The 56822-nt window shown below is 68.4% G+C and carries 53 protein-coding genes and 3 tRNA genes (2 of these 56 running past the window's edge); 40 read left to right on the top strand and 16 right to left on the bottom strand.

Going from position 1 to position 56822, the window contains the following annotated elements; genetic code table 11:
- On the bottom strand, positions 1–675 hold the beginning of the coding sequence (locus INP52_RS06445) for a C1 family peptidase (protein WP_194370116.1). The gene continues 684 nt to the left of window position 1, outside the view; 675 of the gene's 1359 nt are visible here — the first part of the coding sequence; it begins with the start codon at positions 673–675; its stop codon lies off the left edge, out of view.
- Positions 676–945: 270 nt separating this feature from the next.
- Between INP52_RS06445 and INP52_RS06440 the strand changes: the two genes are divergently transcribed.
- The 5 genes from INP52_RS06440 to INP52_RS06420 all read left to right on the top strand — a co-directional run bounded on the left by INP52_RS06440 (position 946) and on the right by INP52_RS06420 (position 3262).
- Entirely contained in the window at positions 946–2361 is a 1416-nt protein-coding gene (locus INP52_RS06440; RefSeq protein ID WP_194370114.1) for a CCA tRNA nucleotidyltransferase, read from the top strand.
- A 104-nt stretch (positions 2362–2465) separates the two neighbouring features.
- Positions 2466–2801 carry a YtxH domain-containing protein gene (locus tag INP52_RS06435; RefSeq protein WP_194370112.1) on the top strand — a complete coding sequence of 112 codons (336 nt, stop codon included), beginning with the start codon at positions 2466–2468 and terminating at the stop codon, positions 2799–2801.
- A gap of 204 nt (positions 2802–3005) precedes the next feature.
- A tRNA-Gln gene (locus INP52_RS06430) sits at positions 3006–3079 on the top strand.
- Positions 3080–3099: 20 nt separating this feature from the next.
- A tRNA-Glu gene (locus tag INP52_RS06425) sits at positions 3100–3176 on the top strand.
- Between the two features lie 9 nt (positions 3177–3185).
- Positions 3186–3262: transfer RNA gene (locus INP52_RS06420), tRNA-Glu, on the top strand.
- A 527-nt stretch (positions 3263–3789) separates the two neighbouring features.
- Here the strand turns inward: INP52_RS06420 and INP52_RS06415 are convergent.
- From INP52_RS06415 to gltX, 3 genes are all read right to left on the bottom strand, one after another.
- The gene (locus INP52_RS06415; protein WP_194370110.1) at positions 3790–4122 is read right to left on the bottom strand and encodes a hypothetical protein; all 333 of its coding nucleotides are present in this window, start codon (positions 4120–4122) and stop codon (positions 3790–3792) included.
- Positions 4123–4331: 209 nt separating this feature from the next.
- The gene (gene sdaAA / locus INP52_RS06410) at positions 4332–5936 is read right to left on the bottom strand and encodes an L-serine ammonia-lyase, iron-sulfur-dependent, subunit alpha (RefSeq protein WP_194370108.1); all 1605 of its coding nucleotides are present in this window, start codon (positions 5934–5936) and stop codon (positions 4332–4334) included.
- 96 nt (positions 5937–6032) lie between these two features.
- Positions 6033–7523: a glutamate--tRNA ligase gene (gltX, locus tag INP52_RS06405; RefSeq protein ID WP_194370106.1), complete on the bottom strand. Its 1491-nt coding sequence runs from the start codon at positions 7521–7523 to the stop codon at positions 6033–6035.
- Between the two features lie 205 nt (positions 7524–7728).
- Between gltX and INP52_RS06400 the strand changes: the two genes are divergently transcribed.
- The 3 genes from INP52_RS06400 to INP52_RS10150 all read left to right on the top strand — a co-directional run bounded on the left by INP52_RS06400 (position 7729) and on the right by INP52_RS10150 (position 10340).
- Positions 7729–8508, top strand: coding sequence for a TetR/AcrR family transcriptional regulator (locus INP52_RS06400; protein WP_194370104.1), 780 nt, complete (start codon positions 7729–7731; stop codon positions 8506–8508).
- A complete protein-coding gene (gene metK / locus INP52_RS06395; RefSeq protein ID WP_194370102.1) occupies positions 8509–9774 on the top strand; it encodes a methionine adenosyltransferase in 1266 nt (421 codons plus the stop codon).
- A gap of 248 nt (positions 9775–10022) precedes the next feature.
- Positions 10023–10340 (top strand): DUF2200 family protein, encoded by a 318-nt coding sequence (locus tag INP52_RS10150; RefSeq protein ID WP_408647664.1) that lies wholly within the window; start codon positions 10023–10025, stop codon positions 10338–10340.
- Positions 10341–10484: 144 nt separating this feature from the next.
- Here INP52_RS10150 and INP52_RS06385 read toward each other — a convergent pair whose 3' ends face one another.
- Both INP52_RS06385 and INP52_RS06380 read right to left on the bottom strand, forming a co-directional pair.
- Positions 10485–11351: an ABC transporter permease family protein gene (locus INP52_RS06385; protein WP_194370100.1), complete on the bottom strand. Its 867-nt coding sequence runs from the start codon at positions 11349–11351 to the stop codon at positions 10485–10487.
- A 156-nt stretch (positions 11352–11507) separates the two neighbouring features.
- Positions 11508–12131, bottom strand: coding sequence for an ATP-binding cassette domain-containing protein (locus INP52_RS06380; protein ID WP_194370098.1), 624 nt, complete (start codon positions 12129–12131; stop codon positions 11508–11510).
- 378 nt (positions 12132–12509) lie between these two features.
- Between INP52_RS06380 and priA the strand changes: the two genes are divergently transcribed.
- Genes priA through INP52_RS06360 form a run of 4 tightly spaced genes read left to right on the top strand, consistent with a single transcriptional unit; the run spans position 12510 to position 17639 of the window.
- Positions 12510–14813, top strand: coding sequence for a replication restart helicase PriA (gene priA, locus INP52_RS06375; protein WP_194370096.1), 2304 nt, complete (start codon positions 12510–12512; stop codon positions 14811–14813).
- A gap of 36 nt (positions 14814–14849) precedes the next feature.
- Entirely contained in the window at positions 14850–15401 is a 552-nt protein-coding gene (def, locus tag INP52_RS06370) for a peptide deformylase (RefSeq protein ID WP_194370094.1), read from the top strand.
- A gap of 9 nt (positions 15402–15410) precedes the next feature.
- Entirely contained in the window at positions 15411–16322 is a 912-nt protein-coding gene (gene fmt, locus INP52_RS06365) for a methionyl-tRNA formyltransferase (protein ID WP_194370092.1), read from the top strand.
- Positions 16323–17639, top strand: a complete 1317-nt coding sequence (locus INP52_RS06360; protein ID WP_194370090.1) for an RsmB/NOP family class I SAM-dependent RNA methyltransferase — start codon at positions 16323–16325, stop codon at positions 17637–17639. It begins immediately after the preceding gene.
- Positions 17640–17727: 88 nt separating this feature from the next.
- Here the strand turns inward: INP52_RS06360 and INP52_RS06355 are convergent, their stop codons facing one another.
- The 3 genes from INP52_RS06355 to INP52_RS06345 all read right to left on the bottom strand — a co-directional run bounded on the left by INP52_RS06355 (position 17728) and on the right by INP52_RS06345 (position 22664).
- Positions 17728–18849 carry an IS1249 family transposase gene (locus tag INP52_RS06355; protein WP_194370088.1) on the bottom strand — a complete coding sequence of 374 codons (1122 nt, stop codon included), beginning with the start codon at positions 18847–18849 and terminating at the stop codon, positions 17728–17730.
- A gap of 276 nt (positions 18850–19125) precedes the next feature.
- Entirely contained in the window at positions 19126–21363 is a 2238-nt protein-coding gene (locus INP52_RS06350; protein ID WP_194370086.1) for a tetratricopeptide repeat protein, read from the bottom strand.
- A gap of 38 nt (positions 21364–21401) precedes the next feature.
- Complete coding sequence (locus INP52_RS06345) at positions 21402–22664, bottom strand: DUF1015 domain-containing protein (protein WP_194370084.1); 1263 nt, start codon at positions 22662–22664, stop codon at positions 21402–21404.
- Positions 22665–22782: 118 nt separating this feature from the next.
- On the opposite strand from INP52_RS06345, the gene INP52_RS06340 reads away from it, so the two are divergent.
- The 4 genes from INP52_RS06340 (at position 22783) to INP52_RS06325 (ending at position 26287) form a co-directional block, all read left to right on the top strand.
- A complete protein-coding gene (locus INP52_RS06340; protein WP_194370082.1) occupies positions 22783–23454 on the top strand; it encodes an HAD family hydrolase in 672 nt (223 codons plus the stop codon).
- Between the two features lie 148 nt (positions 23455–23602).
- Positions 23603–23950, top strand: a complete 348-nt coding sequence (locus INP52_RS06335; protein ID WP_194370080.1) for a phasin family protein — start codon at positions 23603–23605, stop codon at positions 23948–23950.
- Positions 23951–23958: 8 nt separating this feature from the next.
- Complete coding sequence (locus INP52_RS06330) at positions 23959–25716, top strand: ABC1 kinase family protein (RefSeq protein WP_228478282.1); 1758 nt, start codon at positions 23959–23961, stop codon at positions 25714–25716.
- A gap of 148 nt (positions 25717–25864) precedes the next feature.
- Complete coding sequence (locus INP52_RS06325) at positions 25865–26287, top strand: YjdF family protein (RefSeq protein WP_194370078.1); 423 nt, start codon at positions 25865–25867, stop codon at positions 26285–26287.
- Between the two features lie 11 nt (positions 26288–26298).
- Here the strand turns inward: INP52_RS06325 and INP52_RS06320 are convergent, their stop codons facing one another.
- The 4 genes from INP52_RS06320 to INP52_RS06305 all read right to left on the bottom strand — a co-directional run bounded on the left by INP52_RS06320 (position 26299) and on the right by INP52_RS06305 (position 31341).
- Complete coding sequence (locus INP52_RS06320) at positions 26299–26862, bottom strand: GNAT family N-acetyltransferase (RefSeq protein ID WP_194370076.1); 564 nt, start codon at positions 26860–26862, stop codon at positions 26299–26301.
- Positions 26863–27101: 239 nt separating this feature from the next.
- The gene (locus INP52_RS06315; RefSeq protein ID WP_194370074.1) at positions 27102–29039 is read right to left on the bottom strand and encodes an ABC transporter ATP-binding protein; all 1938 of its coding nucleotides are present in this window, start codon (positions 29037–29039) and stop codon (positions 27102–27104) included.
- Positions 29036–30790 (bottom strand): ABC transporter ATP-binding protein, encoded by a 1755-nt coding sequence (locus INP52_RS06310; protein WP_194372898.1) that lies wholly within the window; start codon positions 30788–30790, stop codon positions 29036–29038. The genes INP52_RS06315 and INP52_RS06310 overlap by 4 nt, the downstream gene beginning before the upstream one ends.
- A 65-nt stretch (positions 30791–30855) precedes the next feature.
- Positions 30856–31341 (bottom strand): MarR family winged helix-turn-helix transcriptional regulator, encoded by a 486-nt coding sequence (locus tag INP52_RS06305; RefSeq protein WP_194370072.1) that lies wholly within the window; start codon positions 31339–31341, stop codon positions 30856–30858.
- A gap of 329 nt (positions 31342–31670) precedes the next feature.
- Between INP52_RS06305 and INP52_RS06300 the strand changes: the two genes are divergently transcribed.
- The 20 genes from INP52_RS06300 (at position 31671) to INP52_RS06205 (ending at position 48552) form a co-directional block, all read left to right on the top strand.
- Positions 31671–32609, top strand: a complete 939-nt coding sequence (locus tag INP52_RS06300) for a phosphate ABC transporter substrate-binding protein (protein WP_194370070.1) — start codon at positions 31671–31673, stop codon at positions 32607–32609.
- 65 nt (positions 32610–32674) lie between these two features.
- Positions 32675–33577 (top strand): phosphate ABC transporter permease subunit PstC, encoded by a 903-nt coding sequence (gene pstC, locus INP52_RS06295; RefSeq protein ID WP_194370068.1) that lies wholly within the window; start codon positions 32675–32677, stop codon positions 33575–33577.
- Positions 33570–34478 carry a phosphate ABC transporter permease PstA gene (pstA, locus tag INP52_RS06290; protein ID WP_194370066.1) on the top strand — a complete coding sequence of 303 codons (909 nt, stop codon included), beginning with the start codon at positions 33570–33572 and terminating at the stop codon, positions 34476–34478. The genes pstC and pstA overlap by 8 nt, the downstream gene beginning before the upstream one ends.
- Positions 34475–35272 carry a phosphate ABC transporter ATP-binding protein gene (locus INP52_RS06285; protein WP_194370064.1) on the top strand — a complete coding sequence of 266 codons (798 nt, stop codon included), beginning with the start codon at positions 34475–34477 and terminating at the stop codon, positions 35270–35272. The genes pstA and INP52_RS06285 overlap by 4 nt, the downstream gene beginning before the upstream one ends.
- Positions 35269–36075 carry a phosphate ABC transporter ATP-binding protein PstB gene (pstB, locus tag INP52_RS06280; protein ID WP_194370062.1) on the top strand — a complete coding sequence of 269 codons (807 nt, stop codon included), beginning with the start codon at positions 35269–35271 and terminating at the stop codon, positions 36073–36075. The genes INP52_RS06285 and pstB overlap by 4 nt, the downstream gene beginning before the upstream one ends.
- Complete coding sequence (locus INP52_RS06275; RefSeq protein WP_194370060.1) at positions 36075–36764, top strand: phosphate signaling complex PhoU family protein; 690 nt, start codon at positions 36075–36077, stop codon at positions 36762–36764. Before pstB ends, INP52_RS06275 begins: the two co-directional genes overlap by 1 nt.
- Entirely contained in the window at positions 36761–37453 is a 693-nt protein-coding gene (locus INP52_RS06270; protein ID WP_228478281.1) for a response regulator transcription factor, read from the top strand. The genes INP52_RS06275 and INP52_RS06270 overlap by 4 nt, the downstream gene beginning before the upstream one ends.
- Positions 37454–37506: 53 nt before the next feature.
- Positions 37507–38862, top strand: coding sequence for a sensor histidine kinase (locus INP52_RS06265; protein WP_194370058.1), 1356 nt, complete (start codon positions 37507–37509; stop codon positions 38860–38862).
- A 205-nt stretch (positions 38863–39067) separates the two neighbouring features.
- Positions 39068–39568, top strand: coding sequence for a hypothetical protein (locus INP52_RS06260; RefSeq protein ID WP_194370056.1), 501 nt, complete (start codon positions 39068–39070; stop codon positions 39566–39568).
- Positions 39565–40293 (top strand): GntR family transcriptional regulator, encoded by a 729-nt coding sequence (locus INP52_RS06255; RefSeq protein WP_228478280.1) that lies wholly within the window; start codon positions 39565–39567, stop codon positions 40291–40293. The genes INP52_RS06260 and INP52_RS06255 overlap by 4 nt, the downstream gene beginning before the upstream one ends.
- Entirely contained in the window at positions 40290–41036 is a 747-nt protein-coding gene (locus tag INP52_RS06250; RefSeq protein ID WP_194370054.1) for a GntR family transcriptional regulator, read from the top strand. The genes INP52_RS06255 and INP52_RS06250 overlap by 4 nt, the downstream gene beginning before the upstream one ends.
- A gap of 195 nt (positions 41037–41231) precedes the next feature.
- Positions 41232–42293, top strand: a complete 1062-nt coding sequence (locus tag INP52_RS06245; RefSeq protein ID WP_194370052.1) for an SIS domain-containing protein — start codon at positions 41232–41234, stop codon at positions 42291–42293.
- Positions 42294–42369: 76 nt separating this feature from the next.
- On the top strand, positions 42370–43029 hold the full coding sequence (gene deoC, locus INP52_RS06240) for a deoxyribose-phosphate aldolase (protein ID WP_228478279.1): 660 nt from the start codon (positions 42370–42372) through the stop codon (positions 43027–43029).
- Between the two features lie 57 nt (positions 43030–43086).
- A complete protein-coding gene (locus INP52_RS06235) occupies positions 43087–43938 on the top strand; it encodes a sugar phosphate isomerase/epimerase family protein (RefSeq protein WP_194370050.1) in 852 nt (283 codons plus the stop codon).
- A complete protein-coding gene (locus tag INP52_RS06230) occupies positions 43935–44357 on the top strand; it encodes a PTS sugar transporter subunit IIA (protein WP_194370048.1) in 423 nt (140 codons plus the stop codon). Before INP52_RS06235 ends, INP52_RS06230 begins: the two co-directional genes overlap by 4 nt.
- A 28-nt stretch (positions 44358–44385) precedes the next feature.
- On the top strand, positions 44386–44856 hold the full coding sequence (locus INP52_RS06225; RefSeq protein ID WP_194370046.1) for a PTS sugar transporter subunit IIB: 471 nt from the start codon (positions 44386–44388) through the stop codon (positions 44854–44856).
- 44 nt (positions 44857–44900) lie between these two features.
- Positions 44901–45671, top strand: a complete 771-nt coding sequence (locus INP52_RS06220; RefSeq protein WP_194370044.1) for a PTS mannose/fructose/sorbose/N-acetylgalactosamine transporter subunit IIC — start codon at positions 44901–44903, stop codon at positions 45669–45671.
- On the top strand, positions 45661–46512 hold the full coding sequence (locus INP52_RS06215) for a PTS system mannose/fructose/sorbose family transporter subunit IID (RefSeq protein WP_194372894.1): 852 nt from the start codon (positions 45661–45663) through the stop codon (positions 46510–46512). The genes INP52_RS06220 and INP52_RS06215 overlap by 11 nt, the downstream gene beginning before the upstream one ends.
- Positions 46513–46656: 144 nt before the next feature.
- Positions 46657–47898, top strand: a complete 1242-nt coding sequence (locus INP52_RS06210; protein WP_194370042.1) for an MFS transporter — start codon at positions 46657–46659, stop codon at positions 47896–47898.
- A gap of 12 nt (positions 47899–47910) precedes the next feature.
- The gene (locus INP52_RS06205) at positions 47911–48552 is read left to right on the top strand and encodes an HAD family hydrolase (protein ID WP_194370040.1); all 642 of its coding nucleotides are present in this window, start codon (positions 47911–47913) and stop codon (positions 48550–48552) included.
- A 348-nt stretch (positions 48553–48900) separates the two neighbouring features.
- Here INP52_RS06205 and INP52_RS06200 read toward each other — a convergent pair whose 3' ends face one another.
- Both INP52_RS06200 and INP52_RS06195 read right to left on the bottom strand, forming a co-directional pair.
- Positions 48901–50436 carry a bifunctional alpha/beta hydrolase/GNAT family N-acetyltransferase gene (locus INP52_RS06200; protein WP_194370038.1) on the bottom strand — a complete coding sequence of 512 codons (1536 nt, stop codon included), beginning with the start codon at positions 50434–50436 and terminating at the stop codon, positions 48901–48903.
- A 2-nt stretch (positions 50437–50438) separates the two neighbouring features.
- Positions 50439–52472 (bottom strand): class I tRNA ligase family protein, encoded by a 2034-nt coding sequence (locus tag INP52_RS06195; protein ID WP_194370036.1) that lies wholly within the window; start codon positions 52470–52472, stop codon positions 50439–50441.
- Positions 52473–52588: 116 nt separating this feature from the next.
- Between INP52_RS06195 and INP52_RS06190 the strand changes: the two genes are divergently transcribed.
- The 4 genes from INP52_RS06190 to queA all read left to right on the top strand — a co-directional run bounded on the left by INP52_RS06190 (position 52589) and on the right by queA (position 55973).
- On the top strand, positions 52589–53152 hold the full coding sequence (locus INP52_RS06190) for a DUF3267 domain-containing protein (protein ID WP_194370034.1): 564 nt from the start codon (positions 52589–52591) through the stop codon (positions 53150–53152).
- Positions 53149–53940 (top strand): nitroreductase family protein, encoded by a 792-nt coding sequence (locus tag INP52_RS06185; protein ID WP_228478278.1) that lies wholly within the window; start codon positions 53149–53151, stop codon positions 53938–53940. Before INP52_RS06190 ends, INP52_RS06185 begins: the two co-directional genes overlap by 4 nt.
- Positions 53941–53942: 2 nt before the next feature.
- Entirely contained in the window at positions 53943–54587 is a 645-nt protein-coding gene (locus tag INP52_RS06180) for an epoxyqueuosine reductase QueH (protein WP_228478277.1), read from the top strand.
- 216 nt (positions 54588–54803) lie between these two features.
- The gene (queA, locus tag INP52_RS06175) at positions 54804–55973 is read left to right on the top strand and encodes a tRNA preQ1(34) S-adenosylmethionine ribosyltransferase-isomerase QueA (RefSeq protein ID WP_194370032.1); all 1170 of its coding nucleotides are present in this window, start codon (positions 54804–54806) and stop codon (positions 55971–55973) included.
- A 295-nt stretch (positions 55974–56268) separates the two neighbouring features.
- On the opposite strand, the gene INP52_RS06170 is transcribed toward queA, so the two are convergent.
- Positions 56269–56822, bottom strand: the 3' end of a protein-coding gene (locus INP52_RS06170) for a coiled-coil domain-containing protein (RefSeq protein WP_194370030.1). Its footprint extends 673 nt past the window's final position; 554 of the gene's 1227 nt are visible here — the last part of the coding sequence; its start codon lies beyond the right edge, outside the window — the gene reads right to left on this strand; the stop codon is at positions 56269–56271.

The following is a 56822-nucleotide window of genomic DNA, read 5'->3' as shown; positions in this document are numbered from 1 at the left end:
GGGCGGCTCGCCCAGGCAGGTGACGAGGAGGTGGTAGACGTCGCCCACCATCTCCTTCCTCATCTGGGAGAGGTCGGCGGCGCCCACGCCGGCGGCATGGCTCTCGCGCAGGCGCTTGGCGGCGCCGCGCAGGTAGCGCGTCAGATACTTGTCAAGCTCGTGGGTGTTCCGGGAGCAGGCGGTCTCGGGCATGGCCTCCTTGGGGGCAACGCCGTACTTCTTCACGAGGGCCTTGAACATGTCCCACTGGCCGCCGTCGCCCACGGGGTCGGTGAGCAGGTAGCTCACGAGGCGACCGTCCAGGGGCTCGTCGAGCGTGTCGAGGACGTTCTCGAAGAACCAGTTGCTCTTCTCGAGCTTGTCCCAGAACAGGGGATAGGCCTGGGAGAGCTCGAAGGTCTTGAGGTTGTACTTCTTGATGACGCGGTAGCGCATGGTGTTGAGGCTCGCGAACATCCAGCAGCGACCCGAGCGCTCCTGGTCCGTGCGCTCGCCCTGGCTGACCTCCACGTCGAAGGTGGTCGTGTTGGCGGCCACCCGCTCGGGTACGCGCGCGGCGGCGCGCAGCCCCGAGGAGCTCACGGCGTTCTTGGCCACGACGTTGGCGCGCTCGGCGAGAAAGTCCTTCCGGGCCGCCGCGAGGTCGTCGGCGGTGATGGGGGACGTCTGGTCCATGGTTTCCTCCCTGGTTGGGGTTCGGCGTTTTCCGCGTTCGAGCATAGCACGCGAGGTGGCGCGGCGCTCGTCGCTGGACGCGCCTTCGCCGCGTGTCCCAACGAGCAGCCGTGGCGTCACCGATCCTGCCGTGCGCCGATGCCGACCCTGCCATAGTGCACGGAACGGAGCTCTGAGATTACAAATTCGCGCAGGGCGGCAGACTCGGCCAGAAGGACGCCCGCGGGAGCGCGTTGGGGCTCTCGCGCCCGGCATGCTAGAATCGGCGGCATGAAGAACCTGCCAAAAGAGACAACGGGCGCGCTCGAGGCACGCCTGGCGCGCGAGCTGCCCGGCTACGCGCGGCGCGTCCTGGACGCGCTCGAGGACGCCGGCCACGAGGCCTGGGTCGTGGGCGGCTGGGTGCGCGACGCGCTTCTCGGCGTCTCGGGGCACGACGTGGACGTGACCACGCGGGCGCCCTGGCCCGAGGCCGCCCGCGTCCTGCGCGCGGCGAACATCACGGTGCACGAGACCGGTACGGCGCACGGCACCGTGACCGCCGTCGTGGACGGCATGACCGTGGAGACCACCACGTACCGCGTCGAGGGGGGCTACTCCGACCGGCGCCACCCCGACGAGGTGCGCTTCGTGGACGACGTCCGCGCCGACCTCGCGCGGCGCGACTTCACCGTCAACGCGATGGCCTTCCACCCCGCGCGCGGCCTGCTTGACCCCTATGGCGGGCGCGCCGACCTTGCGGCTCGCGTGATCCGCGCGGTGGGGTCGCCTCGCCGGCGCTTCGAGGAGGACGCCCTGCGCGTGCTGCGGGCGGTGCGCTTCGCGTGCCGGCTCGACGCGACGATCGAGCCCGCCACGCAGGAGGCGCTCGTCGCCTGTGCGGGTGAGCTGGACGACATAGCGCAGGAGCGCATCGGCCAGGAGCTGGACGGCATCCTGGCCACGGGGCGCGCGGCCTGGGCCCTGCGCCACGAGTTCGCCGTGTTGGAGGCCGCCCTGCCCGAGCTGGCTCCCCTGGCCGGCTTCGACCAGAGGAGCCCGTACCACGCCTATGACGTGCTCGAGCACACCGCGCGCGTCTGCGCGGGCGCGGAGGAGTTCGCGGGCGGCCTGCCGACGAGGGCGCTCAGGTGGGCGGCCCTTCTGCATGACGTGGCCAAGCCCGCGTGCTGGAGCGTCGACGACTCCGGTCGCGGCCACTTCTTTGACCACCCGCGGCAGGGGGCGCGCACGCTCAGGGCCGTCATGGGGCGCATGGCGCTTCCCACGGAGGTGACCAGGGCCGCGGCGGCCCTGGTGGAGCTGCACGACCTCCCAGTGTCCGCGACGAGCGTCTCGGTGCGCTCGATGCTTGCCGAGCTCGAGCGTCGTGCGTCGGGGCAGGCGAGGCCGCTTGCGTTCGCGCTCCTGGACCTCAAGCGCGCCGACGCCGTGGCCAAGGCCCCCGCCTTCAGGAGCTATGCGACCGAGCTCGACGAGGTGGGGGCGGCCCTGCGCTCGGCGCTCGCGGCGGGGCCGGTCTATCGCGTCCGCGACCTCGCCGTGGGCGGGGAGGACGTGCTGCACGCGTGCGGCATCGAGCCGGGGCCGCGCGTGGGCATGGTGCTCGAGCAGCTCTTCGCCGCGGTCATGGCGGGCGAGCTGCCCAACGACCGCGCGACCCTTCTCGCTCAGATGCGCTGGTAGGAAGCGTCTACCATATGTCCCGAGCCACTCGGGGCGGGCCATGCAAGAAATGCTACCGCCTGGGTATACAAGGGGCATGTTGTTCACCGACGAAGGGAGCGTTCATGTCAGACCTCAAGGATAAGTTTGCCAATGTGGCAGAAGCCGTCAAGGACGCAGCCGCCGACGCGGGCGAGGCGGCCAAGGACGCCGTCGTTGACGCTGGCGAGAAGGCCAAGGACGTCGCCGTGGCGGCGAAGGAAGCCGCCCAGGATGTGCTCGATGGTGCCGATGATAAGGTCGACGACGCCAAGAACAAGGCCAAGGAGGTCGCCGGCGACGTCAAGCGCGGGGCGAAGGAAGCGGCGGGCGACGCCAAGCGCGGCGCCAAGAAGGCCGCGGGCGAGGCGAAGCGCGGGGCGAAGGAGGCTGCTGACAAGGCCAAGGACGCGGTGGACTAGCCGCAACTGGTCTTGGCATCACCGACTCGTGGGGGGCGGCCTTGGCGAAGGAGCTGGGGCCGCCCTCTTGACGTGCACGAAGTCAGTTAGCGCGACCAACCACAAAAGAGAAGGGCGCGCTTCACATTATGCTCAATTCCCCTTGCGCGCGCAGACGAGTCCTGTATACTGTTTCCTCGCGCTGAGAAGCGTGAGGGCAGTTTTTGGGATGTCGTCTAGTGGTAGGACAGCGGATTCTGGTTCCGTCAACGGGAGTTCGACTCTCTCCATCCCAGCCAGTGCCCACAATCGCATATGTGGCCCGTTCGTCTAGCGGTTTAGGACGCCGCCCTCTCAAGGCGGAGATCACCAGTTCGAATCTGGTACGGGCTACCAATGCGCTTTGGCCCGTTCGTCTAGCGGTTTAGGACGCCGCCCTCTCAAGGCGGAGATCACCAGTTCGAATCTGGTACGGGCTACCAACTTTGAATTCGGCGGACTGCCCACTAGCTGGGCGTCCGCCGATTTTTTGTGCCAAATCGGGACTCTCGGAGAACGCGTTTTGGCCGCTGGCCCATGGTATCTCCACATGGACTACCCGTCATCGTTGATGAGGCAGTACGAAGCGATTGGGCTTGTTGACGGGCACGACCGAGAAGCTTTCCATGGAAGGTGCTGGATGCCATCCTCTAGAATTCTGAGCGTCCGGTCGGCATGGGTCATCGCGATGGTCGGGTCGCGTCGGTTTGGGCGTTTCTTTTCCTGCGTGGCTCAATGATCACGCTTCCAATCGTTGGCTGACTGGCCTCGTCCCAGGCCATATCTTGGTGGAAGCATGGGACGTTTTTCTTTTGAGCTAGCAGATGGCCTCCAGGGGAATCTTTATCTTCTGCATGAGGTCATTACGCCAGCTGTGCTCTAGCATCTGCTTGCGGTGCATCTCCTTAACGGCAACTCCGGGACATACCCCAGCGGCCTCGGCCGCCCCCCCTGATGTCATCCACTCGTGTTAGGCCATGGAAGTTGCCAAGCCCGGATGATTCGAAGAGCTCTTCCTTGGCGAAGCTGTTCGCGGCTTTTCCCGTTCATCGGTGCTGCTCTCTGTCCCATTGGTGAAGTCAAGTAGTACGGCGCCGTGACCGTCGTTGAGCACGTGCCCGATTTCGTGGAAGAGCGTCCAGATGAGATAGCCATCGGTTTTCCGACATCCCGTCTGCTGGATGAGCGGCACTCTGTTGTCAATCCATCGAGTAATGCCGTATAGGGGCAATCCCTTTGGCGGATCCACGAACTGGAGGATGACACCCGCTCCCAGGAGTATCTCCTCGAGATCCTCGAGCATGTCATCGTCAGAATGTGCCGCTTCGCTGCCTCAGCGCGGGAAGCGCCGTGAATCCGCCGCTGGGGCAGTGGAGAGCTGTCTGGCGACTGCCCTACCCCAGGGTTCTTGAGCAAACTCGACAAAATCGTGCCACAGGGGCGGATTCATGAGCAGCCAACGCCAGGGCCGGCGAGAAGGGCGCCCCTCGGAGCGACCTCTGCCTCGCCGCCCTACCCGCAGGCGTTACACGCCGCGCAGGCGGCGCGCGCGGAGGGCGCGACCGCGAGGCCACCGCGGGCGGTCTCGCGCAGGGACGCCGGCATCGCGTGGCCCACCTCGGCCATGGTGCGCACGACCTCGTCGAACGGCACGAGCGAGCCCACACCGGACAGCGCGAGCTGCGCGGACGAGAAGGCCGCCGCCACGCCGATAGCGTTTCTCGCCTGGCAGGGCACCTCCACGAGGCCGCCCACCGGGTCGCAGACCAGGCCGAGCAAATTGGAGAGCGCCAGTGAGCTCGCGGTCAGGGCCTCGGCGGGCGTCCCGCCCATGAGCTCGACCAGGGCCGCGGCCGCCATGGCCGCCGCGCTGCCCACCTCGGCCTGGCAGCCGCCCTCGGCCCCGGCCACCGAGGCCGAGGTCTGGATGTTGAGCCCTACGGCCGCCGCGCACCACAGGGCCGCAGCTGCGGCGTCGTCATTCGCCCCGAGCGCGTCGGCGCAGGCGAGCACGCAGCCCGGCACCACGCCTGAGGCGCCCGCCGTGGGGGCGGCCACGATGACGCCCATGGCGGCCGAGCGCTCCAGGACGGCCATCGCGCGCGCCACGGCGTCCGTCTGGGCAAACCCCATGAGCGCCGGCGCGAGGGTCGCCGCGGCCGCGTTCACGCGCCGCGCCTCGCCCCCGATGAAGCCGCCTAGGGAGCGCTGCGGCCGTGCGATCGGCTCGCTCGTCTCTCGTCGCATGACCTCGAGCACGCGGGCCATGGCCTCGTCGGCGCGCGCGGCCCCCGTGAGCTGCGTCTCACGCAGGCGCATGAGCGCCCCGATGGACGTGCCGCGCGCCTCGCAGGCATCCAGGAGCTGGGCCCCGTTGTCAAAGAGCTCCGGGGCCGTGACGCCGGGGGAGAGCATGGAGGCCGAGCCCGGCACCTGGATGAACGTCGCGTAGCTCACGTGGCGCAGCTGGCGCACCATGGGCACCACGGAGGCGTCCGGCGCCCCGTCGGTCTCGAAGACGGTGTAGGCCCGCCCGCCCTGCTCGGTGCGATAGGTGCGGCAGCGGGCTATGTTCACGTTCGCCTCGGCGAGAAGCGTCGTGAGACTGGCCAGGGCGCCGGGAACGTCCTCGTGCGCCACGAAGAGGGTGGCGTAGGCCCCCGTGATGTCCACGCCCACCCCGTTGATGCGGCTGATGCGCACCCTGGCCCCGCCGAGGCTCTCACCGCGCACCTGGCAGCGGACGCCGTCCGTGCCCTCGAGGTCGATGTCCACGGTGTTGGGGTGCATCGTGGCGTCGTCGCCGGCTACCTCGAAGCTCACGTCGAGCCCGGCCTCGCGGGCGAGCTCGAAGGCGTCCCTGATGCGCTCGTCGTCGGCGTCGAGCCCCAGGACCCCGGCCACCAGCGCGCGGTCGGTGCCGTGGCCCCGATGCGTGTGGGCGAAGGAGTTCCACAGGGTGAAGCGCACGCGCGCCACGCGGCCCTCCACGAGCGAGGTGGCCACGCGCGCGCAGCGCAGGGCGCCCGCGGTGTGCGAGGAGGAGGGACCCACCATCACGGGCCCCAGGACCTCGAAGGCCGATGTGGTGGCAAGCGTCTGCGGCGTAGAGGACACGTCGTCTCCCTTCGGTGACGGATGGGGTTATGCTCGGTGCATGTGGTCGCGACGCCCAACGAGCGCGCGTGCGGGCGGCGCGACCTCGGAATCTTCCTAGAGGGCCATCGTGCGTGCGCGCGCGACCCGAGCGAGGCAGTCGTCTTTGCCCACGAGCGCCATGGTCTCGCCGAGAGGCGGGCTCACCAGGTTGCCGCACACGGCCACGCGTACGGCCTGGAAGACCAGGCGTTTCTTGAGGCCCAGCTCCTCGGGCAGCGCCTCCAGGGCAGTGTCCACGGCCTCGGCCGTCCAGTCGGCGGCGTCCACGGTCCCGAGCGCCTCGGACGCGGCGTCCAGGATCGCGCCGGCGCCCTGCCTGGCGAGCCCCTTTGCCACGGACTTCTCGTCGTAGGCGAGGGTGGCGGCCGTGGCAAAGACGGGGGCGGCCACCCGCGCGGCGTCGGCGGACATCTTGGTGCGCGGCTTCACCACGCGGGCGAGCGCTCGCAGCCAGGCGGGGTCGCGCCTCTCGCCGGGGGCCATGAGGTGCGCGCTCACGAGCTCGGGGACCATGACCTTACGGGCGAACTCGTCGTCGGACATCGCGTTGAGGTAGGTCGCGTTGATCCAGTCGAGCTTGTCCGGGTCGAAGGTGGCCGGGTTCTTGGAGACGTGGTCGAGCGAGAAGCGCGCGGCCAGGGTCGCGCGCGGCACGATCGTGGTCTCGCCGTCCAGCGACCACCCCAGAAGCGCCAGGTAGTTCACGAAGGCGTCGGAGAGGTAGCCCGCGTCGCGGTACTCCTCCACGTTGGTGGCGCCGTGGCGCTTGGAGAGCTTCTTGCCGTCCGCGCCCAGGATCATCGAGAGGTGCGCGAAGGTGGGCACCGGCGCGCCCAGGGCCTCGTAGACCATGATCTGGCGCGGGGTGTTGGAGAGGTGGTCGTCGCCGCGGATGACGTGCGTGATCCGCATGGCGGCGTCGTCGACCACGGTGGCGAAGTTGTAGGTGGGCGTGCCGTCGGTGCGCTGGATGACAAAGTCGTCGAGCTCCTTGGCGTCAAAGGTCACGTCGCCGTGGACCGCGTCGTGGACCACCACGTCGCCGCGGTCGAGCGGCACCTTGATGCGCAGGACGTACGGCTCGCCGGCCTCCACGCGGGAGCGCGCCTCGGCGGGGTCGAGGCCGCGGCAGCGGCGCTGATAGCCCTGGAAGGGGTCCTTGCGCTCCTGCGCGGCGGCCTTGTCGGCCGCGAGCTGGTCGGGCGTGCAGAAGCACGGGTACGCCCTGCCCTCGTCCCAGAGCCTGCGCGCGGCGGCGCGGTAGAGCTCGGCGCGCTCGGTCTGCTCGTAGGGGCCAAAGTCCCCGCCGACCTCGGGGCCTTCGTCCCAGTCCAGGCCCAGCCAGCGCAGGGCGCGCAGGATGATCTGGGTGTTCTCCTCGGTCGAGCGCGTGGGGTCGGTGTCGTCGATGCGCAGGATAAAGGTTCCGTGATGGGAGCGGGCGAAGGCCCAGTTGTAGATCGCGGTGCGCGCGCCGCCCACGTGGAGCTTGCCGGTGGGGGAGGGCGCGAAGCGCACGCGGACGGGGGTGGTGCTGTCGGACATGGATGCTCCTCGGGGTGCCGTCTTCACATACGCGTGCCAGTATAGCGCGGACGGCAGGGCGAGGGAAAACACCGCCGGGGCGCCGCGCGTGCTCGCCGTGCCCGATCTTCTCGCCCCGCCTCTGTTCAGTTTTTTTGAAATGCGCTCAAAAAGGCGGCCCGGATGGTAGAATCGCCCTCGACTCAACAAGAGAGAAGGACTTCTCGTGAACATCTTGGACGACAAGGTGACCTCCCGGCTGGCCAGCGACGTCCAGAGCGTGCGCGAGGTGGCTCGCGACAGCATCGAGCAGACCGTGGCCCGCCAGGGCGCGCGCCTGCGCTCGGGCACCAAGACGCGCAAGAGTGCGGCCACCCGCGAGAAGATCATGTCCGCCGCCGCCGAGCTCATGGTCGAGCACGGCAGCACCGACTTCCAGATGAGCGAGGTCTCGGAGCGCTGCGCGATGTCGAAGGGCGCCCTCTACTACTATTTCGCCGACAAGACCGCGCTCGTGCGCTCCGTCTTCGATCGCTCGGTCGACGGCCTGGTGGACAGCGTCGAGGGCGTCGTGGCCAAGGCCCCCTCCTCGGCGGAGTCGATCTTCGGCCTCGTCCAGACCCTCGTCGAGGGCCTGCGTCCCGGGACCCCCCTCATGCTCGCCATGACGCGCGGGTCGGCGGCCGACGGCCACGACGTGCTCCCGAGCGTCGAGACGCACCTCGCGCGCATCATCTCGATCCTCACGGCCCAGTTCGAGCGGGCCAAGGAGGAGGGGCTCGTGCGCGCCGAGTCCAACAGCCGCCTGAGCGCCGTGGGTATCGTCGGATCGTTCGTGGTCTACGAGTACGTCGGGCCCGACATTGCGGCGCACGAGAGCTCCGACCTCGTGCGCGAGATGCTCGACCTGGTCTTCTCGGGCATGGGCACCGCGCGCGCCCGCACGCTCTTCTCGGCTAAGAATCCCACGACACACGAGCTTCCCCCATCAGGAAAGGATGAATGAATGTCTCACCGCAACCGCTTCTTCACCTCCGAGAGCGTCACGGAGGGCCACCCCGACAAGATCTGCGACCAGGTCTCCGACGCCATCCTCGACGCGATCATCCGCAAGGAGACCGAGCTCGAGTCTGCGGGCTACGTCTCTCCGTCGGGCATGCCGGCCTGCGTGAACAACATCCGCTGCGCCTGCGAGACCTTCGTGACCACGGGGACCGTGATCGTGGCCGGCGAGATTCGCACGGCTGCCTACGTCGACGTGCAGAGGATCGCCCGCGAGGTCATCCGCCGGATCGGCTACGACCGCGCGAAGTACGGCTTCGATTGCGACACCTGCGGCGTGCTCAACCTCATCCACGAGCAGAGCCCCGACATCGCCATGGGGGTCGACGAGTCCTTCGACGCGCAGGCCGGCGGCACGACGGACCCCATCGACGCCATCGGCGCCGGCGACCAGGGCATGATGTTCGGCTACGCCTCGGACGAGACCGACGTCCTCATGCCCATGCCCGCCTACCTCGCGCAGCGGCTCTCCGAGCGCCTGTCCGCCGTGCGCAAGGACCACACGGTGGACTACCTGCGCCCCGACGGCAAGACCCAGGTGACCGTGCGCTACGAGGACGACCGCCCCGTCGAGGTCACGGCCATCGTCGTTTCCACGCAGCACGCCGACAAGATCAAAGACATGGGCGTCATCAAGCGCGACATGATCGAGCACGTGATCGCGCCGGTCCTGGACGAGGTGGGCATCCGCTGGAGGGACGCCGACATCTACGTAAACCCCACCGGGCGCTTCGTGGTCGGCGGGCCCATGGGCGACACGGGTCTCACGGGCCGCAAGATCATCGTGGACACCTACGGTGGCATGGGTCGTCACGGCGGCGGGTGCTTCTCGGGCAAGGACTGCACCAAGGTCGATCGCTCGGCCGCCTACGCGGCGCGCTGGGTGGCCAAGAACGTGGTGTCCGCCGGCCTCGCGCACAAGTGCGAGATCGAGCTCGCCTACGCAATCGGCGTCGCGCACCCGCTGTCCATCATGGTGGACACCTTCGGCACGGGAGCGGTGGACGACGAGACGATCGAGCGCGCGGTCGAGCGCGTCTTCGACCTGCGCCCGGGCGCCATCGTGCGCGACCTCAGGCTGCGCCGCCCCATCTTCGAGAAGACCGCGGCCTACGGGCACTTCGGCCGCGAGGACCCCGACTTCACCTGGGAGAGGTGCGACCGCGTCGAGGAGCTCAAGCGCGCCGTCGCCGAGGCGCGGGTGGCGTAGGGGACCCTCCTGGCGTTCCTGCCGTCGCGACTGCCGCATGTGCCCCGCCGAGCTTCTCTCATGATTGCCCGGTGGGGCGCTTCACGTGTTCCGACGCCGAGAAGTGCCGCACCCGCCCCGTGCCATTCTTCTCGGCTTGCCCGGCGGGGCGCTTGCGGTGTTCCAACGCTGAGAACCGCTGCAACCGCCCCGTCGCGGTAGCCCTACGCCCATTCGGCGGGGCATCTGCGGCATCTCAACACCGATAAGTGCCGCAACCGCCCTGGGGCGCGGACGTCCTTGACGAACGTTTTGCGATTGCCACATGCGCCCCGTCGTATGATGGGGGCGCAATAGTTCGGCGGAGGGGGCGCCAGGGCAAACAGCCAGAAGGTCTACCGGGTGGGGTTCGCGTGGGTCTACCCGCTCTTGGTCGCCAAGGCCGAACGCAAGGGGCGCGCGCCGAGGTGGACGCCGTCACGTCCTGGCTCACGGGCTACGAGACCAGCCAATTGCCGAGCTCGCGGCCTCTGACGTCACCTACGGGGACTTTCTTCAGAGGCGCTTCGCGCCCCAACCCCAGATGAGGCCTGGATCACGGGTGGCGCGCGCGGAGGACGTCGAGGAGCCCTCATGAGGGAGAGTTGATGCGGAGAAAAACGGCGCCAGACTGCCGGTAGCGTTTAAAGACCGGGGCACGCTGTGGCGACGTTGGCGACGCTCCAGCCCAGCTATTCCGCACCCCGCACCCGCAGGATGCCGTGCAGGGTACCCGCGCACAGGGCGACTGCGACCAGACCCAGCCCGACCGCGCAGACCACGAGTCCCACGTCGAGGTCTAGCCCCTCGAAAGGAGCTACTCCGAGGGCCAGCGACGTGAAGAAGATCGAGACGAGAACGGCAAGAGCCCCCACGATCAGGGCATTGAGCATGTGAAGCGTCGCCTCGATGAGACTGACGCAGACAGTCTCCGCCGGGGTCGCTCCCAGAGATATCAGGGAGGCGGTGCTCTGACTGCGGTCCGCAGCGGACATCAGTGCGCTTGCCGTCGCGCCCACTACGCAGATGAGCAAAGGTCCACCCAGCATGATGACCGTCGGCGTCCAACCCACCATGAAATCACCGTCTGAGCCCACGTGCGTGGCATACCACACGGCCAGAGGACCTAGGGCGGAAGAGAACCCACAGATAATCTCGTAGCCTACCATGACGGGCAACTCCATGGAGGAGCTGCTGGCAAGGGAGTAACGAGCCTCCTTTCCTGCTAGGTCGGACAGGACGAGGGGTCTGAGCAGGATGGACCACGCTCGGAGTACGGTCGGCAGGATCCAGGGAGAGAGGGCGGAGAAGACGCCGATGATGGGAAGGGGGAAGACGAAGCCCCAGGTGATTACATCCTTCGCATCAGCGGTCTTCATAAGGTCGTAGAACCAGACGGCGCATGCGATAGAGAGACCCAGCAGGGCGATTCTGAGCAACGGGACCTTGGACGTGGCGCGCTCCAGCTCCGAGAGAGCAGCCAGGGGCTTTGTCTTTGAGGCCCCTCGGGCGGCACCGAATCCCCCACATAGAAAGATGAGTGCGGACCAGAACGCCACCAGGGGAGTCCCAGTGGCATCCGGAGTCACGTTAAGCGTCACGACCGATGGACCGAAGTCGCTAAAGAGGAGGAGAAAGAGGGAGGATAGAGAGCGAGTGAGACCAGGCCACCGACGAGCGAGCCGACAAGGCCGCAGGCGGCAAGCTTGAACATCCTAGGCCTCCATCAGTTCGAGGAGGTGCTCGGCGGTAGGGTGCCGCTCCTCCGAGTCGATGAGCCCGTCGCGTATGACGACGGCACGGTTCACGAGCTTGGCTGCGGACAGGTCGTGGGTGACCAGCACCACGGCCTTTTTCGGTTTCTCGCTGAATTTCCTGAGAAGGTCAACGCTGCTGCTCGCCACCGGACAGCGACTGGATGCGCTCCTTGCCACGACCACCAAGGACCACCAAGGACCACCAAGGACCACCAAGGACCACCAAGGACCACCAAGGACCACCAAGGACCACCAAGGACCACCAAGGACCACCAAGGACCACCAAGGACCACCAAGGACCACCTCGGTGAGCGGGCCCTCCACCGCGTCTTGGGGCAGGGACCTTCTCAGGAGCCGTGACGGCAGGGCGACGTTGTCCGCCACATTTAGAGAATCGATGAGGCAGAACGACTGGAAGACGAAGCCAGCGTGCGCACGCTGGAGCCTGGACAGGGCCGAGCGGCCCGGCGAGGTGAGCTCGTTGCCCAACATGTTGACCGAGCCTTCCGGCGCCTGCGTCAGCCCCGTCATGCAGTGCAGAAGGGTCGACTTTCCCGAGCCGCTCGGGCCGAAGATCCCCACGAACTCCCCTGCTCGACGCGCATGTCGATGCCGTGGAGGATTTCGATTTCCTTATGCCCCCGGCGGCCCCAACGGGGAATGACTTCCTCAGATTCCGCGTGACCATGGCCGGCGACATGGACGACACCCCTCTGAAAGTTGCTCATCAACGATGGATTCCTTTCAGAAACAGCATAGTACGAAATCAAACAGAGTATTTTTTTTCAATTAATACCGCAGGGACAGTGAGAGGGGAAAACCCCCTATTCACTTTGCTCGGCGATTTGCTGAAGGGATGAGGTCTCCAGGCAGTATCCGTAGCCCAGCGCCCGCCCTCTCGGATCTCCACTACAATCAAGACTCCAAGAATCCACGACGCAGCAAGAAACGGAGGCGCCCATGCGCTACGCGAGCGTCGCGCTCGACATACCCACGCGCGCGCTCGAGGGCACCTTCGACTACGCCGCGCCCGCCGCGCTCGGCCCCGCGCTCGCCGTGGGGGCCACGGTCCTCGTGCCCTTCTCGCACCGCGCGGCGGTGGGCTACGTCATGGCCGTCTCGGACGAGCCCCCCGCAAACGTCAGCGCCCAGCAGATCCTACCGGTGGCGCAGGTCCTGGCCGCGCCGGCCTTCGACGACGCCTCGGCGCGCGTCGCGAGCTGGATGGCGCGCGCCTACGCCTGCCCCTTGTGCGACGCGGTCCGCCCCTTCCTGGCTCCCGGCCAGAAGGTCAAGGTCACGCGCCCGTCCCCGGACGCCCCGTGGGAGCTCGTGAGCGAGAAGGCCGGGCCCCGCGACGCGCGCTGGGCGAGCCTCACGCCCGAGGCCAACGACTTCACGCCCACCCGCGCCGCGAGCCGCCAGCGCGCCGTGATCGCGGCGCTGGCCGCCGGCCCGCAGCGCGTCTCCGAGCTCTCGGCGACCATCCCCGGAGCCGCGAGCGCGGTCGGCGCCCTGGCCAAGAGGGGCGTCGTTGCCGTGGCCACCCGCCGCGAGCTGCGCGGGATCGAGTCCACGAGCCTCTCGTCGGCGGCTGCGCCCCGGCCCGCGCGCCTCACGGACGGGCAGGTCGAGGCCCTGGCCGCCATCGGGCGCGCTCGCGCGGCTGCGTTCGGCGACGTGGTCCTGGTCGACGGGGTCACGGGCTCGGGCAAGACCGAGGTCTACCTGGCCGCCATCGAGCGCGCGCTCGCGGACGGGCAGGGGGCGCTCGTCCTGGTGCCGGAGATCTCGCTCACGGCCCAGACGGTGGGGCGCTTTCGCAGCCGCTTCGGCGAGGAGGTGGCCGTGCTCCACTCCCGCCTTTCGGTGGGGGAGCGCTTCGACCAGTGGGACCTCGTGCGCCAGGGGCGCGCCCACGTGGTGGTGGGCGCCCGCTCCGCGCTCTTCGCGCCTCTCGCTAGCCCCGGCCTCATCATCATCGACGAGGAGCACGAGGGCTCCTACAAGCAGGACAAGTCCCCGCGCTACCACGCCCGCGAGGTGGCCGCGCGCATGGCGGCCGAGCGCGGGTGCGCCCTGGTCCTGGGCTCGGCCACCCCTTCGCTCGAAAGCCTGGAGCGCTGCCGGGAGGGGCGCTTCTCCGGCGCTGCTTGGACGCGCGTCAAGATGCCTGAGCGCCCGGGCACGGCCGCGCTGCCCCAGGTCACGGTCGTGGACATGGCCGAGCAGTTCCGCGGCGGCGGCCGCTCGATCTTCTCGGCCCCGCTCGTGCGCGCCCTGGAGGGCGTGGTCGAGCGTCGCGAGAAGGCCGTGCTCCTGCTCAACCGCCGCGGCTTCGCCAATTTCCTCATGTGCCGGGAGTGCGGCTGCGTGCCCGAGTGCCCGCACTGCTCGACCGCGCTGACCTACCACGAGCGCACCCACGCCCTCGTCTGCCACACCTGCGCGCGCAGCTGGCCGGTCGCGGCCTACCCCGACCCGTCCACGCGCTGCCCCAACTGCGGTAGCCGCTACCTCGCCGCCTTTGGCGTGGGCACGCAGCGCGTGGAGGACGAGCTGGGGATGCTCCTGCCCGAGGGCGTGGAGGTCATCCGCATGGACGCCGACACGACGCGCAGCAAGGGCGCCCACCAGCGGCTCCTCGAGCGCTTCGACGCCGCCGAGTGTGCGGTGCTCGTGGGCACGCAGATGATCGCCAAGGGGCTCGACTTCCCCGAGGTCACGCTCGTGGGCGTCATCAACGCGGACACCATGCTCAAGCTCCCGGACTTCCGCGCCGCCGAGCGGACCTACGACCTGCTCGAGCAGGTCGCGGGCCGGGCCGGGCGCGGCGCGCGCGCGGGCGAGGTGGTGATCCAGACGTACTGGGCCACCCACCCCGCCATGCGGGCGGTCGCCACCCACGACCGCGCGACGTTTCTGGCCCCCGAGCTTGCCGAGCGCGCCGAGGCGGGCTACCCGCCCTTCGCCCGCCTGGCCAACGTGGTCGTATGGGGCCGTCGCGAGGCCATGGTGCGCGAGGTCTCCGCGGCCTTCGCCGACGCCGTCCGCGCGCGCACGGAGGGGCTCGCGGGCTGGGAGGTGCTGGGCCCGGCCGACTGCGTGAAGGCGCGCGCGAAGGACCAGGTGCGCCGCCACGTGATGGTCAAGGCCCCCGCGGACGCGGACCTGGGCGGTGTGCTGCGCGGCTGCGCGGCATCGATCCGGCGTCCGGTGGGTAGTAACATGGCAGTGGACATTGACGCGTACGACCTGATGTGACGCCGACGGCGCGCCCGCCGGCAGAAGGAGATAGACATGGACGATTCAAGAGACGTCGTGCTCTCGCCCGACCCGCGCCTCTTCACGCAGTGCGCCCCGATCGAGAAGATCGATGACGGCGTGCGCGATCTGGCCGACCACATGCTCAGGGTGATGTACGCCTCGGACGGCTGCGGCCTGGCCGGCCCGCAGATCGGAGCGATGAGCCAGATCGTGGTCATTGACGTTGACTACGTGGGCAGGGGCAGCAAGAAGAACCCCTACGTTCTTATCAATCCCCAGATCGTGACCGCCGACGGCCCCGAGCGCGAGACTATGGAGGGGTGCCTCTCCTTCCCGGGCATCAGCGTCCCGGTGAGCCGCCCGAGCCACGTGGTGGTGCGCGCCAAGAACCTCGACGGCGACCTCATGCAGTACGAGGCCGAGGGCAACCTCCTGGCCGTCTGCCTGCAGCACGAGATCGACCACGTCCACGGCAAGACCATGGTCGACCACCTGTCGCCGCTGAAGCGCGCCGAGGCCATGCGCGCCTGCGAGGAGGCCATCGAGGCGGGGGCCCGTCCCGGCGAGACCGCGGTCGAGGAGTAGGGGGCGCGCATGCGCATCGTCTTCATGGGGACGCCGAAGTTCTCCGTCCCGTCGCTCGAGGCCCTCGCCGCGCGCCATGACGTAGCTCTCGTGGTCACGCGTCCGGATGCCGTGCGCGGGCGCGGGCGCGCGCTCGAGCCGTCCGCCGTGAAGGCGCGCGCGCTCGAGCTGGGCCTTGACGTGCTCGAGGCCAGCCGCATGGACGAGCGTGCCCTCGCGGCCGTGCGCGCGGCGGAGCCGGACGTCATCTGCGTCGTGGCCTTTGGCTGCATCCTGCCCGACGAGCTCCTCTCGGTCGCGCCCCTGGGCGCCGTGAACGTGCACGCGTCGCTCCTGCCGCGCTGGCGCGGGGCTGCCCCCATCCAGCGCGCCATCCTGGCGGGAGACGAGCGCGCGGGCGTCTCGATCATGCGCGTGGCCCACGACCTGGACGCCGGTGCATGGTGCGCCCAGGCCTCGGTCGAGGTGGGCGAGAAGGACGCTGGCGAGCTTACGGTCGAGCTGTCTGGCCTGGGCGCCTCCGAGCTCGTCGGCGCGCTCGACACCCTCGCGGACGGCACGGCCGTCTGGCACGAGCAGGACGCCTCCCGGGTGACGCTCGCCCCCAAGCTGACCAAGGCCGAGATGCTCCTGTCGCCCGAGGACTCGGCCGTGGCCTGCGCGCGGCGCGTGCGGGCCTCCGGGGACACGGCGCCGGCGCGCCTCGCGCTGTCCGGGCGCGGCCTGCGCGTGCTCGAGGCGCGCGCGGCCGACGAGTTCGTGGAGGCCGGCGCGGTGACGGCGGCGCACGGTCGCGTGCTTCTGGGGTGCGCCGAGGGGACCCTCGAGCTCCTGCGCGTGCGTCCCGACGGCAAGGGCGACCGGGACGCCTCCTCCTGGGCGGCCGGCCTGCGCGGTGAGCTCTCCTGGGAGCGCGTCTAGGTGGCGCGCGCCGTGCGGGCGCGGACCTGCGCGCTCGGCCTTCTGGGGGAGCGCCGTCGCAGGGACGCGCGCGCCCGCGACCTCCTGCGCGGCTCAGAGGCGCTGGCGGGGCTTCCCGAGCGCGACCGTGCGCTGGCCTTCAGGCTCGTCATGGGCTGCGTGGCCGCCACCGGGGAGCTCGACCGCGTGGTCGACGCGCGTCTCGCGCGCACGGCGCACCTGGAGCCGCGCGTGCGCGATGCTCTCTGCCTGGCCGCCTTTGAGCTGCTCTATCTCTCCACGCCTGACGAGGTCTGCGTGAGCCAGGGCGTGGAGCTCGTGCGCGGCGTGGCCCCGCGTGCCGCGGGGCTGGCCAACGCCGTCCTGCGCCGCATTGCCGAGAAGGACGCGCCCGCACTGGCCGCCGCGCGCGGGCGCGTGGAGGCCGGGACATTCGCCGCGGCCGACCTGGCCCGGGTCGGGGCGCTGCCGGAGTGGCTCTGCGAGCGCGCGCTCGCCTCGCTCGGGCCACGGGCCGCGGCCGCCTGGGCGTCTGCGGCGCTCGAGCCGTCTGCGGCCACGGTGGCTGCCAACCGCGCGCTCGTCTCAACTGACGAGGCCGAGCGTCTGCTGGCCGATGCTGGCTGCGGACCGGTCGCGGGACCGCTGCCGGGGTCCTTCTCGCTGGGTGCCCCCGCGCAGCTCGCGGGGTCGGGCCTGGTCGAGCGCGGCCTCGTGCTGCCGTGCGACCTGTCTGCGCAACAAGTCGCCCTTGCGGCCGCGCCCGCGCCCGGTTCGCGCGTGCTCGAGGTGGGGCAGGGTCGCGGGACCAAGACCGTGCTGCTCGAGGGAGCGGCGTGCGCGACCGGGGTTCCGTGCGAGGTCGTGGCCGTGGAGGCCGACGCTCGCAAGTCCGAGCGCGCGGCGAGGCGCATGAAGGATGCCGGCGTGGCCGACCACGTCCGGTGCGTCGCGGCTGACGCTCGGGCACTCGATGCCTCTCTCGGCAGCTTCGACCTGGTATTCGTTGACGCACCATGCACAGGGACGGGCACGCTCGCGCGCCACCCCGAGATTGCGTGGTCCCTCGAGGCCGCCGCCGTCCACGAGCTCGCCGGCCTCCAGCTCCAGATCCTGAGCGCCGTTGCGTCGCGCGTAGACGAAGGTGGGGCGCTCGTCTATGCGACCTGCTCGATCCTGGCCGAGGAGGACGAGCGCGTGGCTGAGGAGTTTCTCGCCAGCGACGCCGGCTGCGGCTTCGAGCTCGTCTCGCAGGAGCGCACCTCCTGGCCCGGCTCGGATGTCCACTTCCACGCCCACCTGCGCCGCCGCTTATAGACCACCGCCGTGCGTCTTGCTTCAGGGTGTCCTGCCTCGCCTCGGCGCACTCCACTTCAGGGTTATAGGACAAAACGTGTTGCTATGACTAGTCCCAGTCCGAACGCCAGGGGACCGACTGGTGCAGATCCTGCCAGACCAGGCCATCACCCCACTCCATCGGTTCTTCGCTTCTCTGCCCGTAGGTGATGTTGCGATATGCCCGGGCGATCTGGTCATCCGTGGGCATCACCTTCAGGATCTGCGCAGCGGGCAGGGGGCACTCCGTGTGCAGATAGCACCACCAGTAGACGGCCTTGATCCTCCTGGTGGTGCTGAGGCCCCTGTGGTCCCTCAGCATGCGTCTCAGCTGGGCGTTCACGCCGCCCTCTATCCTGTTGTTCGTGGCCGGCAGAGGCCCGAGCACGCCCGTGAGGCCAGGGTCGACGTAGGTGAAGAGCGTCCCCTGCCTGACGAGGGTCGTAAGCGAGCCTCTCGCCCTGACGAGCCTCTCGTGGGTGTAGGCCAGGTGTCCGCGCTCGTCACGGGTGCGCTCGGCCAGGAACGCACCCCAGCGCGAGCACCATGACGCGTAGGAGACCATCCAGGCGGCCGCCTGCTCGGAGCTGGCAACATGCGGCAGCCGGCACGCGAGGTCATAGGGCTCGACGCCCGCCCTAAGCTTGGGACGTGAGGTGGTGTACCTTCTGACCTGGCAGAAGGCATGGAAGGTGCAACGCTGGACCCTCGTGGTGGGCCACATGCGCCTGGCGGCCTTGGCGAACCCCGAGCCGCCGTCACCCACCACCACGCCGGGAGGGGCGATGCGGGCCAGCAGGGCCGACCAGGCACGCGAGTTCTCGCTTCTTGCCACGTACCACCCGAGGACATGCTCGTCCGTGCAGGCTATGAGCACGACGACGTCGCGAGCGACCCATATCCCGTCGACGTAGACGACATCGAAGACCTCGTCCACGAGGGGAGGCAGGGGCCATATGTCCCAGAACCTGGAGGTCCTCCTCCTGAAGGTCCTCCCGCCACCCGGCAGGTCGGACTGTCTCTCACCGGAGAGCAGCCATGTCAGGAACCCGTCCAACGTCTTCGCGGAAGCATCTATCCCATGGACGAACGTTGCCCCGCAGGCGAGGCATCTCCAGCGCTGCCTCCCTGCGGTCGTCCTGCCACTCCTCTTGGTCTTGCCCCCGCAGTAGGGGCACCTCACCTTGCCCATCGGACCGCCTGCCTCCGTCGACGTCGACACAGGCAACTAACATGGCATGCTTATGGGCATTTAGCTGGGACGATAGGCGGGATCAGCAACACGTTCTGTCCATCCTCGTAGTTGGGAGGGACCAACTATAGACCCACCTTATTGGGGTGTTACCTGCAAGAACGTGACAGATCAGCAACACGTTTTGTCCTTTAACCCCCACTTCACTGACGGTGACGACGACGGAGACAGCGGCGGTCGCGACGACAGCCCGCTCGTCCCGCGGCCCGCGAGCCGCTAGCGGTCGGGCGCGTCCTCAATCGAGCGGAGCATGCCAAAGTAGACGTCGTCGCGAGACATCGTGCAGAGCGTCTGCATGAGGTCGCGCGCCACGCCGAACAGCTCGCTGTCCACGGCGGCTCGCGCCGCCTCGAGAAACGCGTCGGAGACCTCGCGGGTGGGGGCGAGCGGGATCCCGGCCGCCTCGAGGACGGCATCAGCCTGGTCGTCGGGCAGCTGCGCCTCCCCGGACCCGCTCGCCTGCCCCACGAAGGTCACGAAGGCGAGGCCCACCGTGATGGTGGGCGCGGGGAGGTAGCGCAGGGCGCGCTGGTAGCACGCCTGGGCCGCGAGCACGTGCCCCTGCTGCCACTCGAGCTGCGCCACGCGCAGGTAGCCCAGGCCGATCGACTCCGGGTCGTGCGCGAGCGCGAGCAGGCGGCAGAGCTCGCGCTCGCTGCCCTCGACGTCGCCAGCGGCCTCGAGGCAGTGGGACAGGTGCAGGCTCGCCTGGGCGGAGAGCGGCGCGACCTCGGCCACGTGACGCGCGTGGGCGAGCGCCTCCTCTACGAGCCCCTGTGCGAGCTCGGCGGCCGACGCTATGGCGTGCGCGTCGAGGGAGGGACTGGACGCGAGCGCGCACGGGGGCTCTCCCGGGCCGACGAGGCGATTGTACAGGGCGCGGTCCGCATAGGTTCCAAAGGCGCGCTCAAGCCGCTCGCTCGCGCCCGCAGGGGAGCAGGCGTCATTCTCGGCCTGTGCGAGTCCCTCCTCCGCGACCTTCTGGGCCCCGGCGAAGTCGCGGGAAACCAGGAGGTCGTGCGCCTTCGCCGCCGCGCGAGAGAGCGGGTCCCCGTCCACGAACTCCTCCTCCACGGCGATCGGGTCGTCGGCGAGGGTCCCGTCTATGAGCTTTGCGACGCAGCGCCGGGCAGCCTGGGCGACGTCGTCGAGCGCCCCCTCGCCAGCGGCGGAGAGAAGCAGGCGGACGTTGTCCTCGGTGGAGTCGGTGAGACCGCGGGAGAGCTCGGAGGCCACGTGTCGCCGACGCTGGCCCTCGTCTATGGAGAGGCCGCTCACGCGCGCGCAGCCCAGGGCTCGTGCGGCGCTCGCGTCCAGGACGGCGTCGGAGAGTTCCACGGGGTCGTGGCGTCGGGCGGGGCAGAAGAGCTCGTCCTCGAGCGAGAAGCCCTGGCGCACGGCGGACAGCCCCCGCTCGTCGCCTTCAAGTACGGCCCCCGAGGCCCGCAGCAGGGCGAGCGGGTCGAGCGCCCCGGTGAGGTCGACGCCCACGAGACCCGTGCGCGTGAGGCGCACGGAGTAGTAGCAGGCATGGTCGGCCGCCGTGTCCACGACCCCGGCCACCCACACCTGGTCGAGCTCGGGGGCCACGGCGAACGCGTAGCCGGCGAGAAGGACCGCGAGCCTGAGGTTGTAGTCGGTCGCAGCGGCGCGCCGCATCTCGGACGTCGCGGGGACGACCCCGAGACCGCCCACGAAGGCAACCGAGGTCCACGCCCGCGGGGGGACGAGGTCGACCTCGAAGGCGGCGGCCCCCGCGACGACGTTGACCCTGAAGCTCGCGGTCAGGCGGTAGGGGAGCTGGAAGGCCTCGATGCCATAGGCGAGCGCATGGCGCACGGCCCACTCGCCATGCGCGGGCTCGTCCAGGTGAGCTGCCACGCGCTCGGCCTGGGAGACGATCGAGCGACAGATGCGCTGCTCGGCCCGGACGAGCCCAGACGCGGAGGCCCGGTTGGCGTCCGGCAGAAGACGCCCCGTGAGCAGCGCCGCGTTGAGGGCGGCCTCCACGCGCAGCACCTCGAGCTTGGCGAGCCAGGCAAGCGACTCCTCGTCCACGCGCAGGTAGAAAAGGCCGGAGGTGCGCGGCCTCACCACGTGCAGAGACGGGAGCTTCACGTCATCCGAGTCCAGCCCCGCCTCCTCGAGGCGCTCCGCCAGGCGCAGCTCGAGCGCGCCCGGCGCGCGCATGCCCTCGTGCCCCGGCGTCCCCGCGCCCTCGGCCCGCACGCGCACGTCGTGCATGAGGGCGACGAGCAGGGGAACGGGGTCGGAGGACGAGAGCAGCTTCTGGGAGAGCTCCTCGACGTCCAAGGAGGAGCCGTCAGACGAGTGCGTGCCGGCGTCTGGGGAGTCGTCCGAACCCTCGTGCGCGTCGGACGGCCCGTCATCTCCGGCGAGCGCCGCGAAGAGCCTGCCGAGCCTGCCGCGCGTCTCGTTGTCCCGCTCTGCCATGCCTCTCCTCCCTTCTTGCTTCCTGGTCGTGCGCGGGGCTAGCCGCGCGGGTCGCTCTCCATGATGCGCCGGATGAACAGGCCGCTTCTGAGCTTGGGCTCGAACCACGTTGACTTGGGGGGCATGAGCCTCCCGGCGTCGGCCACCTCCATGAGCTCCTCGACCGAGGTGGCGAACAGCGAGAAGGCCACACCGCCCTCTCCGGCGCGCCGCTCGAGCTCGGCGGGTCCGGCCGCCCCGCCCACGAAGTCGACGCGCGGGTCGCCCCGGGGGTCGTCGATGTCGAGCACGGGGCCCAGCACGCGGTCCTGCAAGATTGAGACGTCGAGCGCCTCCACCGGGCCCGCGGGGAGGCTCCCCGCAAGGGAGAGCTCGCGCCAGGCGCCAAAGGCGTACATGCCAAAGACGCCGCGGCGCTCGGGCGTGACCGGCGCGTCCCGACGGCTCCCCACCGTGAGCCCGGTGCGCTCGAGGGCCCCTACGAGCTCGGGCTCGCTGAGTCCCGCCACGTCTGCGACGACGCGGTTGTAGGGCAGGACCCTGAGCTGGCTGGCGGGAAACAGTACGCACAGGAGGGAGTCGTAGGGCTCACGAGCGCTCGCGTCCTGCGTGCCCGCGCTCCGGGCCTCGCGCAGCTCCTGGCAGACGCGGGCGGCCGAGGCGGCGCGGTGGTGTCCGTCGGCGATGTAGGTGCGCTCGACGTGCCCGAGCAGAGCGTCCAGCGAGTTCACCGCAGTGGGAAGCGCCACGCGCCAGACGCTCTGCTGGACGCCGAGCTCGTCCGTGAAGTCGTAGAGCGGCTCGGCGGACTTCTCGGCCTCGACGAGGGCCTCGCACGCGGGGCTGTCGCGATAGGCGAGAAAGATCGGGCCGGTCTGGCAGCCGGTGGCCTCGATGTGCCGCACGCGGTCGTCCTCCTTGTCGCGCCGGGTCAGCTCGTGCCTGCGGATGGTGCCGTCGGCGTAGTCGTCGAGCGCGCACGCGCAGACGATGCCGGTCTGCTCGCGCCCGTCCTGCCTGAGACGATAGAGGTAGTAGCAGGGGACCTCGTCGCGCAGGAGCGTCCCGTCGGCCATGCGCGCCTCCAGGAGCTCGCGCGCCCGCTCGTAGACGTCGCTCGCATACGGGTCGTGATCGGGGGCAAAGGAGGTCTCAGGGCGGTCGATGGCAAGAAACGAGCCCGGGTGCGCGTCCACGTAGCTCCGCGCCTCCGCGCGGTCGAACACGTCGTAGGGCAGGGACGCGAAGGCAGCTGCTACCTCAGGGCGCGGGCGGTAGCAGGTGATGGGCTCTGCGTGCATGTGTCCTCCTTGATTGACGCATATGAGATTATGATACCCTGCGCGTCCCATCGTAGACCTGCCGCGCCGGGCGCGCCCGCGCCCGTGGTACCCTGAGAAAAAAGACGAGAGGAGCGCGATGGCGCTGACGGGCATCGACGTCACGAGCTGTGAGCTCGTGATTTTTGACTTTGACGGTACGCTGGCAAACACGATGGACGGCATCACGAGGGTGGCGCGCGAGGCCCTTCTTGATCACGGCCTGGGCGAGGGCGACCTCGGCGACCTGCGCCGCCTCGTCGGGCCGCCGTTTCCCCAGGCCTTCTCGATGGTCTACGGACTCTCTGCCTCCGAAGCCGTCGAGGTCACTGCCGCGTATCGTCGCATCTACGCCACCCTGGGAATCGACGGGTGGCCCGCGTTCGAGGGCGTACCGGAGCTCCTGCGCGAGCTGCGCCGGGCGGGCAAGCGCTGCGCGGTGGCCTCGTCCAAGCGGGCGCCCCTCGTGACCCAGGCCGTCGCCGACAACGACCTCGACGGCCTCTTTGACCTGGTTCTCGGCAAGCTCAGCGACGAGGAGTCCACCAAGGCCGCCACGATCGCCCAGGTGCTCGACGAGCTGGGCGCGGACGCCTCCGACGCCGTCATGGTGGGGGACCGGCGCTTTGACGTGGAGGCCGCCTCCGCCTGCGAGGTGCCCTGCGTGGGAGCCCACTACGGGCGGACCTGCCCGCTCAGCGAGCTCGTGGACGCCGGGGCCTGCTCCATCGCCGAGACTGTCGGCGAGCTCGGCCGGATCCTTCTGGGTTAGGCGTGCCTCGGGGCCGTGCCCTGGCTCCCGAGGCGCGCTCGGCGACCACGATCGCCTTGCGGGGAAAGACCCAGCGTCTTGGGGGTACAAGGGGAGACATGTGGCATGGGGCGGGCGCATCCGGCGCGCGCCCGGAAGGGAGCGAAAGATGTCTGACTTTGACGTGACGGACGGCTTCAGGAAGCTCTTCCTCGCCAGCGTGGGTGCCGTGGCCATAGGCGCCGAGAAGTCCCAGGAGGTCGTGGGCGACCTCGTCAAGAAGGGTGAGCTCACGGTCGAGCAGGGAAAGACCCTCAACAAGGAGCTCAGCCGCAAGGCCAAGGAGGCCTTCGACAACACCTCGGACGCCACGCTGCGCTCGCGCCTCGAGGCTATGTCGCCCGAGGAGCGCAGCGCCTACGCGGCCAAGGTGGCCCAGATGTCTGCCGAACTCGACTCTGACGCGGTGAAGGTCGACGTCGAGGGCGCGGACGCCCCCGAGGACAGCGCACAGTAGGACGGCTCGTGGAGGAAGAGGCCAAGAGGGACTCGTCGAGAAGCTCGTCCTCCAGCTCGGACGAGCTTCTCGACGCGTGGTACACGAGCGTGAAGGGCGAGAAGCTCACGGATGACGAGCAGACGATCGGCCTTCTGGGAGGACGCGCCGCCGCTACGAGCGACTACGGCCTCTCCACGGCCTCGCGCCTCGCCCGCATCCGCGCGATGCTCTCGATCGTGCGCCGCTACGACATCTTTCACGGGCTCACGCCCCAGAGCTTGCGCCGCATGCTCGAGGAGCTAGGCCCGACCTTCGTCAAGGCCGGCCAGATTCTCTCGATGCGCTCCGAGATCTTGCCCGAGAGCTTCACGCGCGAGCTCTCCCGCCTGCGTACGGACGTGGAGCCCATGGACCGCGAGACGGTGCTCGGGGCCCTGCGCGCCGAGTACGACCGGCCCCTCGAGGAGATTTTCGACGCCATAGACGACCGTCCCCTGGGCTCGGCGTCGGTCGCCCAGGTCCACAAGGCGCGCCTGATCACGGGGGAACTCGTGGCGCTCAAGATCCAGCGGCCCCGCGTGCAGGAGATCATGGCGCAGGACATCTCGATCATGCGCTCGCTCGCGCGCTTCGCCGCCCGCTTCATGGGCGACGAGCACGTCATCGACCTGCAGTCCGTGGTGGACGAGCTCTGGCAGTCCTTCCGCGAGGAGACGGACTTCCTCGTGGAGGCCCGCAGCCTCGAGGAGTTCCGGCGCAACAACGTCGGCTGCGCCTTCGTGGACTGCCCCAAGCCGTACCCTGCCCTGTGCACCCGGCACCTCGTGGTGATGGACTACGTCGAGGGCATCCCGATCGACCAGGGCGCGTGCCTCGTCCGGGAGGGTTATGACCTCGCCGAGATAGGCACCAAGCTCGTGGACAACTACACGAGCCAGATGCTCGACGACGGCTTCTTCCATGCGGACCCGCACCCGGGCAACCTCGTCATTCGTGGGGGCCAGATCGTCTATCTGGACCTCGGCATCATGGGCAGGCTCTCCTCGCGCGACCGCGGCGCGCTCGCCGACATGGTCGTCGCCGTGGCGCGGGGAGACTCGGCCCGGCTCGCCGAGGGCCTCCTGCGCTTCTCGGTGTCCGGCTTCGCCGAGGCGCAGCGAGCCCATCTCCTCTCCGACCTAGACGCCATCGTGGCGAACTTCGGCCTTGCGAACCTCTCTGATCTGGACATCGGCGCGTTCATGAACGCGCTTATCTCCCTGGCGCAGAAAAACGGCATCGAGCTGCCCGGATCGGTCACCATGCTCGCGCGCTCCCTCGTGACGCTCGAGGCCGTCGTCGACTCGATGCTGCCGGACACCTCGATCGTCGACATCATTCAGGGTCACCTCAAGGCTCACGCTGAGCCGGGGAAGCTCGTCAAAGGGGAGCTTGCGGGGCTCTCCAGGCAGACGCTCGAGGCCGCGCACAGCCTCCTGGGAGCGACGGGCGAGGCCCAGCTCGCCATGCGCATGCTCACGCGCGGGCAGCTGCGCATGAACCTCGACCTGGCCGGGACCGCCGACCCGCTCGAGGACCTCTCGCGGATCGCCAACCGCCTCACCATGAGTGTGATCGTGGCGGGCCTGTTCATCGGCTCGTCGGTGGTCTACTACGCGCGCATCCAGCCGGTCATCCTGGGCGTGCCGGTCATCGGCTTCGTGGGCTACCTCGTGGCCTTTACGCTGGGGATCTGGGTCGCCTGGGACATCATCCGCGAGAACCGCCGACGCCGCCGCCACTGAGCGCGGCCGCGCTAGAATCCTGTCGGAGATAAAAACACGGCCCCGTCGGGTAGTCGGGGTGCGGCCGCGGCTTCGCGTGTCGCCAGTAACCTGCCTCCTTGGTTGTCCCTTCTCCGCGTGACGTTCGTCATACAAAAGGAGGAGAGCCATGCGCAGCGAGGGCGTCTCGTCGACGCTGACCGTCTTTCATGACGGTCAGTTCTGGGTCGGGGTCGTGGAGCATGTCGAGGATGGTCGCTACGGGGCGTGTCGCGTCGTCTTTGGCGCGCAACCCTCAACGGAGGAGCTGCTCCAGTTCGTGTTGAGACGCTGGGGCGCGCTCGAGTTCACGGAGGCGCGTCCGGGTGAGGTCGGCGTTCTGGCGAAGAATCCCAAGCGTCGCCAGAGGCAGGCCGCACGAGAGGCGTGTCAGAGAGGCCCCGGCACGAAGGCCCAGATCGCCCTCCGTGAGGAGAGGGAGCGTAGCCACGAGGAGGCCGGGGCCAATCGGAGCCGAGAAGCGCACGCGCAGGCCGAGGCCCGCTTTGCCCAGAGGTCCGAGAAGCGCAAGCGAAAGCGTCGTGGCCGCTGAGCGCGGGATTCTCAGCGGATGTGCGAGCTCTCCCATGGGGCGCGAGAGACGCGCCGCACGTCCTCGCGGACGGGCTCGCCGCTGACGGGGTGCGGACGTGGCTCGGTGGTGCGCACGTAGGTGAGGCCGCAGCGCTCCATGACGTGCCGGCTGCGGTCGTTTCCCGCGTAGTGAAGGCCCCAGACGTCCGTGAGCCCCAAGTTGACGAAGCCGTGGCGGATGAGGGCGCGCACCGCCTCGCTCATGTAGCCGCGCCCCCAGAAGGGGCGGGCGAGCCAGTAGCCAAGCTCTGCGCCGTCCGTGCCGAGCGCGAGCTCGTCGCTCGAGGCGCGGCCAATCTTGAGGCCCGCTGCCCCGATGGGCGCTTCGGTCCCGCGCTCGCAGAGGGCATAGTTCTCGGGGGCCCCGAGCACCGTCGCTATGATCTCTCGGCTCTGCTCGACGCTCTCGTGTGGGGCCCAGCCGGCGGCCGGGCCCACGCCCGGATCCCGTGCCCAGCGAAAGAGCTCATCGGCGTCGTTGGGGCACCATGCCCGCAGCACGAGCCGCCCGGTCTCGATTCTTTGCTCCGTCATGTGGTTCTCCTTGTGATCGACGTCATGCGCTCATGGTATCGGCCGCCGCTCGTACGCAGCGTCTCCCCGTATCGTTTTGGCACTTCCGAGCATGGTTGGGCCCTCAAAAGTGACAAAACCATACTGGGAGCGAGAATGTCGCATGGATGTCGCATGGATGTGCGGGGAAGGCAATAAGGGGCGGCCGCCGCTCGCATGCGACGACCGCCCCCGCGGGAACCAAAAACCGGACCCAGGCCCTACTCGAGCTCGAAGGCCCCCGTGTAGAGCTGGTAGTACGTGCCCTGCTTGGCGATGAGCTCGTCGTGGGTGCCGCGCTCGATGATGCGACCGTGATCCAGGACGATGATCACGTCGGCGTTGCGCACGGTTGAGAGGCGGTGGGCGATGACGAACGTGGTACGCCCGGCCATGAGCGCATCCATGCCGCGCTGCACGATGGCCTCGGTGCGCGTGTCGATCGAGGAGGTGGCCTCGTCGAGGATCATGACGGGCGGGTCGGCCACGGCCGCGCGGGCGATGGCGAGGAGCTGCCGCTGGCCCTGGGAGAGGGCAGCGCCGTTCTCGGTGAGCATCGTCTGGTAGCCCTCGGGGAGGCGCTGTATGAAGCCGTCCGCGCCTGCCAGGCGCGCGGCGGCCATGCACTCGCCGTCGGTGGCGTCGAGCCTGCCGTAGCGGATGTTGTCCATGATGGTGCCGGTGAACAAGTTGGTGTCTTGCAGCACCATGCCGAGCGAGCGACGCAGGGACGGCTTCTTGATCTTGTTGATGTTGATGCCGTCGTAGCGGATCTTGCCGTCGGCGATGTCGTAGAAGCGGTTGAGCAGGTTGGTGATCGTGGTCTTGCCCGCGCCCGTGGCGCCGACGAAGGCGACCTTCTGCCCCGGCTTGGCGTACAGCGAGATGTCGTGCAGCACCGTGTGGCCGGGCTCGTAGGCGAAGTCCACGTCGAAGAGGCGCACGTCGCCGGCGAGCGGGGTGTAGGTCACGGTGCCGTCCGCGTGGTGCGGGTGCCTCCAGGCCCAGTTGCCGCTGCGCTCGTCGCACTCCGAGACGGTGCCCGCACGGTCGATCGTGCAGTTCACGAGCTCGACGTAGCCGTCGTCGGCCTCGGGCTCCTCGTCGAGCAGCTCGAAGATGCGCTCGGCGCCGGCCAAGCCCATGACGACCGAGTTGATCTGGTTGGAGATTTGTCCGATCTGGGAGGCGAACTGCTTGGTCATGTTGAGAAACGGCACGGCCACGGCAATGGTGAGCGCCAGGCCCGAGAGCGAGAGATTGGGTACCCCGAGGCCCATGAGCAGGCCCCCGGCCACGGCCACGATGACATAGAGCAGGTTGCCCATGTTCATGAGGATCGGCATGAGGGTGTTGGCGTAGGCGTGTGCCGTGCGCGAGGCGTCCTCGAGCTCGTCGTTGAGCTTGGCGAAGGCCTCCTCGGTCCGACGTTCGTGGCAGAAGACCTTGACGACCTTCTGGCCGGACATGACCTCCTCGACGTGGCCCTCCACGGTGGCGATTGCCTTCTGCTGGTGGAGGAACCCCCTCGCGGAGCGGCCGCCGAGCGCCTTGGTGGCGAGGCCCATGACCCCGGCGCCGGCGATGACCACGAGGGCCAAAGGAGCGCTGTAGTAGAACATGACGACCACGACGCAGGCGAGCGAGAGCGAGGTGAAGAGCAGCTGCGGCAGGCTCTGCGAGATCATCTGGCGCATGGCGTCGATGTCGTTGGTGTAGTAGCTCATGACGTCGCCGTGCAGGTGCGTGTCAAAGTAGCGGACGGGCAGGTCCTGCATGTGGCCGAACATCCGGCAGCGGAACTTCTTGAGCGAGCCCTGCGTGATTACGGCCATGGCCTGGTTCCAGATTAGGTTCGAGGTAAGGCTCACCCCGTAGAGGCTGACGAGAATCGCCACGTCGGTCGCGATGGGCGCGGCCGCACCCGCCCAGTCGCCCGTCTGCCAGTGGTCGCCGACCACGGTGAGAGCGCGCTCCATGAAGACGTTGGGCAGGGCCTGGACCACGGCCTGGACGAGCACGCAGGCGAAGACCAGGGGCAGCAGCACCGGATAGAACTCGCGCAGCATCCCGAGCACGCGCGCGGTCGTCCTGCCTATGTTGCGCGCGCGCCGAGGCGCGTTCTGCGCGACCGCTCCGTCCCTCTCGTCGACGCTCATGCGCCCACCTCCCTGTTGCCGAGGTCTTTCTCGTCGTGGCTCTTCTTGTTCTGCGAGAGGTAGACCTCGCGGTAGATCTCGTTGGCGCGCAGGAGCTCCTCGTGGGTGCCCACGGCATCGATGTGCCCGGCGTCCATGACCACGATGCGGTCGGCGTCCTCGACCGAGCTCGTGCGCTGCGCGATGATGAGCTTGGTGGCCTCGGGCAGGTAGCTCCTGAGGCCCTGGCGGATCATCTTGTCGGTCTTGGTGTCCACGGCGCTCGTGGAGTCATCGAGAATGAGGATCCTGGGACGCTTGAGCAGGGCGCGCGCGATGCACAGGCGCTGCTTCTGCCCCCCGGACACGTTGGTGCCCCCCTGCTCGATGCGGGTGTCGTACTTCTCGGGGAAGCCCTGGACAAACTCGTCGGCGCAGGCCAGCCTGGAGGCCTCCAGGATTTCGTCGTCAGTGGCGTCGGGGTCGCCCCAGCGCAGGTTCTCCTTGATGGTGCCCGAGAAGAGCACGTTCTTCTGCAGGACCATGGCCACCTGATTGCGCAGGGCATCCAGCTCGTAGTCGCGCACGTCCACGCCGCCCACGCGGACGGTGCCCTCCGTTACGTCATAGAGGCGCGCGACGAGCTGCACGAGCGTGGACTTGGACGAGCCGGTGGAGCCGATGATGCCTATGACCTCGCCGCTCGCTATGTGCAGGTCGACGTCCTTGAGGGCCTCGCGGTCCCTGTCGGCCGCATAGGAGAAGCTCACGTGGTCGAAGTCGATCGAGCCGTCGGACACCTCGCGGACGGGTTCGGACGGCTCCTCGATCGTGCTCGTGGCGCAGAGCACCTCGTAGATGCGGCGCATGCCCTCCTCGGCCATGACGATCTGGGCAAAGATCATGGAGAGCATCATGAGGCTCATGAGCATCATGAAGCCGTAGGTGATGAGCGACGAGAACTGGCCCACGTCGATGAGCTCGCCGCGCGTGGTGATGATGGCGTAGGAGCCGAAGTAGATGATCACGACGAAGACGATGTAGACGCACAGGTTCATGATCGGGCCGTTGAGGGCCAGGATGCGCTCGACGTGCGTGAAGTCGTGGGCGACCTCCTCGGCGGCGTGCTCGAACTTCTGCTTCTCATAGTCCTCGCGCACGTAGCTCTTGACGACGCGAATGCCCGCGAGGTTCTCCTCGGCGGACTCGTTGAGCGCGTCGTACTTCCGGAAGATGCGGCGGAAGATCGGCATGACCATGCGAATGATCACGAAGAGGGCCACGCCCAGGACGGGGACGACGATCACGAAGACAAAGGCCAGCCAGCCGCCCATGAGGCACGCGGCGGAGAAGGCCGCGACGAGCATGAGCGGGCTCCTGATGGCCGTGCGGATGAGCATCATGTAGGCCAGCTGCACGTTGGTCACGTCGGTGGTGAGCCGGGTCACGAGCGACGACGTGGAGAACTGGTCGATCGTCGTGAAGGAGAAGGTCTGGATGTTGTGGAACATGTCGCGGCGCAGGTTCCTCCCGAAGCCCGCCGACGCCTTGGCGCAGGTGAGGCCCGCGAGCGCGCCGAACGCCAGGGAGGCGATGGCCATGAGCGCCAGGACGGCGCCGGTGGACAGAATCTGCCCGAGGTCCGCCCCTGCCTTGATCGTGTCGATGAGCGACGCGGTCCTGAACGGGATCAGGACCTCGAAGACCACCTCGCCCAGGACGAGCAGGGGCGTGGCCGCTGACGCCCCCTTGTATTGACGTATGCTCCCCATGAGCTTCCGGGCAACCCGCCCGTAGCCCACGTCGGCTGTCGTCTTCTCGAAGACCTGGTCGGCGGCTAGCTCTTGCTGCATGCAGTCTCTCCCCTCTTCTCCCTCTGATCGAGGTCCTCCCAGTGCGCGGCCAAGAGGTCGAGCGTCTCCGCGAGCTGCTCGACCTCGGCCGAGGAGAGGCAGGAGAACGCATGTCCCTCGAAGTCCCCCCGGCTCCGGAGCTCCTCGCGCGCCTGGCGCCCCCCCTCGTCCGTGAGCCTGAGCATGAGCGTGCGGCGGTCGGACTCGGAGCGCGTGCGCGAGATGAGCCCCTCTGCCTCGAGCTTGCTCACCACCTCGGACAGCGAGGCAGAGGTGATGTACGAGCGCTCCTGGAGCTCGCGCTGCGTCATCTCCGACCCGCTCTTGAGCAGCACGAGCAGGATGTGCTGCTTGCCGCTCCGCCCTCCGCGGTGCAGGTGCAGGAAGTGCCCGAAGTAGCCCAGGTCGTGCAGGATGCGCTTCTCGGGCGGCTCCGAGCCCTGCTCCCTGAGCAGATCGGCCTCTGTCATCGTTTGCCTCTCCTCTCCCCGTGGTTCTGAGGTTGACCGAAACACTCTGAACTCCGAGAACATAGTTGTCAAGGTACCATGCAAATACTTCACGACAGATCGCGAATAAGTTCACGAGCAGCGCCCTGACATGCGACGACGGCCTTTGGGGACCTCGAGAAGGCCACATCGGCGTGACGAGCTTTTGTAAGCTGCATATAAGGTGCCGTCAGCGATTGGTAAGAGACGGGTCGGCAGCACGAGGGCCGCGCCGGGAGGCCCTAGGATGCAAGATACCAGGAGCGGGCAGACCATTCGATTGACCGCTCACCAGGAGGAAAGGAAAAAAGATGCTCACTTTTGATAGCCTCTCCCGCCGCCAGTTCCTCGGCCTGCTTGGCAGCGCCGCCGCCGTGGCCGGCCTCGGCCTCGCGGGCTGCGGGTCCACGAGCGAAGAAGCCCCTGCGGCGGACAGCGGGGCAGCGTCCCTCACGGGATCCATCGTCTGCTCCGGGGCCACCTCGTTTCAGCCGCTCGTCGAGGCCGCGGCCAACAAGTTCATGGACGCCAACCCAGACGTGAGCATCTCCATCACCGGCGGTGGCTCCGGCCAGGGCCTCTCCGACATCAAGGACGGCACGGCCCAGATTGGCCGCTCCGATGTCTTCGCCGAGACCAAGCTGGAGGCGGCCGACGTCGAGAAGCTCGTCGACAACCAGGTCGCCATCGTGGGCATGGGCCCGATCGTGAACAGCGGCGTCGACGTGGACGACCTCACCGTCGACCAGCTCAAGGGCATCTTCACCGGCGCCATTACCGACTGGGGAGAGGTCGGCGGCACCGCCGGCACCATCCAGGTCATCAACCGCAAGGCCGGCTCGGGCACCCGCGCGACCTTCGAGGACGCGGTCCTGGCCGGCGAGACCGTGCCCGACAGCTTCAGGCCCGTCGCCGAGGAGGATTCCTCGGGCACCGTGGTCGCGAAGGTCTCCCAGACGCAGGGAGCCATTTCCTACCTGGCGTTCTCCTATTACGACGAGAGCAAATTCAAGGCCCTCTCCGTTGACGGGGTCGCCCCCACGGCTGCGAACGTCGAGAGCGGAGACTTCAAGATCTGGTCCTATGAGCACATGTACACCTCCGTCGACGCCGACGACGCTACGAAGGCCTTCATCGAGTACATGCTGTCCGACGAGGTCCAGGGCTCGCTCGTCGAGGACGAGGGCTTCATCCCCCTGACGGGCATGGAGGTCCAGAAGGACGCCGAAGGCAAGGTCAGCAAGAAGTAGACAAAACGCCCTCCCTCGTGCGCCGGCGCCTCTCGCGTCGGCGCATGCCGTGAGAAAGGTAGGCAATGGCAAGACGCATGATGCCAAAGCGACGGCTCGAGAAGGTGGGCCTCGGTATTACCGGGGCCTGCGTCTGCGTCGTGGCGCTTGTCGTCGCGGCCCTGATCGTGATGGTTGCTCAGCAGGGCCTGACCACGTTCACTTCGGATGGTGTCGATCCTGTCTCGTTTCTCACGGGCCAGAACTGGATTCCGTCCGAAGGGCGCTTCGGTGCCGCACCGCTCATCGTGGGGTCCTTCTCGGTCACGCTCCTCTCGACCCTCATCGCCCTTCCCATCGCCCTGGGATCGGCCATCTTCGTCGTCGAGGTGCGCCCCGCCTTTGGACGCAAGGTGTTCCAGCCCCTCGTGGAGCTGCTCGTGGGCATCCCCTCGGTCGTCTACGGGCTCATCGGCCTCACGGTGGTCAACGCGGCGATGCGCGCGATCTTCGGGGATGCGGCCGGCACCGGGGCGGGCATCCTCTCGGGGGCCATCGTGCTTGCCGTCATGATCCTGCCAACGGTGACCACCCTCGTCATCGACGCGCTGGCCGCTGTGCCCGACTCCTACCGCGACGGCTCCTACGCCCTGGGCTGCACGCGCTGGCAGACCATCTGGCACGTCGTCTTGAGGAGCGCCGCCCCTTCCATCATGACGGCCGTCATCCTGGGCATGACGCGTGCCTTCGGCGAGACGCTCGCCGTGCAGATGGTCATAGGCGGCGTGGAGCGCTCCATGCCCAACGGCCTGCTCGACCCGGCCGCCACGCTGACCACCGCCCTCACGAGCGGGCTGTCCAACGCCACGACGGGCTCGGTCGAGTACCACGCGCTGTGGTCTCTGGGCCTTTTGCTCATGGGGATGTCGCTCCTCTTCATCCTGATCATCCACCTCATCGGCAGAAGGGGGACAAAGAGCCATGGCTAGGGACCTCGCCGCTCACGTCACTCGCATTAGGCGACAGGACCAAGTCGCCACGAGCATGCTCACGGCCATCGTTGGCTTCGTCTTGCTGCTGCTCGCGGCCATCGTTGCCTACATCCTCTACGAGGGTCTCGGCAAGGCCCTCTCGCCCGGGTTCCTTACGACCTCGCCTTTGGCCGAGGAAAGCCCCGGCATCCTGTTCGAGCTCTTCGACTCGTTCTACATGCTCTTCTGGACCCTTCTCATCTCCGTGCCCATCTCTCTGGGCGCGGCGATCTTCCTCGTCGAGTACGCGCCCGACAACGCGGTCACCTCAGTCGCCAAGACCGCCATCGAGACGCTCTCGAGCCTGCCGTCTATCGTCGTGGGCATGTTTGGCTCCCTCTTCTTCGTGCAGGTTCTGGGCTTTGGCGTCTCCATCATCTCGGGCGCCCTGGCTCTTACGATGTTCAACATCCCGATCTTGGTGCGCACGATCCAGCAGGCTCTGGAGGACGTCCCGCGCAGTCAGCGCGACGCCGCCCTTGCCATGGGCCTCACGCGCTGGGAGACCACGATCAACGTGCTCCTGCCGGCCGCCATGCCCGCGATCGTGACGGGCGTGGTCATCTCGGCCGGCCGCGTGTTTGGTGAGGCTGCGGCCCTGATCTTCACCGCGGGCGCTGCGCCCGCGCGCCTCAACTTTGCGAGCCTCAACCTGGCGTCCCCCACCAACCCCTGGAACATCTTCCGGCCCGCCGAGACCATGGCGGTTCACATCTGGAAGCTGAGGATGGAGCCCTCCGCGGGCAACGACGTGGTTGCGTGGGGCACGGCCGCCATCCTCATCATCTGCATCCTTCTGTTCAACGTCCTCGCCCGCGCCCTGGGCAAGGCCCTCGCGAGGAGGCTGACGAGCGAATGACGGGAATGACGGGAATGACGGGCGAGACGCAGCGCGCATCCCGGGTCTCGACCAGGGACGTGACCGTGAGCTACGAGGGGACCGAGGCGCTGCACCCCACCACGATCGACTTTGCCGCCGGTGAGGTCACGGCCCTCATCGGTCCCTCGGGCTGCGGCAAGTCAACCTTTCTGCGCTGCCTGAACCTCATGAACCGCGAGATCCCGCACTGCCGGATCGGGGGTCGTATCTTCTACCACGGCCACGACATCAACGAGCCTGGCGTGGACCTCTTCTCGCTGCGCTCGTCGATCGGCATGGTCTTTCAGCAGCCCACTCCCTTCCACAAGTCAATTCGCGAGAACATCCTCTTCGCGCCCAAGAAGCACGGTCGCGTCCGCGACCGCGACGAGGCCGACGAGCTCGTGGAGACCTCCCTCAGGGAGGCGGCCCTCTGGGACGAGGTCAAGGACAAGCTTGGCAAGAGCGCCTGGGCCCTGTCGGGTGGGCAGCAGCAGCGCCTGTGCATCGCGCGGACGCTGGCCATGAGGCCCGACGTGATCCTCTTCGACGAGCCCTGCTCCGCTCTCGACCCGCTCTCGACGATGAGCGTGGAGGAGACGATTCGCCAGATCGCCGCTACGGGCATCTGCGAGGCCATCGTCACGCACAACATGGAGCAGGCCACGCGCGTCTCGGACCGGACCGCCTTCTTCTACCTGGGGGAGCTGATAGAGGTCGGTGCCACGAGGCAGATCTTCAGCACCCCCTCCGACCGACGGCTCGTCGACTACCTCACGGGGAGGTTCGGATGATCCAGGAGAGTGTGTTCGAACAGGAGCGCCATCGCGGCCTTGACGGCGCCGAGGTCTCCCTCGCCCTCAGAGACTTCAGCCTGTGGTATGACGACGGAGCCTTCCAGGCCCTCACGGGCATCAACCTGGACATCCCGCGGCAGCGCGCGACGGCTTTCATTGGCCCGTCGGGCTGCGGCAAGACGACGCTGCTGCGCACCCTGAATCGTATGAACGCCTTCGTCGAGGGAGTGAAGTGCGAGGGTTCGATTGAGCTGGACGGGCACGACATCTTTGCCATGGATCCGAACGCCCTGCGCGTTCGCGTGGGCATGGTGTTCCAGTACCCCAACCCCTTCCCCATGAGCATTCGCGAGAACGTCACGTACGGGCCGGCCCGCATGGGGCGGCTCTCCCGGGGGGAGGCCGACGAGATCTGCGAGCGCGCGCTGACACAGGCGGCCCTGTGGGACGAGGTCAAGGACACGCTCGACAAGAGCGGGCTGGGGCTTTCGGGCGGCCAGCAGCAGCGCCTGTGCATCGCGCGCGCCCTGGCGTGCGACCCCGAGGTCCTGCTCATGGACGAGCCCACGAGCGCGCTGGACCCCATCTCCACCGCCCTGTTGGAGGAGCTCATGGTACGCTTGGCCGCGGAGCACACCATCGTGGTCGTGACGCACAACATGCAGCAGGCGGCGCGCGTGGCGGACCAGACCGCCTTCTTCTACCGGGGCGAACTCGTCGAGGCCGCCCCCACCAAGGAGCTGTTCTCCCATCCGGCGGAGCGGCGCACCCAGGAATACCTTTCGGGGAGGTTCAGCTGATGGCCATCACGACACGCACCAAGTTCACCGAGCAGCTCGACGAGGTCGAGGGGCTCATCAGACGCCTCGCGGAGAAGGCCTCCGCGGACGTGCGCGCCTGCGGCCTGGCCGCCGCAGGCGACGCGGGCGCCGCCGAGGGCGTCGTCTCCGGGCGCAAGACCGAGGACCGGCTGCGCTCCGCCATCGAGGACTCCTGCCTCGACATCATGCTGCTCCAGCAGCCGCTCATCGGTGACGACCTGCGCTTCGTCACGGGATCCTTTCGCCTCGTGAGCGACCTGTCCCACATCGACGGCATGACGCGCGACGTGGCCTTTCTCGTGGGGGAGATCCCGCCCAAGGCGGCGGGCAAGCTCAAGGACGAGTTTGCCCGGATGAGCGAGCACGCCGCGACCATGGTCGAGGGGGCCATCGAGGCCTTCTGCGACAGCGACGTGGAGCGCGCCCAGAAGGTCATCGAGGCCGACGCGGTGATCAACTCCCTCTATGCGGAGTCCGAGGAGAAGCTCGTCAGGCTCATACGCGACGGCAAGTCTTCGGCACAGTACCTCCCCGAGCTCCTGATGGTGGCCAAGTACTTCGAGCGGATCGGCGACCTGGCCAAGCGCGTCGCCGCCTGGGCTATCTTCCGCGTGACGGGGGAGCACACGGTGTCCGAGAAGCCGGGCCAGGAAGAGGGGACGACGTGAGGAGGGGCCTGGTCTACTACGTCGAGGACGACAAGAACATCCGCGAGCTCACGGTCTACGCGCTCAAGCAGGCGGGCATCGAAGCCTGCGGCTGCGCCGACGACGCCCAGTTCCGCCGCGCGTGCGCCGAGCGGGTCCCGGACGCGGTCCTTCTCGACATCATGCTGCCGGACGCGGACGGCCTCGACATCCTCGCGCGCCTGCGGCGCACGCCGGGGCTCTCGGCCGTGCCGGTGATGATGCTCACCGCCAAGGACGCGGAGCTCGACAAGGTGCGCGCGCTCGATGGCGGGGCCGACGACTACCTCTCCAAGCCCTTCGGGATGATGGAGATGGTGAGCCGCACGCGCGCCCTCCTGCGCCGGGGAGGGCTCGAGACCTCGGTGCGAGACGAGCCCTCGGTTCTCTCCGCGCAGGGCGTGCGCCTGTGGCCCGCGCGTCGCGAGGTGACCGTCGGGGGCCAGGGGGTCCAGCTCACGATGCGCGAGTTCGATCTCCTCGAGTTCCTCCTGCGCTCTCCGGGCGTGGTCTTCTCGCGCGAGACCCTGCTCCAGCGCGTCTGGGGCTGGGACTTCGACGGAGGGTCGCGCACGGTGGACGTCCACGTCCAGCAGCTCCGCGCGAAGCTTGGCGCCTCGGCGGAGCTCATCGAGACGGTGCGCGGCGTGGGCTACCGCGTCCGCGGGTAGCTGCGGGGACGGAAAGGCGCGCCATGGGTGCCTCATCGAGTGCCAAAAGGTCTTTGTCCCAGCGCGTCTTCGCGGCGCTCGTCGCCGCCTGCGCGCTCGTCGCCGTCGTGGTGACGATCGCGGCGTCGGTCCTTTTTCAGTCGGCGTTCTTTGAGGACGAGCACGAGCAGCTCGCGGGGGAGTGCCGCACCGTGGCCTCCCTGCTCGACCGCACGAGCGACGACGTCTCGGTGCTCGACGGGCTCGACTTCTCCGGCATACGCGTCACCCTCGTGGAGCCTGACGGCACCGTGTCCTACGACAGCCTCGCCGACGCCGCGACCCTTCCCAGCCACGCCGATCGCCCCGAGGTCGCCGACGCGCTGAGCGAGGGGTCGGGATCGGCGGAGCGCGCGAGCGCGACCGCCGGCTACGTGAGCCTCTACGAGGCCGTGCGCCTCTCGTCGGGCGCGGTCGTGCGCCTGTCGGTCGACCGCGCCAGCGTGGGGACGTTCCTCTCCCGCGACGTCACCGCGCTCGCGGCCCTGGCGGTCGTGGTGGTGGGAGTGAGCTGGCTCGTCTCTCGGCGCCTCGCCCGCAGCTTCGTGCGCCCGATACTCCAGATCGACCCGGCGGCGGGCGACGCCGCAGCCCCCTACGAGGAGCTCGACCCGCTCGTCAACCGCCTCAACGAGCAGCGCGGCGAGCTCGTCAGGCGCATGGCCCAGCTCCAGGACGCGGACGACCTGCGCCGCGAGTTCACGGCCAACGTCACCCACGAGCTCAAGACCCCCATCGCCTCCATCTCGGGCGCCGCCGAGCTCATGCGCGACGGCCTCGTGCGCAAGGGGGACGTGCGCGACTTCGCCGGGCGCATCTACGACGACGCCCAGCGCCTCTCGGCGCTCGTGAGCGACATCCTCATGCTTTCCAAGCTCGACGAGTCCGAGCGCGCGGGCGACCGGGAGATCTTTGGCCCGGCCGAGCGCGTGGACCTCAGGTCCGTCGCCTCGGACGTGGTCGAGCGCCTGGGCGAGAGCGCGCGGCGCGCAGGCGTGGAGGTGAGCGTCGAGGGGGTCGCGAGCCCGGTCATGGGCAACGCCCGGCTGCTCGACGAGCTCGTGAGCAACCTCGTGGAGAACGCGATTCGCTACAACCCGGCCGGCGGCAGGGTCTACGTCTGGGTGGTCCCCCAGGACGGCCGGCCCTGCATCCGCGTGACGGACACCGGCATCGGGATTCCAAAGGAGGACCAGGGCAAGGTCTTCGAGCGCTTCTACCGCGTGGACAAGGGGCGCAGCCGGGACACGGGCGGCACGGGGCTGGGCCTGGCCATCGTCAAGCACGCCGCCGCCTACCATGCGGCCCAGATCAAGCTCGAGAGCGAGCTGGGCAAGGGCACGAGCGTCACCGTGCTGTTTCCGGCGTAGCCAGCTCCTGTCGGAAGCGGCTCGCGGCTCGTGTCCGGGTGTGGGCCGCACGGCGCGACCCCGGGCGCCGCAGCAGGTGCGGTGGAGGTTTTCTTGGCAGGGCCGCGCCCTTCGCGGCCAGGACGCGGCTCCTCTACAATGACGGGAGTCCCTCGCCGATCGGGGGAGGCGACCCGTGCTGCTCGTGGTGAAAGAGGAGGCCGCCATGGCGCTTTTTGGCAAGGACAAGACGAGGGAGCTGCTCTCAAAGGAGGGCTTCGAGGTCACGAGCGTCCTCTACCAGGCCATGCCCCTCTCTGCCGCTCCCACGGTCTACCAGGACGAGGTGCACCTCGCGTGGGCCGTCCGCATGCCCGCCTCGGAGCCGCGCATCTTCTCCTACGCAGACGTCCTCGCGAGCCAGGTGGTCGAGGACGACGGCACGCAGGCTCCGGACGAGGCGCAACCGGGCGCGGACTCGTTTGCGTCCTTCGTGGCGAACCCCATGCGCGCCTCGCGCCGAAACGCGGCCCGGCGCGCCGAGACGTGCTTTTCCCTCGGCGTGGCCGTGAGGGTGCGAGGAGCCGAGGGGGCCCTGCTCCAGCTGCCCTTCATCGCATCCAGGACAAGCAAGAGCTCCGACGCCTACCGCCGCATTCGCGCAGAGGCGGACGCCCTGCACGAGGCCTTCGAGGCCATGGGACGGCACGGGGAGCGCGGCAGGTGAACCCACGCGAGCTCTCCTGCGCCCCCGCGCGCGACAAGGCGGTGGAGGGCCTCAGGCACTACCTCGAGAGCCACGGGCTCGAGCCCGGCGACCGGCTTCCCGCCGAGCGCGAGCTGTGCGAGAAGATCGGGGTATCCCGCACGGCGCTTCGCGGGGGCATCGCGCAGCTTCGCTCCCGCCACGTCCTCGAGAGCAGGCCCGGCTCGGGCACCTACGTCGCCCGCATGCGCCCCATCAACGTGATGGGGCGCACCTTCGACTTCAGCGAGGCCGTGAGGCAGGCCGGCCGCGAGCCCTCGTCTCGCGTCGTGTGCGCCCAGGTCGTCCTCGCGGACGAGGCGCTGGGCGAGAGGCTCGAGGTTCGCGAGGGGACGTCCCTGTTCCACCTGCGGCGCGTGCGCCTGGCGGACGCGGAGCCGCTCATCATCGACGACTCCTACGTCAACCGCACGCTGTGTCCCGGCGTGGAGGACCACGACTTCTCGCGGCTCGCCCTGTACGAGGTGCTGCTGAGCGAGTACGCGATCCGCGTCGTGTACAGCATGGAGCGCGTGACGGTGGGCCGCCTCACGCCCGAGGAGGCCCACCTGCTCGAGGCACGCGAGGGCCAGGCGGCCCTCGTCCTCGACGGCACGGAGCGCTCGACGGCAGACGACGTCGTGGAGTACCTGCACTCGGTCACGCTGCCGGGCCGCTATCGGATCGCGAGCGTCACGAGCCTATGAGCGCGCCCCAGCACAGACGTGACGATCCGGACGCGAATCAGCCCGCAGCGCTGCCCCCCTACGTCCGCATACGCCGCGACGTGCGCCGCGGGATCGACGAGGGGGCCTATCCCCTCGGCTCGGCGATTCCCTCGGAAAGCGAGCTGTCCCAGGGCTACGGCGTCTCCCGGCTCACGGTGCGCCGAGCCCTCGACGGGCTCGCCGAGGACGGGTCAGTCCTGCGCGTCCAGGGGAGGGGTACCTTCGTCACCCGGGCCGCCCCCTCGTGCGAGGAGGGTCCCCTGGGCTTTCGCGAGAGCATGCGACTCGAGCACCGCGAGGCCTCCGTTCGCATCCTGCACCGGGTCGTGCGCGAGGCCGGCCCCTACTACGCGTCGCTCTTCGGCATCGAGCAAGACGACGCCCTCTACAACGTGCGACGCCTCAACTCCGTGGGGGGCGTCCCCGCCAGCATCGAGGACGTCTGGATACCCTGCCCCCTGCTTCCCGGCATCGAGGACGTGGACGTCTCGCTCTTCAGCCTCTATGAGGCCTATGCCCTGCGCGGCCATCGCGTGACCAAGGCGCTCGAGTACCTCGAGGTCGTCTCCCTCACGGCAAGAGACGCCCAGATCCTGCGCCTCGACGCGGGCGAGCCCGCGCTCCTGCTCGACTGCCTGAGCTACGACGCCGAGGGGCGCGTGCTCGAGCACGCCACGTCCGTCTCGGACGGCGCGACGGGCGTGTACAGCTCGTACGTGTAGGATCCGCCTGCCCCGGCGGGTGCGGGCGCCGTTTCCCATCCCTCTCGCACATGCCGTTTAGTAGCTTTTTAATACCGCTCACGAAGACGCGCCTTCTCGTGAGAATATTGGTATTAAAAACACCTAATCTCTTTCACGTGGGAAGTGGTATTTAAAACATTCCACTCATATATCTTTCTCTCGGGAAGGGGAGCTATGGAGGAGACAGAGAAGGTCGAGATTATGAACTTTGACCAGAAGGGCTACCTGAAGGACGGCGAGGAGCTCTACAAGGTCGGCAAGAAGATGGCGGCGCTGGCCGACAAGGTCGCCGAGGAGGGCTACGACGCCGTGTTCCTGCTGGGCGTCGGAGGCACCTGGGACGAGCTCATGCAGCTCGAGTACATGATGAACAAGTTCGGTGACAAGGACCTCGAGTGCTACCTGATCCACGCCGCCGAGTACAACGTCTCCGGTCACAAGCGGATGACCGAGAAGTCCGTGGTCCTCACCGCCTCCGACTCCGGCACCACGCCCGAGATCCTCCAGGCCATCACGACCATGAAGGAGCAGGGCGTCCGGGTGTTCGCCATGACCAAGCCCGAGGGGCCCATCGGCCAGGCGGCCGGGGCAGAGAACTGCGTCCAGATGGCCTCCGATCATGGCAGCGGCGGCTGCGAGGGCGGCTACTACCTCGCCGACTGCTTCGGCCTGCGCCTGCTCTACCACCGCGGGTGCTTCCCCAAGTACGACGCGTTCATCGAGCAGACCCGGGGCATCTGGTCGGACCTGCTCGACATCCGCAAGCGCTTCGAGCCCAAGGCCGAGGAGATCGCCAAGAAGTACGCCCTGGCCCCCTACACGATGTTCATCGGAGGCGGCGCCCTGTGGGGCGAGACGATCCTGTTCGCCATGTGCATCCTCGAGGAGATGCAGTGGAAGCGCACTCGATACGTCACCTCGGCCGACTTCTTCCACGGCACGCTCGAGCTTGTCGAGCCGGGCGTTCCCGTCATCCTCTTCAAGGGCGAGGACGAGTACCGCGCGCTCGACAACCGCGTCGAGGCCTTCCTCAAGAGCGGCGTCACGGGAGACGACGACGTCGTCGTGATCGACACCGCCGAGTACGCCATTGAGGGCCTCGACCCGGAGTTTCGCGTCATCGTCTCCCCGTGGATCCTCACGGTGCTGGTCACCGACCGCGTCAGCCGCTACTACGAGACCGTCACCAAGCACAACCTTCAGTATCGTCGCTACTACCACCAGTTCGACTACTAGGAGGCACTGCCGCGGCGGGGCACCGGCGTCATCGTCGCCCCGCCGCGCAGGGCAGCGCCCGAGCGGGAGGCTCCTCATGATTAGCATCAATCGTCTTATTGACTACATCCAAGCCCCCGAAGACACGTTCGATCAGTACCTGCAGAAGGCCAAGGAGCATGACTTTCGCTGCGTCTTCGCGAATCGCTTCGAGTTCGAGCAGGCGCGTGACTACCTGTTGGACTCCGACGTCATCGTGGCCGGCTACTGCGACTTTCCCAACGGCGAGGAGAGCGTGGAGGCCCAGCTCGCCGACTTCGAGGACCAGTACCGCGTGGGATTTCGCGAGATAGAGGGGATCCTCAACCAGCATGCCGTCGAGCACCGCCTCTACGACTACCTGGAGCGACAGATGACCGAGATCGCCCTCTTCTGCCGCGACCGCCACATAGACGCCAAGATCATCATCGAGACCTGCAAGATGGACGAGGAGTGCCTCACCAGGGTCTGCGAGATCGCGCTCGCCTGCAGGCCCACCTGCCTCAAGACGTCGACGGGCGAGAGCTTCAAGGGCGCCGAGCTCGACAAGGTGAAGCTCATGAAGTCCCTTCTGGGCGACGAGGTCCAGATCAAGGCCGCAGGGGGCATCCGCACCTATCAACAGGCCCAGGAGTTCCTGGCCGCGGGCGCGTCCGTCCTGGGGGCCAGTGCCGCCATCCAGATCACCCAGGAGCAGCAGGCCCTTCTCGGGGCCTAGGGCTGCGCCGGGTCCCCTGCCATTTTCTCACAAGAGCTTTCTCAAAAGAAGGTAGCGATGAGCGAACACCATGACATCGCCCCCCTGAGTGCGATGAACTGCGAGTATCGATTCTTTGGGCTCGAGGGCTTCTTCGCCGGCGCGCACGATGCCGGCTACGAGGCATGCGAGCTCTGGACGGGCCCCATGCACTACTTCGTGGACTATCAGGGCCATGACTCCCTCGAGGAGATCAAGGCCCTCGAGCGCCACTACGGGGTCAAGGTCATCGGAGTTTGCCCGGAGCAAACCAGCCCCAAGCCGTACAACATGGCCTCTCGCGACCGCCGGATGAGAGAGCGTACCTGCTCCTACTTTCGCAACGTCATCGACGTGGCCTGCGAGCTGGGCGCCCATCAGGTCGTGGCCACCAGCGGATGGGGCTATCTCGACGAGCCACGCGCCGACGCCTGGGAGCGCAGCGTGGCCATGCTGCATCGGATCGGCTCCTACGCACAGCACCAGGGCATGCCCATCGCCATCGAGGCGCTTCAGGAGTCCGAGACGAACCTCGTGCACACGACTGCCGAGCTCTCCCGCCTCATAGAGGAAGCCAAGAGCCCCGCCCTCAAGGTGTGCCTCGACACGGGCGCCATGTGGGCGGCCGGGGAGACCATCGACGACTACTTCGACGTCTTTGGCTCCGACGTCATCCATGCCCACTTCGTTGACTGCGGGGACTGGTCGCACGTGGCCTGGGGGGACGGAAAGCGAGACATGGCCGCAGATCTCGCGCGCTTCAGGGCACGGGGCTACGAGGGGTTCCTCTCCGTGGAGACGGTGGACTCCGAGCACTTCGCGGATCCCGCGGCAGCCGACGCGCGGACGATGTCCCGCTACCACGAGGCGATAAGGGAGCTCCTGCCATGAGACACGTCGTCATAGCCTCGCACGCGCACTTCGCGCAGGGCATCGCACAGAGCGTCGAGCTGCTCGCGGGCACGCCCTGCGACGTCCGCACCCTCTCCTGCTTCGTCGACGGCAACAACGACGTGGCCGTCCTCGCCCAGCGTGAGCTCGACGCCATCCCGGACGCAGACGAGGTCGTCGTCTGCACCGACCTTCTCGGCGGAAGCGTCAACAACGAGTTCCTCCAGCTCGTCCAGCGCCGACCCCGCGTTCACCTGCTCACCAACATGAACCTGCCCCTGCTGCTCACGCTCGTGCTGGGCCTTGACGACAGCGAGGACCTGGCGCCCTTTTTGCGCGAGCTCGTGTCGAGCGACGAGGTAAGGCCGGCCTACTGCAACGACGCCCTGCCCGGCGTGGACGCCGACGAGGAGTTCTAGGCGCCCCGCCCCGAGGAAAGGATAAGAAATGATTCAACTGCTGCGAGTCGACCACCGCCTGCTCCATGGCCAGGTGGCCGTGACGTGGACCTCGGCGCTTCGTGCCGACTGCATCTTCATCGTGGGAGACAAGGTGGCCAACGACAACGTCTGGCGCACCACCCTGAAGCTGGGCAAGCCACGCGGCTGCAAGCTCGTCATCAAGGACATGGCCCACGCCATCGAGGCCATCAACTCCGGCGTCACGGACAAGTACCGCATGATCATCTGCGTCCAGACCCTCGCCGAGGCCAAGCAGCTGGTTGACGGCTGCCCGCAGATCAGGAGCATCAACCTCGGCAACACAAAGGAGACGCCCACTACGAGGGAGGTGACACGGCAGATTTTCCTTGAGGAGTCCGACGTCGAGATGCTCAGGGAGCTTGACGCGCGCGGCATCGAGCTCGAGTACCGCGCCCTTGCGGATGACTCCAAGGTAAACGTGGCACGACTCCTCTGAGCAGGCGTGTCGGACATCGCAGTGAGACAGAATAAGGAGGGACTATGTTTGGACCAGCGCTGATATGCGCATTCGTCGATCTTGTGTTTGGCAGCTTCGACTATCAGTTCGGTACCTTGTACGGCTTCAGGCCCATCGTCGTGGCACCTGTGGTGGGACTGCTGCTGGGTGACGTGCAGATGGGGCTGACGCTTGGCGCGAGCCTCGAGCTGCTCTTCCTGGGCTCGGTCTCCATCGGGGCCTACGTGCCGCCCGACGCCACCTCGGCGGGCATTCTCTGCACGGCCTACGCGATCCTTCTCGGCTTCGACGCCGAGACGGCCGTGGCTCTCGCCATGCCCATCGGCTCCATCATGATTGCCCTGAGCAACCTGTTCTCGCCCGTGACCAACGGTCTGAGCGGCCTTGCCCCCACGTACGCCGCCGCCGGGCAGGACAAGAAGATCGTGGGGCTCCACTGGCTCATCGCCCTCATCTACGTCCCCATCAAGTTCGCTGTCATCTACGCGGCGGTCTACTTTGGCTCCGACGCCGTGGGATGGGTCCTTGACGTCGTGCCGGATTTCGTGCTCACCGGCTTTTCCATCGCGGCGAACATGCTGCCGGTCATGGGCTTTGCCATGCTCGGTCGCATGATCTTCACGAAGTCCCTCATGCCCTTCTTCTTCCTGGGCTTCTTGCTCACGGCATACGCCAACATCCCGGTGCTCGGCGTCGCCCTGATAGCCGTGATCATCGGCATCGAGAAGGCCGGCATCTTTGACCAGCGCAAGCCCGCGCTCGCGGCAGAGGGAGATGACGATGATGACTTCTGATAACACGACCCCCACGGAGCTCAAGGACAATGAGCGCGTGATCACCCATCAGGACCTCGTGCGGTCCGCGGTCAACGTTGGTTCCCTGGGCATGGAGTTCTCGTGGACCTATGCCAACCAGATGGGCATCGCCTTCTGTCTCATGATCATGAAGATGCTGAAGAAGATCTATCGCGACGACCCCGAGGGCTATGCCAAGGCGCTCGAGCGCCACGTCGCCTTCTTCAACATCACGCCGCAGATCGCCCCCTTCGTCGGCGGCATCGCGATCTCCATGGAGGAGAAGATCGCCAAGGGCGAGCTCGAGCCCGAGTCCGTCAACGAGGTCAAGGCCGCCCTGATGGGTCCCCTGTCCGGGATCGGCGACTCCATCTTCCTCACCTGCATCCGCATCGTGGCCGTCGCCCTGGGCATCTCCTTGTGCCAGTCGGGCAATCCCCTCGGACCCATCGTCTACCTGCTCATCTACAACGTCCCCGCCTTCTGGCTGCGCATCTGGGGCGTCCAGAAGGGCTACGAGGTCGGCGTCGACCTGCTCACCGGTGCCGAGAAGAGCGGCCTCATGGATGTGATTATGCAGATCGCGGGCATCGTGGGCTGCATGGTGATCGGGTCCATGACCAAGGACATGTTCTGGGCCACCATCAGCGTCGAGTTCGGCATCGGCGATGCCGCGACGACTCTGCAGGACGTCCTGGACGGTATCATGCCCGGCATCGTGGGCCTTGGCTTCATGGGAATCTACTACTGGCTGCTCTCCAAGAAGATCAGCCCCGTGTGGCTTATCCTGGGCACCATGGCCTTCGGCGTCATTGCCGCGTTCTTTGGCTTCATGGAGTAGGAGGGCACTCGGTTTTTCTGAGGTGGCGCGCTTCAAGAGGCTTCGAGACCGGGCGCACGCGGGAAGGTCCGCGCGCGCCCGACGCTCTGGGCGAACGGTTCACGGGCTTGTCGGCAAAAACGAGCTTTGCGGGGAAGGGTGCGTATGACGCGAGAAGACAAGGCAGCACGGCGTGCGGAGCGCCTTGCGCGCGAGCCCCTGACCTCGCCCGAGGTTCGCCTCATCGCCCTGGAGTCCTTGCAGTGGTGCGCCAACAACGCGGTCTACTTCCTCGGGCTCATCGGCATGGCCACCTACGACCTCGCGGCCGACGCCTTTGTGATCGCGGCCATCACCTTGGCGCGCAACCTAGCGACCGCGCTCGCCAACGCCGCGTCCGGCCCCGTGATCGATCGCTACGGCCCTCGTCGCACGGCGCTGGGCACGCTCGCCGCAGTCGTGGTCGTGAGCCTGGTCGTGGCCGTGCTGCCACCGTCCGTTCCCGTCCTCGTGTTCGCGGCGGTTGCGCTCGGTCTCTGCGGGGGCTCGATCAACACCTGCACGCGGACCTACCCGGTCTATCTCGTGAGCGGCAAGGAGCGCCTCTCGGTCCTGAACGGCCTCATGGTCTTCTACAGCGACATCGCCTTCACGATCGGCCCCCTCGTGGGCGCCGCCCTCGTGGGGACCTTTCCCACGCGCTACGTCTACTTTTTCATGGCGGCATGCATGGCTGTCGCCTTCGCCCTCACGTGGGGCTGTCGCGAGCAGGTGGTCCCCGAGCGCGGGGCCGGCGATCGCGAGGGGCGCATCGGCATGCTCAACGGCATGCGCGAGGGCGCGCGCATCGTCTTTGGCTCCCGCTTTTTGCGCGTGCTCTTCCTTGCGGGGTTTCTCGGCTTCTTTGCCTTTGGCGCCTTCGACTCGCTGGAGTCGCTCTTTTATAGAGACGTGCTGCAGGTGGACATCGTGTGGCTGGGCATCCTCTCCGCCGTCAGCGGGGTGGGGTCGAGCGTGGGCGCCTTCCTGCTCACCCGCGTCAACGCCAGAAAAATCACCATGGGCCTCTTGCTGGGCTCCCTCTTCTTCGTGGGCGTGGGGTCGATGGTCTACACCGGTACCGGCATCCTGACCGTCGCGATCGTGGGCCAGGCCATCACGGGGCTCGCCTTTGGCATCGAGGAGCCCGCCGAGACCGTGCTCGTGCAGGAGGCGACGCCCATGGAGTACCTCGGTCGCGTGATGGGCTTCACGCGCCTCGGCCTCATGAGCGCAGGGGTGCTCCCCCTGCTCGTGGCACCCTTCCTCGCCGAGGCCCTCGGCGTGCAGGCGGTGCTCTTCGGGGCCTCCGCCATCATCGCCGTCATGGGGGCCCTCTTCTACCTCAAGTATCGCGATCTCTCTTAGTAAGGAGCCTGGATGGACCGTCCCACAGGCGTCGAGTGCGCCCTGTTCGACTTCGACGGCACGCTCGCCGACACGGAGGCCTACAACATGCGGATCCTCGCCTCGATCTGTCGGAAGTTCGGCGTGGAGCCCACCATCTCCGAGCTGGGAAGCATTGCGTCCAGCTCCGGCGAGGAGACCGTTCCCGCCCTGTTTGCCGGCCATGGGCGTGAGGTCAGCGCCGAGGAGTTCTTCTCGGACTGGTCGGACAACAAGGACGTCTACTACGAGCTTCCGCTTAAGATCGCTCCAGGGGTGGAGGGGCTTCTCGGCAGGATTCGTACGCGGGGCGTGCGGACGTGCGTGGTCTCCACGACCGAGGCCGACCGCCTGGAGGCGGCGCTCGGGCGCACGGGGATGCGCGGCTACTTCGACGACGTGGTGGGGTGGGAGGCCACCGAGCGGCACAAGCCGGACCCCGACCCCTATCTGGAGGGGCTGCGTCGCATGGGCGCAGACGCCTTTCGTTCGGTCGTCTTCGAGGACTCCCCGGCGGGCGTCCGCGCGGGCAAGGCGGCCGGTGCCTACGTCTTCGGCTGCCACTGCCTGTCCACGAAGTTCGACGTCTCCGCCGCCGACGAGGTCATTGACACCTTCGAGGGCCTGGAGCTGTAGACCTCCGGAGCCGTCCTGCCGTCCTCGTTTCTTCCTCTAAAAATTTTATGTATGACTCCGCTCGATCATAAAAAAGTGGCAGAAGAGGACGGGCCCCCGCGCGACCTGTTGATGTTCAGATAGTTTTACTTTTTGTTAGCATTTCGAGTCGACATAAATCTTTTCAAGGGAGAGGGGAGAGGTCGGGCTAACGCTCGCGAGAATCTGCTGGCTTCCGGGGCCTCGTCGTAAGGATTGGGGCGCAATTTTTATCTACGGGGACGAGAAATCCATCTGGAACCCCTTTGGGACGGACGTTTTGCCCGTTGAGCTGCCGAGAAGAGGCCTCGGTAGGCCGTCGAGAGACGCCTACAGTCGCAGCTCCCAGAGGCTGGTCCAGCCGGGCAGGGGGAGGCCCTCGTACGGAAGCCAGATCGGGCGGTGCCGCATGAATCCCCAACGCTCGTAGAGCGCGTTGGCCGACACGTTGGAGACCGACGTGTTTATCCGCACCACACGAGCTCCCAGCTCACGCGCCGCGCGCTCGCCGGCGCAGAGAAGCGCTACGGCGACGTCGCGCCCCTGCGCCGCGGGGTCCACGGCCAGAAGGTGGTAGCTCGCGAGCTCGCCTGCGGGCAGCACCTCCCAGTCGGGTCCGCCGGTGCCGCGCCCGGCCCCGGGCAGGCTCCCGTCGCCCACGTCGGCGTCGTGGTCGACGGCGAAGGCACCCAGAAGCTCGGCGTCCGGAAGGGGCACCCCGTCGCCCACGTCGGCGGCGTCGAAGGCGCCCCAGTACGAGCCGTCGCCCAAGAGCTCGCGCGCGAGGCCCACGGGCGGCCAGACATCCTGGATCCAGCCGGAGGTGCCGGCGCGCGCGTCCACGTGCTCGTAGAGGGTGTTGAGCGCCGTCGCCCAGCGCTCCTCGCGCGGCAGGGGCACCACGGTGACGTCGGCCGGCGCGCACGAGGCGTCCAGCGAGCCGGGTACGTGGCGCACGTCGTTCAAAGCCACCGTGCCCAGAAGCTCGCGCGTCACGGCATCCGCGGCCACCTTGGGCAGCGTGTGGTCGGCCCCGCTCACCACGACCAGGCGCGCGTCGGGGACGGATGCGGCGATTCGATGGGTCTCCTCGGGCAGGATCGTGTCCAGCTCGCCGACCATGACCGTGGTCGGGCAGGTGATGCCCGCGAGAGACGCGGCGTCTATCTGCGGCTGGTCGACCATGAGCTGCAGGAGCTCGGCGACCCGGCCCGCCTCGGCGGGGGAGGGCGCAGCCGTCCCGTCGCCCAGAAGCACGCCCGCACGTCCGCCTTCCGCCCAGGCGCGGTTGGCAGCCGCGGCCTCGACCATGAAGCGCCGGTCCTCGTCGGGAAGCCCCTCCGGCGTGAGGTTCGCGCCGAGCGCGGTGAGCGAGAGCACGTGAGCCCCCCAGTCACGGGCCAGAAGGAGCCCCAGGATGGCCCCGTCCGAGAAGCCGAGCACGTGGACCTGGGTCGCCCCGAGCCGCGCGCAGGCCTCGCGCGCGTCGGCGGCCATGAGCTCGTAGCTGAGCGGAGCCGCGCCCCGCGAGCTGGCGCCCTGCGCGCGGGAGTCCACGGCCACCACGGAGCGCCCCGCGGCCACCACGGCGTCGATCGTGGGGCCAAAGATGCCGTGCTCCTCGCCGTTGCCGTGCAGCATGAGCACAGGGGGAACGCCGGCCATCAGGCCAAAGGGCGTGCCCGGCTCGTCGCGGACGCCCGCGGGCGCATAGACCCAGGCTACGATGGCGGCGCCGTCCTGGCACGGGACCTCGACACGCGCCGCGACAGGGCAGCGCGGCCGCTCGTAGGGGCGGCTCACGTGGACGGGAGGCAGCGGCGGAACGGGCGCGCCCACCGGCGGCGCCGGAGCCGAGGCGCCCATGGCTAGCGGCCCCTCTCCTGGGAGGGGTGTCTCTCGAAGAAGTCGAAGCGGGGCGGCAGAGCCACGAGCTCGTGCTCCTCGGGCCTCTCGCCGCACGCGCGGGCGAGCTCGACCGGGCCGTCGAACGCGTGGTCCCACGAGAAGAACTCCTCCGTCGCAAAGCCCAGGTGCGCGCAGATCCTCTCGCAGCCGGCGGGCACGGCGGGATGCAGGAGCAGGGTCGTCGTGCGCAGCGCCACGAAGGCGTCGGCGAGGGCCTGCGCGTAGGCGCCGTCGTCGCCCCTGGCGGCCTTGGAGGCCTCGTCCCAGCGCTTGTTGGCGGCACGGCAGAACTCCTCGGCCACGCCGATCGCGCCGTGGGCGTCGAAGCCGTGGGCCGTGCGCTCGAAGGCGAGCGTGGCCTCGCGCGCGGCATCCGTGGCCTCGGCCGCGGGCGCGCAGGCGGGGAGGTGCCCCGCGCAGACGTGGGCCGCCCCGTAGAGGCACGAGCGCGCCAGGCGGTTGAAGATGTTGGTGAGAAACGCGCCCTCCTTGAGGGCGGGGTCCACCACGCGCGGGTCGTCTCTCACCAGGACGTCGGCGCCGGTGGCCTTGTCCTTGTGCGAGACAGACGTGTCGAAGGCCTTGGGGTTGAACGAGACGGCCCTCTGGTCGAGCCCCAGGGACAGCCAGTGGGCGCGCAGCTGCTCGGCGGTGTAGTGCTCGAGCAGCTCGGAGGCCAGGGGTGGCTTGATGGCGCCCGAGGAGGACGCCTTCTTGTTCATGAACAGGATGTGGTAGTTGGCCACGGGCACGTCCTGGGTGAGGTCCCAGTCGAGCGCCTCCCACAGGGCGGGCTGCGCGACGCAGTAGAAGTAGATGTTGTCCTGCCCAATGAACTGATAGACGCGCGCGTCGTCCGCACACCACCAGTCGCGCCAGTCGGTCGAGGAGAAGCGCCCGGGCTCTGAGGCGGCCAGCGCGGCCTGAGTGAAGGAGATGGGCGCCCACAGGCTCTCCGGCCAGCACCAGACCGTGAGGCCCCCGGTACCCTCCAGGTCGGGGGCAGCCACGCCCCAGTCGATGTTGCCGGTGATGCGAAACGGCAGGAGGCACTTGCCCGTGCGGAAGCGCACGCCGGCCGCGTCCAGGGACTCGCGCGCCTCGTCGCGCGCCCGCCAGTCGGCGAACGTGAGCGAGAAGGACTGCTGGCTGCCCTCGGGCTCCGCGAGCTCGTGGGCGGGCAGCGCCTCCGCGACCTCGTCGTAGGCCGCGCGGAACTTCGTGGGGACGTAGATGACGGGGTCCACGAGCGACTCGCGGACGGTCTTGGTCACGACGCCGCGCACCTGCGGGTCGAGGTCCCACTCGTCCATGAGGAGCTCGAGCTCCTCGCGAAAGGCCGGCAGGTCGAAGTACCAGTTGTCAACCGGCCTGAGCTCGGGGGCGGTGCCGGTGAGCTCGGAGACGGGGGAGATGAGCTCCTCGGGGTCGAACTGGTGGCCGAGGTCGCACTCGTCGGCGTAGGCCTTGTCGGACTTGCAGCCGCGTACGGGGCAGTGACCGCGCACCTGCCGCCCATTGAGGAAGGTCTGGGCCTGGACGTCGTAGAACTGGCGCGTGGTGCGGCGGATGAGACGTCCCCGCTCGTAGAGGCGGCGGACGATGTGCTCGGTGAGCTCGGCGTGCACCTCGCGCGCGGGCTCGAGGCCCGAGCCGCCGAACAGGTCGAGGGAGACCTCGTAGTCCCTGAGTGCCGCTGCCTGCGCCTCGTGGTTCGCGCGGACGTAGTCGGTCAGGCTACCCTCGTAGCCCTCCTGCTCGACTTTCTTGCGGTGGCCCTCGGCGATGGGGGAGCCATAGCAGTCGGTGCCGGAGACGAACAGCACGTTTTTGGCCCCGATGCGGTCGCGCAGGAAGCGCGCAAAGAAGTCGGCGGGCACGAAGACGCCGCCGACGTGGCCGAAGTGCAGGTTCTTGTTGCCGTACGGCATGCCGCCGGTGACGACGGCGCGCGCCGGGAAGCTCGGGCGCGCGGTGGGATTCTCGCAAGCCATGAAGATGTCCCTCTCGCATAGGTCTCGGGTTCTGGTGATCGGGTCTATTCTCGCACGTCTCGCCGACCTGCGCGAGTGCGCACCGGGCGGCTCCGCCCGCGCGCTATGATGTCTGTATGCGCACGATCGTAGACATAGACGTCTTGGGTGACGCCGTCCTGCAGGCGAGAATAACGCGCTGGTCCGTGGCGATCCTGGTCGCGGGACTCGCGCTCGCCGTAGTCGTGGGCATGCTCGCGGGCGTGGGACCGCGCGGCCTTTTGGACCCGTGGTGGTGGCTCGCGCTGGCCGCCGGCTCGCTTGCGGCGCTGCCGGCCCACGAGCTCGTGCACGCGGTGGCGTTCAAGCTCGCGTGCCCGGGATGCCGGGTGAGCTTTGGCCACCAGGACGCCTTCCTCTACACCCGGACCGACGGTGCCTGCGCCACGCGCGCTCGCATGGTCTGCGTCCTGCTCGCGCCGGCGGTCGTGGTCACGGGGGCGCTGGCGGCGATCGCGTTGGTCGCCGGGCGCCCGGTTCTGGCCGTCCTTCTGGCCTTCGTGCACCTCTCGGGCAGCTCGGGCGACCTTCTCATGGCCTGCGAGACCCTGCGCGAGAGCGCCTGCACGCACGTCCGAGACACCGAGTTCGGCATCACTCTCTTGTCCGACATTGATTCCGATCACGAGGAGGCCTCATGAGAGAGCCCATGAACCAGACGATCGCCCAACTGCACGAGAGGAAGTCCGTGCGCGTCTTCACCGAGGAGCCCGTGAGCGCCTCCGACGAGCGCGCGATCCTGGAGGCGGCCTGCCAGGCACCCACGGCGGGAAACCAGCAGCTCTACTCCATCATCGTCGTGCGCGACCAGGCAAAGAGGGAGCGCCTCGCCGAGACCTGCGACCACCAGCCCTTCATTGCCAAAGCGCCGCTCGTGCTCGCGTTTGTCGCCGACGCGCGCCGCTGGTGGCGCGGCTTTGGGCTCGCCGGGGCCAAGCCGCGCGAGCCGGGCGTGGGGGACTTCGTGCTCTCCTGCCAGGACGCGCTCATCGCCGCGCAGAACGCGACCACGGCCGCCTGGAGCCTGGGGATAGGCTCGTGCTACATCGGCGACGTCCTCGAGCGCGGAGAGGAGCAGGCGCAGATCCTAGGCTGCCCGCGCTACGTGGTCCCCGTGACCCTGCTCGTCTTGGGCCATCCCACTGAGGGGCAGAGAGCCCGGCGCAAGCCCGAGCGCGCCTCCCTTGACGAGATGGTCTTCGAGGACGCCTACGTTGATGTCTCAGACGAGCACCTGCGCGCCGACCTGGGGAGAAGGCAGGGGGCCGACCTCGTGGACGCTAAGGCAGCAGACGAGCGACTGCGCGCCTTCTGCGCGCGCAAGTGGAACTCCGACTTCGCACGCGAGATGAACCGCTCGGTCGCGGCGATGCTCGCCGCCTTCGACGGCGGGCGCCGCGACGGCGACGTGCGGGGAGAAGGGGAGTAGCCGTGGGCACCGCTGGCGTCGTAGGCGTCCCTGAGACCCCCGTGGGCGGGCGCGTCCCGCTGCTGCTCCACGCGTGCTGCGGCCCCTGCTCGCTCGAGCCGGTGCGCCTGCTGCGCGAGGAGGGCTTCGAGCCCACGATCCTGTGGACAAACCCCAACATCCAGCCCCTGTCCGAGCACGACCGGCGACTCTCCACGCTCACGACGTGGGCCAGGGAAGCGGCCCAGGTGGACGTGATCATGGCGGGAGACGATCGCGCGGCGTGGGAGCGCGTGGCGGGTCCGGCCGGCTTCGACCGACGCCGGCGCTGCCGGGCGTGCTACGCGCTGCGGCTCGCCGAGCTGTGCCGCGTGGCGGTCGAGCGCGGCTTCACCCACGTTTCCACGACGCTGGTCGTCTCGCCCTACCAGCTCTTCGACGACTGCGGAGAGATCCTGGCGCGCCTGGCCGTTGCGCACGACCTCACGGCCGTGTGGCGCGACTTTAGGTCCTACTACCCCTGTGCCACCCAGAGGGCGCGCGAGCTGGGGATGTATCGGCAATGCTACTGCGGCTGCCGCTTCTCGGCCGCCGAGGCCGCCCTCGAGCGCCACGAGGCCCGCGACGAGCGCAAGCGCTCCAAGGCCGCAGCCCGCGCCGAGGCGTAGGGGTCGCGCGCGGCGGTCGGGCCGCTCACGAATACGGGGCTCGGGGCACCCCGCGAGGGGCCTTGACGTGCCCCAGCCCCGTATTCGTGAGCGGCACCTGCGAGCATCTGCAAGGAGAGCAGACGTCCCCGTTGCGCCCGTGCCTCTCCCCGTCCCGTGCGCCGTCGCTTCCCGAGCGCTATCCTTCTCGGCGGAAACTTTCGACGAGAGGAAACCATGCGCACCGATGACTTCGACTACCCGCTTCCCGACGAGCTCATCGCCCAGGCCCCGGCCGAGCCACGCGACTCGTGCCGCCTGCTCGTGCTCGACCGCGCGGACGGCTCGGTGACGCACCGTCATTTCACGGACGTCATCGACTACCTCGAGCCGGGTGACCTGCTCGTGGCCAACAAGACGCGGGTCATGCCCGCGCGCCTCGTGGGCAAGAAGCGCGAGACGGGCGGGGTGTCCGAGACGCTCCTGCTCAAGCGCCGCGAGGACCTGGACACGCTCGGCGGCACCTGGGAGTGCCTGGTCAACCCCGGCAAGCGCCTCAAGCCCGGTGCCGTGATCGAGTACCGCGCCGGCGGCCTGCACGCCCCGGACTCCTCCCCGGTCGTGCTCACCGGCGAGGTCCTCGACTTTCTGGACGACAACCGCGGCGGCCGCCTCGTGCGCCTCTGCCCGCAGGGGATGGGCGACGCCGGCCGCCCGCGCACGCTCGACGAGGCCATACACGCCGCCGGCCACGTGCCGCTGCCCCCCTACATCACCCAGTACGAGGGCGACCCCGAAAAGTACCAGACCGTCTACGCCATGCGCGAGGAGCACTCAGCCGCGGCGCCCACGGCGGGTCTGCACTTCACGCCCGAGCTCATCGAGCGGATTCGCGAGAAGGGCTGCGGCTGGGCCACGGTGGAGCTCGAGGTGGGCATCGACACCTTCCGCCTGGTGAGCGAGGACGACCCCACCCAGCACGTGATGCACACCGAGCGCTACCACGTGAGCCAGGAGGTCATCGACGCGGTGCACGCCACCAAGGCGGCAGGGCACCGCGTGGTCGCGGTGGGCACGACCTCGGTCCGCTCGCTCGAGAGCGCCTGGGAGGCCGGAGCTGCGCCGTCGGATCCGCCCGTGGTGGCGCGCCGCTTCGAGCGCGCGCCGGGGGCGGGGGAGGGAGACCTCGTCGCGCGCAGGGACGCCACGACCGACCTCTACCTCATGCCCGGCTCCACCTACCACGTGGTCGACGCGCTCATCACCAACTTCCACGTGCCGCGCTCCACGCTCATGATGCTCGTCTCGGCCCTGGCCACGCGCGAGCAGATCATGGCCGCCTACCAGGAGGCCATCGACGAGCGCTATCGCTTCCTCAGCTTCGGCGACGCCATGCTCATCGTGTAGGGCCTCTCGCTGCGCGGGGCGCTTGTGGTGTTTGGACGCCGACAAACGCCGCATCTGCCCCGCTGGGTGCCGGCGCAGGCAACCCCGCGGGGCACTTGCAGCACTAAGGTGCCGACAGACGCCGTAGATGCCCCGCAGCGGTGGGAGCCCGGAGGCCGAGCGGGGCACTTCGCGCGCCTCGGAGCTCAAAGGTGCCGCATGTGCCCTGCCGTGCGAGCGCGTCGGCAACCCCGCGGGGCGCTTGCGGCTCTTTTGTCAAGAAGAACACGGCGAGCGCCCCGTCCGTCCCGCCCGCCTAGAGCCACCAGACGAGAAGCGCCACGAGCGCGACCGCGGACGCCGCGACTGCGATGAGGATGAGCCGCTGCGCGCGGGTCGTCGACCTCAGCGCGCGCTCGTCATCGGCGAGCGCGCCGACGACCTTCTCCTGGGCGGCCACGGCCGCGCGGCCCTCGGCCACGCTCGCACGCAGCCGCGCCGTCTCCTCGGGGGTCGCGTGGACCGAGGTCGCCTCGTCGAGCAGGGCCTGGGCCTGGTCGTGCTTCTCGGCGGCCTCGTCGTGGGCGGCCTTGGCGTCGTTGGCCTGAGCCTGCAGGGACGAGACTCGCCCCTCGAGGTCCTTCTCGGCGGATTGTGCCTGGGCGAGCAGCTCGTCGTAGGCGCTCTTGAGGGTCTCGTAGCCTTCCTTGGCCGCCTCCTGCTCGCTCTTGGCCTCCTCGAGCGAGCGGTTCTGGGTCCAGAGGTGCGCGCCCGCGGCGTCCACCTTCGCCTGCGCGTCGCTCGAGACCGTCCCCACCTCGGCGCGGGCGGACTCGACGCGGGCGAGCTCTCCCACGACCTCGTCGTGAA

The organism is Thermophilibacter immobilis (genome assembly GCF_015277515.1).
Classification (GTDB): Bacteria; Actinomycetota; Coriobacteriia; order Coriobacteriales; family Atopobiaceae; genus Thermophilibacter; species Thermophilibacter immobilis.
Note: the sequence above shows the minus strand (reverse complement) of the source record. Positions and strands in the feature narration are given on the sequence as shown.

Coding starts and splice junctions, on each gene's coding strand:
- deoC (WP_228478279.1), top strand. CDS start 42,370: ATGATTAGCATCAATCGTCTTATTGACTACATCCAAGCCCCCGAAGAC.
- INP52_RS06435 (WP_194370112.1), top strand. CDS start 2,466: ATGTCAGACCTCAAGGATAAGTTTGCCAATGTGGCAGAAGCCGTCAAG.
- INP52_RS06210 (WP_194370042.1), top strand. CDS start 46,657: ATGACGCGAGAAGACAAGGCAGCACGGCGTGCGGAGCGCCTTGCGCGC.
- INP52_RS06325 (WP_194370078.1), top strand. CDS start 25,865: ATGCGCAGCGAGGGCGTCTCGTCGACGCTGACCGTCTTTCATGACGGT.
- INP52_RS06225 (WP_194370046.1), top strand. CDS start 44,386: ATGATTCAACTGCTGCGAGTCGACCACCGCCTGCTCCATGGCCAGGTG.
- pstC (WP_194370068.1), top strand. CDS start 32,675: ATGGCAAGACGCATGATGCCAAAGCGACGGCTCGAGAAGGTGGGCCTC.
- INP52_RS06260 (WP_194370056.1), top strand. CDS start 39,068: ATGGCGCTTTTTGGCAAGGACAAGACGAGGGAGCTGCTCTCAAAGGAG.
- queA (WP_194370032.1), top strand. CDS start 54,804: ATGCGCACCGATGACTTCGACTACCCGCTTCCCGACGAGCTCATCGCC.
- INP52_RS06195 (WP_194370036.1), bottom strand. CDS start 52,472: ATGGCTTGCGAGAATCCCACCGCGCGCCCGAGCTTCCCGGCGCGCGCC.
- INP52_RS06340 (WP_194370082.1), top strand. CDS start 22,783: ATGGCGCTGACGGGCATCGACGTCACGAGCTGTGAGCTCGTGATTTTT.
- def (WP_194370094.1), top strand. CDS start 14,850: ATGGACGATTCAAGAGACGTCGTGCTCTCGCCCGACCCGCGCCTCTTC.
- INP52_RS06250 (WP_194370054.1), top strand. CDS start 40,290: ATGAGCGCGCCCCAGCACAGACGTGACGATCCGGACGCGAATCAGCCC.
- INP52_RS06245 (WP_194370052.1), top strand. CDS start 41,232: ATGGAGGAGACAGAGAAGGTCGAGATTATGAACTTTGACCAGAAGGGC.
- INP52_RS06275 (WP_194370060.1), top strand. CDS start 36,075: ATGGCCATCACGACACGCACCAAGTTCACCGAGCAGCTCGACGAGGTC.
- INP52_RS06220 (WP_194370044.1), top strand. CDS start 44,901: ATGTTTGGACCAGCGCTGATATGCGCATTCGTCGATCTTGTGTTTGGC.
- INP52_RS06215 (WP_194372894.1), top strand. CDS start 45,661: ATGACTTCTGATAACACGACCCCCACGGAGCTCAAGGACAATGAGCGC.
- INP52_RS06230 (WP_194370048.1), top strand. CDS start 43,935: ATGAGACACGTCGTCATAGCCTCGCACGCGCACTTCGCGCAGGGCATC.
- INP52_RS06350 (WP_194370086.1), bottom strand. CDS start 21,363: ATGGCAGAGCGGGACAACGAGACGCGCGGCAGGCTCGGCAGGCTCTTC.
- INP52_RS06305 (WP_194370072.1), bottom strand. CDS start 31,341: ATGACAGAGGCCGATCTGCTCAGGGAGCAGGGCTCGGAGCCGCCCGAG.
- INP52_RS06200 (WP_194370038.1), bottom strand. CDS start 50,436: ATGGGCGCCTCGGCTCCGGCGCCGCCGGTGGGCGCGCCCGTTCCGCCG.
- INP52_RS06345 (WP_194370084.1), bottom strand. CDS start 22,664: ATGCACGCAGAGCCCATCACCTGCTACCGCCCGCGCCCTGAGGTAGCA.
- INP52_RS06300 (WP_194370070.1), top strand. CDS start 31,671: ATGCTCACTTTTGATAGCCTCTCCCGCCGCCAGTTCCTCGGCCTGCTT.
- INP52_RS06335 (WP_194370080.1), top strand. CDS start 23,603: ATGTCTGACTTTGACGTGACGGACGGCTTCAGGAAGCTCTTCCTCGCC.
- INP52_RS06205 (WP_194370040.1), top strand. CDS start 47,911: ATGGACCGTCCCACAGGCGTCGAGTGCGCCCTGTTCGACTTCGACGGC.
- INP52_RS06285 (WP_194370064.1), top strand. CDS start 34,475: ATGACGGGAATGACGGGAATGACGGGCGAGACGCAGCGCGCATCCCGG.
- INP52_RS06355 (WP_194370088.1), bottom strand. CDS start 18,849: ATGGGCAAGGTGAGGTGCCCCTACTGCGGGGGCAAGACCAAGAGGAGT.
- gltX (WP_194370106.1), bottom strand. CDS start 7,523: ATGTCCGACAGCACCACCCCCGTCCGCGTGCGCTTCGCGCCCTCCCCC.
- INP52_RS06315 (WP_194370074.1), bottom strand. CDS start 29,039: ATGAGCGTCGACGAGAGGGACGGAGCGGTCGCGCAGAACGCGCCTCGG.
- pstB (WP_194370062.1), top strand. CDS start 35,269: ATGATCCAGGAGAGTGTGTTCGAACAGGAGCGCCATCGCGGCCTTGAC.
- INP52_RS06440 (WP_194370114.1), top strand. CDS start 946: ATGAAGAACCTGCCAAAAGAGACAACGGGCGCGCTCGAGGCACGCCTG.
- pstA (WP_194370066.1), top strand. CDS start 33,570: ATGGCTAGGGACCTCGCCGCTCACGTCACTCGCATTAGGCGACAGGAC.
- fmt (WP_194370092.1), top strand. CDS start 15,411: ATGCGCATCGTCTTCATGGGGACGCCGAAGTTCTCCGTCCCGTCGCTC.
- INP52_RS06310 (WP_194372898.1), bottom strand. CDS start 30,790: ATGGGGAGCATACGTCAATACAAGGGGGCGTCAGCGGCCACGCCCCTG.
- metK (WP_194370102.1), top strand. CDS start 8,509: ATGTCTCACCGCAACCGCTTCTTCACCTCCGAGAGCGTCACGGAGGGC.
- INP52_RS06185 (WP_228478278.1), top strand. CDS start 53,149: ATGAGAGAGCCCATGAACCAGACGATCGCCCAACTGCACGAGAGGAAG.
- INP52_RS06235 (WP_194370050.1), top strand. CDS start 43,087: ATGAGCGAACACCATGACATCGCCCCCCTGAGTGCGATGAACTGCGAG.
- INP52_RS06320 (WP_194370076.1), bottom strand. CDS start 26,862: ATGACGGAGCAAAGAATCGAGACCGGGCGGCTCGTGCTGCGGGCATGG.
- INP52_RS06190 (WP_194370034.1), top strand. CDS start 52,589: ATGCGCACGATCGTAGACATAGACGTCTTGGGTGACGCCGTCCTGCAG.
- priA (WP_194370096.1), top strand. CDS start 12,510: ATGCGCTACGCGAGCGTCGCGCTCGACATACCCACGCGCGCGCTCGAG.
- INP52_RS06415 (WP_194370110.1), bottom strand. CDS start 4,122: ATGCTCGAGGATCTCGAGGAGATACTCCTGGGAGCGGGTGTCATCCTC.